Origin of the sequence: Pseudomonas bananamidigenes, assembly GCF_001679645.1 — a bacterium.
Taxonomy (GTDB): Bacteria; Pseudomonadota; Gammaproteobacteria; order Pseudomonadales; family Pseudomonadaceae; genus Aquipseudomonas; species Aquipseudomonas bananamidigenes.
In genome coordinates, this window is record NZ_LRUN01000001.1 from 228,640 (window position 1) to 284,727 (window position 56,088).

Below are 56,088 nucleotides of genomic sequence, written 5' to 3' on the forward strand. Positions count from 1 at the left end.
AGCCGATCATAGGCCTTGAGCGCTTTGGTGCGTCCCTGCTCGAACATCAGCTCGCCATAGATATCGTCTTCGACGATCTGGATATCGAAATCCGATGCGAGACGCAGCAACTGTTTCTGTCGGTCTTCAGGCATGGTGCCGCCCAGCGGATTGCTCAGCCGGGTCGTCAACACCAGGGCTTTGATCGACCACTGATTGGCCGCCAGCTGAAGGGCTTCCAGGCTCATGCCGGTGGCCGGGTCGCTGGGGATTTCGATGACTTTCAGGCCCAGCAGGTCGGCCAGTTGCAAGAGACCGTAATAGGTCGGCGATTCGGCGGCGATCAGGTCGCCCGGACGGGTCAGCACACGCAATGACATCTGCAGGGCGTCGACACAACCGTGGGTGATCACCACTTCCGAAGGATCGACCACCACCCCGGCGTCGCGCATGCGGATTGCCACTTGTCGGCGCAATGGCTCGAAGCCCGGGCTGAACATGTAGCTGAAAGCGCGCGGGCTATGGAATCGGGTGACCTTGGCCAATTGCTGATGCAGCGCACGTACCGGCAGGTAATCGACGCTCGGTACAGCTGCGCCCAGCGGAAACACGCCTTCGCGGCGCGACTCGACCAACACCTGCTGGATGATGCTGGCGCGGGTAACCAGGCCAGGCCGTTCGACCCGGGCGATGTCCGGGGTCGGTGCGGTCAGCGCCGGTGTCTGGTGCACGTAGTAACCGGACTGCGGCCGCGCACGGATCAGCCCCTGATCTTCAAGATTGGCGTAAGCCTGCAACACCGTCGCATGGCTGACATTGAGCTGCGAACTCATCTTGCGTACCGAGGGTACGCGCTCGCCGGGTTGATAGACACCACGACGGATGTCCTCGGCCAGCTGTTGAGCAATACGTTGGTAGAGCAAGAGATTGGTCATGACGCAGCACTCGATTTCACGGGCGTTTTATTCTTGTGTGAAACAATACCGGAACAGTTTTGAAGTGTACTGGGACAGTTGCCATATTAGTCAACCATACAGTGCAGTGTCGGTTAAATCTGTACTGCTTTGTGAGGCAATCGACAGACGTAAAAAAGCCCGGCGCTGCAGGACAGCCCGGGCTTTCCAGTAACGCCAGCCTCAGCGGGCGGCGCCTAGCTGGCCTTTTTCGTCGGAGAAGACGATTTCCACCCGACGGTTCTGGGCGCGCCCACGCTCGGAAGCGTTGGCGTCCACCGGGTACTCGTCGCCATAGCCTTCGACCTGAATGCGTTTTTCGTCGATGCCCAGATCTGTCAGCACGTCGGCCACCGATTGTGCGCGATCACGGGACAGCTTGAGGTTTTCCTGCTTGCCACCGGTGCTATCGGTGTAACCCTCGATACGCACCACGCGTTTCGGATTGAGTTGCAGGAACTGCACGATCTTCAGGACCACGCGATTGGCCGAGTTCTTCAGTTCGGCTTCACCGGTGTCGAACAGCACGTCACCCAACGTCATCACCAGACCGCGATCCGTCTGGGTAGTCGCCAATGCAACGATCTGCTCCTCGAGCCACTTGCCCTGCTGTTGCACACTCAACAGCTTGGATTCGCGCAATGCCAGTTGCAGGCGTTGGCGCTCGAGTTCCAGTTTCGCTGCGCGCTCCTCGTTGAGCACCAGATTGGTATGTTCCCGGGCGATCTGGCTGTAGCGCTGGCTCAGGTAGGAATAATGGACCACGTCCGCACCACTTCCCCAGTACGAGGAAAGCCGATCGGCACGAGCCAGGGACTCACCGGCCCGAATCACGTCTTTCGGTGCGATTCGCAGCACATTGGAGTCTTCCTTGACCTTCTGAAAGTCAGCACTGGCCTCCTGCAAGGCGCCTTCGCTGTGTTGACCTGCACAGCCAAAGAGGCTGGTGCAACCGACGAGCACCAGTGCGCCGAACATGTTGGACGTCAGACTCATTGGGCATCCCCCAGTTGCTTGCGCAGACGGATGATGCGGGAATTGAGCACGTTCAGTTGTTCCTCGCTTTTCTGTGTCAGCACCTTTGCTTCGGCCAGACGGGCATCCAGCTCGGCCTGTTCGGCGCGCACCCGCGCATTCTTGTAGGATTCGCCGGCCATGCTGCCCTTGGCCCGATTGAACTTGTCTTCGGCCAGTTTCATTTCCGGCACTTCGTCAGCAGTGGCGCCGACAGCCTTGGCTTGCTCGAGCGCTCGCTCGGTCAAACGCATTTGTTCGTGGGGTGCCGGATCACTGGCGCAACCGGCCAGAGCCAGGACGGCCAGGGCCGCGAAAGGAAGTTTGTTACTCACTGAGAATCCCTACTGTTTTGGGGCACTGACAGGTTGTTGCGGCGCCTGTTGCTGCTGCGCCTTCCAGCGCTCGATGTTGCGCTGCAGCGTGGTTTCCGTCAGGCCGGACGCGGGCAATTCTGTCATCTTTTTGGCCAGCTGTCCGCGCAACCAGGGATCGTTGCAGGCGGAGTTGTGAGAAATCGCCAGGAACAGACCTGGCCGGTCGATCGGCTGTTCAAAGGCCAGCAGATCATTGGCCATGCCCAATGCCTGCGCGGCTGCCATCCCCGAGTAACGTCCGGCGAGTACATATTCCACCTCGCCCAACAGAAGTTTCTGAAATGCCTGGGTAAGGTTTGCCGTACGTACAAGAGTCAATTGCTGCTCGGCGAAAGTGCTGAATGCCGACGTCATTCGAGACTTTTCCGACAGGCCTCCGGTATGTCCATGCAAGTCTTTGGCTTCGCTATAGACGAGTGTCGAACCTTTACGGGTCCACACCAGATAATCATTTTCCAGCAGCGGCGGATGGATGTAGTCGAAATTTTCCAGTTCGCTGACATTCAGGGGGGCGTCGGCCAGCATGTCCATGCGTCCACTGCGAGCCTCATCGAGGGCCTGTGAGCGTTTGCCGGCGTAAAGCAGTTCCACCTTGATGCCCAGATCCTTCGCCACTTGCTGCAGCAGGTCGGCGCTGGCGCCGATCAACTGTTTGGGATTCTGTGGATCCTGCCAGAGATACGGCGGTGCATCCGGGCTGCCGGTGACGACCAGCCGCTCGCACTTGCCGGCCGCCACCGACAAGCCGGGCAGCAATGCCAGCCCCAGCCATAAGGAGAAGCACAACCGGCGATGCAGATCCATGGCGACACGCTCCCAATCAAATCCGAAACAAAAAAAAGCCCGACCAAAAGGTCGGGCCCTTTATAAGTGAAGCTGCCGGATTAGACCAGCTTCTCCAGCTCAGGTACGGCTTCGAACAGATCCGCCACCAGGCCGTAGTCAGCCACCTGGAAGATCGGTGCTTCTTCGTCCTTGTTGATCGCAACGATCACTTTGGAGTCTTTCATGCCGGCCAGGTGCTGGATCGCGCCGGAGATACCGACAGCGATGTAGAGTTGTGGCGCAACGATCTTGCCGGTCTGACCGACCTGCATGTCGTTCGGTACGAAACCTGCGTCGACCGCGGCGCGGGAAGCACCGACGGCAGCGCCCAGCTTGTCGGCCAGCGCGTACAGGTGTTTGAAGTTGTCACCGTTCTGCATGCCGCGGCCGCCGGAAACGACGATCTTGGCAGCGGTCAGCTCAGGACGATCGGACTTGGCCAGTTCTTCGTTGACGAAGCTGGAAATGCCGGAGTCGTGAGCGGCGGCAACCGATTCAACGGCAGCCGAACCACCTTCTGCCGCAACCGGATCGAAACCGGTGGCACGTACGGTGATCACTTTGATCGCAGCGGTCGATTGCACGGTAGCGATGGCGTTACCGGCGTAGATCGGACGCTTGAAGGTGTCGGCGCTTTCTACCGAGATGATTTCGGAGATCTGGTCAACGTCCAGCTGAGCGGCAACGCGCGGCAGGATGTTTTTGCCGTTGGAAGTGGCGGCAGCCAGGATGTGGCTGTAGCCCTTGCCCAGTTCGGCCACCAGCGGAGCAACGTTTTCCGGCAGCTGATGCGCGTATGCAGCATTGTCAGCGTTCAGGACCTTGCTCACGCCAGCGATTTTCGCAGCGGCTTCCGCCACGGCGCCAGCGCCCTGGCCGGCAACCAGAACGTGGATGTCGCCACCGATTTTGGCGGCGGCAGCCACAGTGTTCAGGGTGGCCGGGGCCAGCACCTTGTTGTCGTGTTCGGCGATTACCAAGATAGTCATGTTCAGATTACCTTCGCTTCGTTTTTCAGTTTCTCGACCAGTTCAGCCACCGACTTGACCTTGATGCCCGCGCTGCGTGCCGCTGGCGCTTCGACTTTCAGGGTCTTGTTGGTGGAGGCGGTGGAAACGCCCAAAGCGTCCGGAGTCAGCGTCTCGAGAGGCTTCTTCTTGGCTTTCATGATGTTTGGCAGGGACGCATAGCGCGGCTCGTTCAAACGCAGGTCGGTGGTGACGATGGCCGGCAGCTTCAGGGAAACGGTCTGCGCGCCGCCGTCGATTTCGCGGGTCACGGCAACGCTGTCGCCGGAGACTTCGACTTTCGAGGCGAACGTGCCCTGACCGTAGCCGCTCAGTGCTGCGAGCATCTGGCCGGTCTGGTTGTTGTCGCTGTCAATGGCCTGTTTGCCCAGGATCACCAGCTGAGGCTGTTCCTTGTCGACCACGGCCTTGAGCAGCTTGGCCACGGCCAGGGAGGTCAGTTCTTCAGCGGATTCGACGAGGATGGCGCGGTCGGCACCCAGAGCCAGCGCGGTACGCAGTTGCTCCTGAGCGGTGGACGGGCCGATGGAGACGACGACGATCTCGCTCGCAACGCCTTTCTCTTTCAGGCGTACGGCCTCTTCCACTGCGATTTCGCAGAAAGGGTTCATCGACATCTTGACGTTGGCGAGGTCTACGCCGGAATTGTCCGCCTTGACGCGAACCTTGACGTTGTAATCCACAACGCGTTTGACAGCTACAAGAACCTTCATGGATTCCTCGTTACTCTCCGGTGAAAAGAAAGTCGCCTAGGCGAACCTGGCGGTTGATGCTCATCGGGCACAAGGGCACCTCCAAAAACGCCGGCCGAGCGGACTGACCGTTCGTCAGTCGTGACTGACAAGTCATGCCGCTTCGCGGTGTGTAAACTGCGCGCCGAACCTGCGCTGCGCATCACCGGATACCGCCTTCGCCCTGTCTTTAGAGGTGCTCTTGAAACCACCATTCAGCCTACGGCGAGCGCAAAACCGACCGTATCTTGACCGGAACGCCCATTCTGGTCAATACGCCAAAATGCCCTGTCATAAGCCGCGCTTCTTTGATTTCTCTGGCCTCGAGCCAATTCAAACAAACGTTTGTATTGGACGCTAAGAGTGGTGTAGATATAATGCGCCGCCTAGAGAGAAAGGTGGTTTGCCCATTATTACCCTTGACGTTAACGTAAAGGCAATAACGGATACGACACCGAACCTCCAAATTAGAAAAAAAACTGTTGAGCCTTGAGTAGGAGATAGCCTGTGGAACGCGAATACATGGAATTCGACGTGGTCATCGTCGGTGCCGGCCCCGCTGGCCTGTCCGCCGCCTGCCGTCTGAAGCAGAAGGCCGCCGAAGCCGGTAAGGAAATCAGCGTCTGCGTGGTCGAAAAAGGCTCCGAAGTCGGCGCACACATCCTGTCCGGCGCCGTATTCGAACCACGGGCCCTGAACGAACTGTTCCCGGACTGGAAAGAACTCGGCGCGCCGCTGAACACGCCCGTCACCCGCGATGACATTTTCGTGCTGAAAAACGCCGAAAGCGCGCAGAAGATTCCTGACTTCTTTGTGCCCAAGACCATGCACAACGAAGGCAACTACATCATCTCCCTCGGCAACCTGTGCCGCTGGCTGGCCCAGCAGGCCGAGAATCTGGGCGTGGAAATCTACCCGGGCTTCGCCGCTCAGGAAGCGCTGATCGATGAAAACGGCATCGTGCGCGGGATCATCACCGGCGACCTCGGTGTCGACCGCGAAGGCAACCCGAAGGAAGGCCTGTACACCCCGGGCATGGAACTGCGTGGCAAATACACGCTGTTCGCCGAGGGCTGCCGTGGCCATATCGGCAAGCAACTGATCAAGCGCTACAACCTCGACAGCGATGCCGACGCCCAGCACTATGGCATCGGCCTGAAAGAAATCTGGGAAATCGACCCGGCCAAACACCAGCCAGGCCTGGTGGTGCACACCGCCGGTTGGCCGCTGGACATCATGGGCACCGAAAACACCGGTGGTTCCTTCCTCTATCACCTGGAAAATAATCAGGTGGTGGTCGGTCTGATCGTCGATCTGTCCTACAGCAACACGTACCTGTCGCCGTTCGATGAGTTTCAGCGCCTCAAGCATCATCCGGTGCTCAAGCAATACCTGGAAGGCGGCAAGCGCGTCAGTTACGGCGCCCGCGCCATCTGCAAGGGCGGCTTGAACTCGCTACCGAAAATGGTGTTCAAGGGCGGCGCGCTGATCGGTTGCGACCTCGGTACCCTGAACTTTGCCAAGATCAAGGGCAGCCACACCGCGATGAAGTCCGGCATGCTCGCCGCCGAATCCGTGGCCGACGCGCTGTTCGCCGACAAGGACGGCACCGAAGAGCTGACCACCTACGTCGACGCCTTCAAGAAGAGCTGGCTCTACGAAGAACTGTTCGCCAGCCGCAACTTCGGCCCGGCGATCCACAAGTTCGGCGCCATCGTCGGCGGCGGCTTCAACTGGCTGGACCAGAACATCTTCGGCGGCAAACTGCCGTTCACCCTGCACGACACCAAGCCGGACTACGCCTGCCTCAAGCTCGCGGCCGACTGCAAGAAGATCGACTACCCGAAACCCGACGGCAAGATCAGCTTCGACAAGCTGAGCTCGGTGTTCATCTCCGGTACCAACCACGAAGAAGAACAGCCGTGCCACCTGAAACTGACCGACCCAAGCATCCCGCTGAGCCGCAACCTGCCGATGTACGACGAACCGGCGCAGCGCTACTGCCCGGCCGGCGTGTATGAAGTGATCACCCAGGAAGACGGCGAGAAACGCTTCCAGATCAACGCCCAGAACTGCGTGCACTGCAAGACCTGTGACATCAAGGATCCTTCGCAGAACATCACCTGGGTGACGCCGGAAGGCGCCGGCGGTCCGACCTATCCAAACATGTAAGTCGATCCGTTGAACATCAAGGCTCCCTGTATGGGGGCCTTTTTGTTGCCTGCGATCTGTAAGGGATCAGGCCGCGCGCTCTTCCCCCGGACTACGCTCGAAATAGCGTTTGTACTCACGGCTGAACTGCGACGTACTTTGATACCCCACCCGATGTGCCACCTGCGCCACCCCAAGCCCCTCGGCGACCAGCAGCGTCTGCGCCTTCAACAAACGCAGACGCTTCAGGTACTGCACCGGCGACAGCAACGTGCTGCGTTTGAAGTGCTCGTGAAAGGTTGAAACGCTCATGTTCGCGCACCCGGCCAGCGTCTCGACGTTCAACGGCTCGGTGTAGTGCGCATGCAGATGACTGATCGAAGCCGCCACCCGAGCGAACTGCCCCTGCTGTTCGACCAGCGCCCGCAGCACATCAGCCTGAGGTCCGCGCAACGCCACAAACAATAACTCTCGAACACGCGCCGGTCCGAGAATCTGGCACTCCAGCGGATCATGCAGACAACGCAGCAAGCGTTCGACGCAACCGCGCATGTCATCGTCGAGTACCACCGACGTCATCGACTCCGGGGTCTGGGCCGGAATATGGCGCCCCGGCGCCAGCCCCATGGCCAGCACCAGTTCCCCGAGCAGCACCCGGTCGATCGCTACCGACACCCCGAGCAACGGCGCGTCCGGCAACGCATAGGTTTCGCATTCGAATGGCACCGGCAGCGCCTGGATCAGGTAATGCCCCGCGCCGTATTCCATGGTGCGCGGCCCCAGGTACGCCAGTTTGCTGCCCTGGGCGATGATCATCAGGCTCGGTTCGTAAATGTGCGGGCCACGGGCGACGTCGCAACTGGCGCGCAGCACCTGCACACCCGGCAGCCCGGTCTGGCTGTAACCATCGCGCAGCGCCAGCGGTTCGATCAGCGAAACCAGGGTGGCGTTGGCATCAAGATGACGGGTCAATTGCATCAGCTGGCTCTACAGAAAAAAACGCGGAAAAAGGGACAAAAACATCATCGCAGATCCTTCTGCCAATGCGACCTATCAACCCCGCATGCCGGAGGATTAGGCATGACACCCGGAGGAATCGCCATGGCCGGACCACCGGACGGCGCCCAGAATGCGCCGCCTCATTTGTCACTGTTTTGCGAGGTTGCTCATGTACACCGCCATCGGTTATGCCGCTCAAACGGCCACCACTCCCCTCGCCCCGATGAAGTTCGAACGCCGCAGCCCTCGTGCCGACGACGTCGCCATCGACATTCTGTACTGCGGCGTCTGCCACTCCGACATCCATCAGGCGCGCAACGAATGGGGCATCGCCGTTTACCCGCTGATGCCCGGCCACGAGATCGTCGGAAAAGTCACCGCCGTCGGTGCGAATGTCACCAAACGCAAAGTAGGCGATCTGGTGGGTGTCGGCTGCATGGTCGACTCCTGCCGCACCTGCGAAGCCTGCCAGTCGAACCTGGAGCAATACTGCCTCGAAGGCCCAACCATGACCTATGCCACGCCGGACCGGGTCGACGGCAGCAACACCATGGGCGGTTATTCGGACAGCATCGTGGTCAGCGAACACTTCGTGGTGCGTATCCCCGAGAAACTGGATCCGGCGGCGGCCGCGCCGATTCTCTGTGCGGGCATCACCACTTATTCGCCGCTCAAGCATTACGGAGTGAAGGCCGGCGACAAGGTCGGGATTCTCGGCATGGGCGGCCTCGGCCACATGGGCATCAAGTTCGCCAAAGCCATGGGCGCCGAAGTGACGCTGTTCACCCGCTCGGCAAGCAAGGCCGAGGAAGGTCGTCGCCAGGGCGCCGATCATGTGATCGTCTCCACCGACGAAGAGCAGATGAAAGCTGCGGCCGGTCGCTTCGACTTCCTGCTGGACACCATTCCGGTGCAGCACGACCTCAACCCTTACCTCGACACCCTGCGCTTCGATGGCGTGCACATTCTGGTGGGCCTGATCGAACCGATCGATCCGCCGGTCCACGCCGCCAAACTGGTGCTGGGTCGCCGGGTGCTGGCCGGTTCGTTGATCGGCGGCGTCGCCGAAACCCAGGAAGTGCTGGATTTCTGCGCCGAGCACAACATCAGCTGCGACATCGAAATGCTCGACATCCGCCAGATCAACGAAGCCTACGCCCGCATGATCGCCGGTGACGTGAAGTACCGCTTTGTGATCGATATGGCGACACTGAAGCTCTAAACCTTCAAACCTGCACTTTTAAACCAAGTTCTGCCGAGAGCCGGGCCGTGACCCCTTTGATCAGGGGAATCAGCTCGGCCATCTTCTCCAGCGGCATGTACGGCACGGTGCTGGCGATGCTGATCGCTGCGACGATGCGCTTGCTCGCGTCGCGGATCGGCGCCGCCACGCAGCGGATCGACGGTTCGTTGTCTTCCAGATCGAATGCATAGCCACCGGCCACGTATTCCACCATGCGCTGTTCGAGCTGCTCCCACGACTGCTGGGGATGCTGCGGCCAGAACTGACTTTTCCCACCCGCCGGCAGGCTGATGTCGTACAGACGCTGCCAATCCTGCGGCGCGTCATCGAGCATCAGAGCCTTGCCGATTCCGGTCCGCGCCAGCGGCATGCGGTGGCCGACCCGCGAGCGCATTTCCGGGCCGTTGCGTCCCGGGTTCTTCAACAGGTAAAGCACCTCGTCGCCTTCACGGATCCCCAGGTGAACGGTATCGCCGGTCAGCGCCGACAACTCGTCCAGATACGGCCCGGCCAATGTCGCCAGCGGCAACTCTTCACGCGCCTGGAAACCCAGTTCGATCAGTTTCGGCCCCAGCAGATAACCGACTTGCGGCACCACACGCAGGTAGCGCTCATCCACCAGACAACTGGCCAGACGATGGGTGGTGCTGCGCGTCGTGCCGATCAGGCGGGCAATCTCTTTGAGATCGCGGGCGCCACTGGCGACGGCCTGCACCACCCCCAGCCCGCGAAGCAGGGTCTGGGTGCCGGTCGGCGCGGCGTCCTTGGCATTTTTCGGGGCGTCTTCCTGCATATCCAGCCTTTAGCGTTGAGCGAGGGAACGGGCGGCATTATGGTCGCCCGACAGGGACGACTACAACTCGATGCGCTCGACCTTGCCCACCAGCAACACGTAGGACAAGGCACCGATCAGGGCCAGAATCGCGATGTAGGTAATGGCCGGTGCGAACGAATCGCCGCTGGCCAGAAAGCCGATGACAATCGGCGTGGCAATCGCCGACAGGTTGCCGATGAAGTTGAACACTCCGCCGGTCAAGCCCAGCAACCGCGCCGGTGCCAGGGTCGAGACCAGTGACCAGGTAATCGACGCCAGACCGTTGCCGAAGAACGCCAGGGCCAGGAAAGCAATCACCAGCGGTGTCGACTCGACGAAGTTGGCGCCGATGATCGAGGTGGAAATCAGCAACCCGCCAATGATCGGCAACTTGCGCGCAAACCCGACGGTGCAGCCACGCCGGATGAGGAAGTCGGAAAAGAATCCGGAGCACAGCACGCCGATGAACGCGGCGAGAAACGGCAGCGATGCCAGCAGGCCGGACTTGATGAAGTCCATGCCGCGATATTTCACAAGGTAGGTCGGGAACCACGTCAGGAAAAACCACAGCGTCGAGTTCAGGCAGAACTGGCCGATATAGTTCCCCCATAACTTGCGCTTGCTGAGGACGATGCCGAGATCGGTCCAGCTGAATGTCGCCTTTACTTTGGCGGTTTCGACGGCGATGTCCACCAGCCCGCCGCCCTCACGGATCAGGTCGATTTCGCCTTCGTTGGCGCCTTTGAAATCCCGTGGCTCGCGATACACCGCGTACCAGATCGCCGCCCACACGATGCCCACCGCACCGGTCACGACAAACACCATGTGCCAGCCAAATTCATGTTGCAGCCACGCCAGCACCGGGGTCAGGAACGCCAGCCCGACAAACTGCCCGGAGGTGTAGAAACCGATGGCCGTGGCCCGCTCACGCTCGGGGAACCAGGTTGTCACCACGCGACTGTTGATCGGATACGCCGGTGCTTCCAGCGCACCGACCGCCATGCGCAGCACGAACAGCGCGATGAAACTGGCGGCGAAACCGAGCATCACCGTGGCCAGCGACCACAACAGCAGCGCGGCGCTGTAAAGGATGCGCGGCGGCACCCGGTCCACCAGCCAGCCGCCGGGGATCTGCATGGCGGCGTAGGTCCAGCCGAACGCGGAAAAGATCAACCCGACATGCACCGGGTCGATGCCCAGTTCAGTGGTAAGTGCCGGGGCGGCAATCGACAGGTTGCTGCGGTCGAGGTAGTTGATGACCACGGTGATGAACAGCAGCACCATGATGAAAAACCGCTTGCGGCTGGGCGTGACTAATGTCGCTTGCCCGGTGAGGGTTTGCGGTTGCATGGGGAGCGCCTCTTCTTATGTTTATTGAGGTCGGGGGGGGGATGCAGATCTCCGCTCCATGGAGATCAACCTGTGGGAGCGAGCTTGCTCGCGAAGCGATCTATCAGGCGACATCGGTTTCGAATGTGCCGCCCTCTTCGCGAGCAAGCTCGCTCCCACAGTGTTTGGTGTCGGGTCAGAAAAGACTCACCACTCGGCAAAACTGCCATCGGCATGACGCCAGACCGGGTTGCGCCAGCGGTGGCCGACCGCCGCACGTTCGATCACGTACTCCTCGTTGATCTCGATCCCCAGCCCCGGGCCGTTCGGGATCTTCACGAAGCCTTTGTCGTAGTCGAACACCCGTGGATCCTTCACATAATCGAGCAGGTCATTGCTCTCGTTGTAATGGATACCCAGGCTCTGCTCCTGGATAAACGCGTTGTAACAAGCGGCGTCCAGTTGCAGACACGCCGCCAGTGCAATCGGCCCCAGCGGGCAATGCAGCGCCAGCGCCACGTCGTAGGCTTCAGCCATGTTGGCGATCTTGCGGGTCTCGGTGATACCACCGGCATGAGAGGCATCCGGCTGGATGATGTCGACGTAACCTTCGCTCAACACCCGTTTGAAATCCCAGCGCGAAAACAGTCGCTCGCCGAGGGCAATTGGTGTGCTGGTCAGCGGCGCCAATTCTTTCAGCGCTTCGTAGTTTTCGCTAAGCACCGGCTCTTCGATGAACATCAATTTGTAGGGATCGAGTTCCTTTATCAGCACCTTGGCCATGGGTTTGTGCACCCGGCCATGGAAGTCGACGCCAATGCCGACGTTCGGCCCCACCGCATCACGCACGGCGGCGACGTTGGCCAGTGCCAGATCGACTTTCTCGAAGGTATCGAGAAATTGCAGCTCTTCGGTGCCGTTCATTTTCACTGCGGTAAAACCACGGCCCACCGCCTCTTTCGCGGCCCGCGCGGTGTCCGCCGGCCGGTCACCACCGATCCACGAGTACACGCGGATCTTGTCCCGCACCTGACCGCCGAGCAGATCACTGACCGACACGCCAAGGGCCTTGCCCTTGATGTCCCATAACGCCTGGTCGATGCCGGCCAAAGCGCTCATGTGGATGGCGCCGCCCCGGTAGAAGCCGCCGCGGTACAGCACGGTCCAGATGTCCTCGATATTGCGTGGGTCTTTGCCGATCAGGTAGTCGGACAATTCCTCGACCGCAGCGGCGACGGTGTGGGCCCGGCCCTCGACCACAGGCTCGCCCCAACCGGTCACGCCCTCGTCGGTTTCGATTTTCAGGAAGCACCAGCGCGGCGGGACGATGAAGGTGGTGAGTCGGGTGATTTTCATCTGCTTGTCTCTCTTGTTGGATGCAGCGCACGCAGCGCCGGAAAAGTCTTAGCAAAGGGCTTTCCAGGCCGCCACGTAGGCCCTGGCATTGGCCGCCACTTGCTCGGTCGTCATGCCCGGTTTGAACAGCCCGGAACCAAGACCGAAGCCTTTGACGCCGGCGTCGATGAACGCCTGCATGTTGTCCGGGGTGATGCCACCGACGGGCGCGAGAATCGTCCCGACGGGCAGCACCGCCAGCCAGGCTTTCACCACCGCCGGCCCCATCTGCTCGGCCGGGAACAGCTTGAGAATGTCTGCGCCCTCCTCCAGCGCTGCAAAGGCTTCGGTCGGCGTGGCAACGCCGGGCGACAGGTACAGCCCCGCCGCTTTCGCCGCGCGCAATACCTTCGCATCGCTGTGGGGCATGACGATCACCTGGCCGCCGGCCTCCTTCACCCGTTCGACCTGTTCCGGAGTCAGCACCGTGCCGGCACCGATCAGGCAATCGGCGGGCAGGGTCTTACGCAGAATGCGAATGCTTTCGTACGGTGCAGGGGAATTGAGCGGTACTTCGATGACGCGAAATCCGGCCGCGTACAGGACTTCTCCGACAGCTGCGGCTTCCTGCGGATGCAGGCCGCGCAGGATCGCGATCAGACCGTTTTGTGCCAGTGCTTGCTTGAGCATGTCAGGCCTCCAGTCAGGGTTAGCGGGATAAGGAATCGATCAGTCCGCCGGCGAGGGCCAGTTGCCACAACCCACGCTCGGTAGCCTGTTCCGCCAGAGTCACTCGGGCGAAACCGCAGGCATCAAGGGCGCGGCTGTATCGGGCGCACAACTGCGTGTTGCCGATGAGGATGATCGAAGGAAGAGGTGCGCTGTTGCGCCGGCGTCGTTGCACGGTGGCCAATGCTGTCAGTTCATGACCGATCAGCAACCCGGACAGATAGTCCGGTTGTGCGGTGGCGCTGAGTTCACCGGTCAGGCCCAGGCTGCGGGCGCTGAACAATGTCGATAGCACACCGATCTCGCCTTCCTCCGACAACGCTACCTGCACACCGCGTTCAAAGGCCTCGGCGTCGAACGTCGCGCTGTGCTGTTGGGTACGGCCAAGAATGCTGTGTTCGCTGAGCACAGCGAACACTTCGCCAGTCATGAAGGTGTCGAAGCGGGTGATGCAGCCGTCGGCCACCTCCACCCATTTCGAATGACTGCCCGGCAGGCCGATCAACAGATCATTGCCCGCCTCGACCGGCAGATTCTGCAGGACGCCGAGGACCTGGGTTTCTTCGCCGCGCATCACATTCGGCAATGTTGAACGCTGAATCACACCCGGCACGATATGCACATCGACACCGCGAAGGCTGTGTACGGTCAGCAGGGATTTTCCGAGATCGGCCACGTTGGCCGGCGTATCGCGGTAGGTTGCTTCGCGCCAGCCCTGGGCGCTGCCGACCATGCCGCAGGCGATCACCGGCAAGTCGGGCTGCGCATCGAGCCAGTCACCGCACGCCTCGTCGAATGCCAGTTCAAATCCATCGGCGCATTCACGACCGTGGAGGGGTCGCGGCGTCTTCGGCAACTGCATGATCCCGAACGACAGCGAACGCTGCGCCAGTACCTGTCCGCCCGTCCCGAGTTTGTAAGCACGCAGAGAGGTCGTCCCCCAATCGAGCGCGATCAATTGCGCCAGCATCGCTTCACCTGTTTTGTTATTGGCAGTGAGTGAGCCGGACTATAAACCTGGGCGCAGCAAAATCTCAATATATAAATATCATTCCCATATTATGGGATTCGAGCAAAAAAAATACTGCAGGCTGAAACAGCGCCTGCAGTATTGTCGGTGCGGCTCAATTGCCCTCGGCAAACTCCCGTAGCACCTTGCCATCCATGCGATACCTCACCCACTCTTCCTGCGGCTGGGCACCGAGGGATTTGTAGAATTCGATGGCCGGGGTGTTCCAGTCCAGAACGCTCCACTCGAAGCGGCCGCAGTCGTTGGCGCAGGCGATTTTCGCGAGGTGGCGCAACAAGGTTTTGCCGGCGCCGCCGCCCCGTTGCTCCGGGGTAATGTAGAGGTCTTCGAGGTACAGGCAATTGCTGCCCAGCCAGGTCGAATAGCTGAAGAAAAACACCGCGAAACCGATCGGCAGCCCATCACGCAGGCAGATCAGGCCGTGGGCGGTGGCGCCTTCGCTGAACAGGCTGCGCTCGATGTCGGCGACGCTGGCGATGACTTCGTGACGGGCCTTTTCGAAGTCTGCAAGTTCAGTGATGAACGCGAGGATTTGCGGCGCATCGCTGGGGGTCGCCGGGCGGATTTCGATCGTCATGGACGGGCCTTGTCGGAAATAGGAAAACGCCATACTAAGGCGGCACGCCGCGCTCGTCACATGGCAAAGCAAACACTACCCTACTCAATCACAGAAACACGGCGATCCGTGTGGGAGCGAGCTTGCTCGCGAAGGCGTCCCGCCAGTCGATGGAGGTATTGCCTGTGCCGAGGTCTTCGTCGGATCGCCGCCCGGAGCAAGCTCGCTCCCACAAGGATTGTTGTTTGCTTCATAGGACATGCATGAACACGATCGCTTTTGAACCACTGGCCTCACTCGCCGCCGAAATTCTGCCCCACGCACTGGAACCGTCAGAGGATGGCGCTCACGATCTGTCTCACCTGCAACGGGTCTGGCACAACGCACGCATCTTGCAGACTGAAGAAGGTGGCGACCTTGAGGTGCTGCTGGCGGCCGTGCTGCTGCACGATTGCGTGGCCGTGGAAAAGAACTCGCCATTGCGCTCACAGGCTTCGCGCCTGGCAGCGGAGAAAGCATCGACGGTGCTGGCAAACCTCAACTGGCCCGAAAACAAAATCAGCGTCGTCATCCACGCCATCGAAGCCCACAGCTTTTGCGCGAATATTTCCCCGCGCACCCTTGAAGCCAGAATCGTCCAGGACGCCGACCGTCTCGACTCCCTCGGCATGCTCGGCGTCGCCCGCACCTTCTACACCGCCGGGCGAATGGGCAGCGCGCTGTACGACCCACGCGATCCAGAAGCCCGTGCAAGGGACTACGACGACAAGCGATTCTGCCTCGATCATTTCCAGACCAAACTGCTTCATCTGGCCGACGGTTTCCAGACCGCTGCCGGCCAGCGTCTGGCGCAGATCCGCCATCAACGCCTGAAAGGTTTCATGGAGCAATTCAAGGAGGAGATCGGCGTCGTCTGAAGGCGTTACTCCGGTGATTCACGATCCTGAGATCGCCAGGCTCAGACCTGAGCCACGGGCCTGACATCGTCGCCAGTCTGGTCAGCCCGGCACAACGGGGCCGTATCGAACTGGCTGATCACGATCGGGCGCCTGCTGTGGAGACAGTCCGAAAACAAAACCGCGCCGGCCAACTGAACCGTTCGTCGCTTATCAGGCACCATTGCGGAGCGAGGGCAGACCAAGACCATGTAAGGATTCCAATCACTGGAGGCACCCCATGATCTCGTCAAGGTTGACTGCCCTCGTATTTGCCACACTGCTCAGTCCTGCGGTTTTTGCGGCCACCACCACCGCTGCCGGCACCGGTCCCACCGACCCGGTCGAACGCCCGAAAGCTCCTGCCATCCAGAGTGCCCCCGGCATGAACACCGACGGCTCGGGTGTGGAAAATGCCTTGCCGCCGGCCACCGGCACCGACCCGCGCACCCAGGGCAATGATCCTGGCCGTCAGGGTGGCACTTCCGGCAATCCCCTGCCGCCGGATAACTCAGGCGCCGGTACCGGCTCGAAAACCACGACCGGCGGCTCGGGCTCGGAAGGTGCAGGAAAGTAGTTCGCCAACGCCCGATTCACATTCAGGAAAAGGTAACCATGAACGACGATAAAAACCTGGAAAAAGAAGTTCTCACCCATTTATTGCATGCCCACCCGAACGGACTGGGCAAGGAAGTGCTGGACAATTATCGGGGCGAGAAAGTCGTGGCGAGCGCCCTCGCCGCGCTGCAAGACCGTGGACTCATCCACCATGGCCACGTGACCTGTAACGAAGCAGGCGAGCACTCTCTGAACCTGCCCATCAAGCTCAGTGCAGCAGGCGTGGAAGCGGCCCGCAGACTCGACAGCTGACCACAGCACTCAAAACCTGGTGCAAGGAGAAATCCAATGCCTCGTGGAAGCAAATCCAAATACACCGCCGAGCAAAAGCGCAAGGCCGAACACATTGAAGACAGTTATGAAAATAAAGGCGTATCGAAAGATGAAGCCGAGGCGCGGGCTTGGGCGACTGTCAACAAACAGTCCGGCGGTGGCGAAAAGGCGGGTGGTTCCGGACGCCGGAAACCGGCGAGTGCCAAGTCTGAAGACCGCAAGGAGTCGGCACGGCGCGCAGCGGTGAGCCGTGAGGGACACTCGCGCAGCAGCAAGGCTTCGCGGGAAGCGCAGACGGTCGAGAGCCTGAGGAAAGAAGCGCGGGAGCGGAAGATTCCCGGACGCTCGACCATGCGCAAGGATGAGTTGATAGCCGCGTTGCGCAAGGCGAGTTGAATCAGGCCTTGTGCCGAATCTTCTGGACTCTTCGCGATCGATCAGTGATCGCAAGTCTCAAGCATCAACGCATCGACTTCGGCGGAGCCCGGTGAGGTCGCCGGGCCCCAGCGGGTGACGGCCAACGCTGCGGCGGCGTTGGCGCGTCTGGCGGCTTCATCAGCCGCCAGACCTTGCGCCAGACCGGCAACGAATACTCCCGCATGCGCATCGCCTGCACCGTTGCTATCCACGGCCTGCACCTTGAAACCCGGCACATGCTGACGTTCGCCACGTTGATGAATCCAGCAACCCTGCGGCCCGTCGCGCACAACCATCAGCGCGCCCGCCGGCAGGTGCACGGCCAGGCGATCCAGCGCGGTCTCGATGTCGGCTGCGCCCGTGAAACGCAATGCCTCGACACTGTTGCTGGTCCACACGTCGATTCGCGGCAACAGCGCCCGCATCATCGGTGAGTCCGGTGACTCCACCAGCGGACCCGGATCGAACACCACGTTGATTGCCTTCGGCAGCGCCAGCGTCCAGTCCAGCAACGACTGAGCCTTGCCGCCATGCAGCAGGCTGTAGCCACTGACGTAGACATAATCCCCCGCCTCCGCGGCAACGCTGTTCAGTTCTGCTGTCGTCACTTCACCTTCCGCACCGATACAGGAAATGAAACTGCGCTCGGCGGATGCATCAGTCAGCGCCACGCAGATGCCGGTGTCGCGCTCGGCAGGTTGTTCGATGCCGATGCGGATGCCCTCGGCATTCATCGCTTGCCGCGCCAGATCACCGAAACGACCGCTGCCGTGGCGTCCGAGATAGACCACCGACAAACCATTGCGCACAGCGGCAGCCATCACATTGAAGCCACCGCCGGCTTCGAAACTGGCGGACTGCGCCAACACGTCGCCGCCGATTTGCGGCAGCGACTCCACGGCCATGACCAGGTCGATGATGACCTGGCCGGTGTGCAACATCTTAGGCATGAGCATTCTCGGTTTGCGCGGCGCGACGGTCTTTCGCACCGCCGAGCAGGAAGTAAATGCCGCCGGCCACCACGAAGGTCACGATCCAGCCGAGGCCGTTATGGCCCAGCCAGGAATCGGACAGGAAACCCTTGAACCAGATGTTTTCGGCGGTGGTGCCGATGGTGGTGAAACTGAAGCCCAGCACGATGGCAATCGCCCACGCGCCAAATGCACGCCACTCGATGCCGCCGCTGTACCAGTAGATGCTGTTCGGGCTGACGTCGAGCAAGTCTTTGGGGCTGTAGTAGTGACGGTGAATCAGATCGACCACGAAGATCCCGACCCACGCAGTGATCGGCACCGCCAGCAGCGAAATGAAGGTGATGAACGGGCCGTAGAAACTGTCGGCGATCAGCATGAAGTAGATCGAACCGGCGAAGATCGCGACGATGTCGACCACAACCGCGTACACGCGCTTGACCTTCAGACCAAGGGTCAACGTGGTCAGTCCGGCGGAGTACACCGACAGGTTGTTCGACAGCAGCAGACCGCCGAACGCGGTGATCAGATACGGCACGGCCATCCAGGTCGGCAGCATGTCGCGGATCGCCACGATCGGGTCAGTGGCCGAGGCCAGATCGTTGTTGCCCACCGACAGCAGACCGCCGAGGGTGATCAGCAGCACCAGCGGAATCCCCGCGCCGAATGCCGCCGAAGCCATCAGTCGCACAGCCTTGACGCTGCGATGCTGATAGCGCGACATGTCGGCGCCGGCATTGGCCCAGCCAATCCCCGTGCCGGCGGCCATGGTGCCGATGCCGATGATCATCGCGCTCATCGGCGCCGGCGTGGCGTTGAACACCGCGCTCCAGTCGATGGTCGCGCAAAGGAAGCCACCGACCAGAATGTTCAGCGCGCCGAACACGTAGGTCGCCCACTTCTGGATCACCAGCAATGTGGCGTGGCCGAGACCGGACACCGACAGGGTCAGCAGCACGAAAATCGCGATGAAAATCAGGGTCAGCACCGGCGCGCTTTTGGCTTCCACCGGCGAGCCGAACAGGATCGAGCACAACGACAAAAGCACGAACGCCGCCGTGGTGGTGTTGACGGTCTCCCAGCCCAGGCGCGACATCAGTGACACCAGCGTCGGGCCGATATTGCCGCGCACACCGAAGATCGACCGGGACAAGGTCAGGCTCGGCGCACGACCGCGACGACCGGCAATCGAGATGATCCCCACCACTGCGAACGAACCGGCAGCACCAAGGATCGCGACGATGATCGCCTGCCAGATCGCCAGCCCGCGAAACGCCACCAGCGTGGCGCCCAGCGGCAGGCCGAGAATGGAAATATTGGCCGCGAACCAGACCCAGAACAGTTGCAGCGGATGGCCGTTGCACTCGCCTTCCGGCACTGGCTCGATGCCCCGGGTTTCCAGTTGCCCGGCACTTTGGCCGGCGTTCGATGAACTCATGAGAGATGCTCCTGTTGCCCTTGTTGTGGTTGTCGGCAAGACGGATGGTTGAAGTGTGGCGGGCGGCGTTTCAGCGCAGCGCGAGGAGTCCTTTCACCAACGGTTCCAGCTCCAGATCGTTGACGGTTTTGACGGTTTCAATCATCACCGCCGGCCAGCTCTCAAGGCCCAGACAGGCCCCGAGCATGGCGCCGAGAATCGCGGCGATGGTGTCAGTGTCGCCACCCAGGCTGGCGGCCAGGCACAGCGCGTCGAACGGCGTCATTTCACCGACCGCGACTTGCTGCGCGAGGGCGAACGACACCACCACCGATTCCTGTGAGGCGACCGAAGTGCCGATCACGTCGTACAGCAGATCTGCGAGCAGCACCGGGTCGCTCTCGACACTGATGCTGCGCGCCCAACTGATCCTGGAGGCGATGCGCCCGCCGGCCACCCAGTGCCCGTGTGATTCAGCCTGCTGGGCGATCTGCTGGCCGAGGTTGAGCGCCTCGCCCAGATCCACGCCGTTGATGCCGGCCGAAACCACGGCCGCCACCGCTGCCGCGCTGGCAATCCCCAGCGTGGTGTTGTGAGTGACCTGACAGGCCTGCACCACCGCCGCGATAAACCGCTCGGGGTCGGCAACATTCGCCGCGATCCCCACAGGGGTGATGCGCATCGCCGCGCCGTTGGTGGTGCCATAGCGTCCGGCCTCTTCCGGCGAATGGCCGGCGAGGATCATTTCGATCGCACGCTTGGTCGACGGACCGAGCAAGTCCTGCGAACCCTTGGCCTGCATCTGCGCTTCCCACTCGATCAGCCGTTGCGCGAGCACCGCCGGCTCGATCCGCCCCGAGCCCTCGACCAGCAGCTCGCCGACCAGAATCGCCTGCTCGGTGTCGTCGGTGATCGAGCCCTTGGGCATGTTCGCGGCAATTGGCTGCAAGGGGCCGGCGTCTTGCAGGTCGGTGATCCGGCCGAAGCGTTGCCTGATGGTTTCGCGGTTCAGGGATTGCGTCGGCATGCCCAGCGCATCGCCGAGGGCCAGGCCGTAAAACGCGCCGAGGGCACGGTCGAGTGCGGTCATTTCGATTCTCCGAACTGCAGGTGCAGACGAAAATGCACCGGGTCGAGCAGGCTTTCGACCTGCTCCATGAAACGGTTCTGCCGGTCGTAGGTGGTACGCAGTGCCTTGAGGAACACCGTGCCTTCGGGACGCCCCAGCAGTTCGGCGTCCACGGCGTTGAGCGGCTCGGCGCCGATCCATTGGTCGCCGCGCTCTCCGATGTAGCCGTAAGCGGCCAGGGTGACGGTCAGCGAATTGTCGATCAGACCCACACGCGGCAGGCTTTCCAGGCCCCCGGTGGCGGGCATCAATGAGCGTTCGAGGGACACCAGCGTGCCGTCGCTGGAACGGCGGCGACGATCGAGGGTGATGAATTGGTCGGTGCCGAAGCGCGGCAGCAGATCAGGCCGGGTCACGGTCTCCAGGCGCAGCACTTCGGTGTTGATCAGCGCCCCGCTGTCGGCCAGGGCCTGGGCCCAGCCGCTGCGCTGATCGAGCACCACACCGTCGAAAGTGACGATGGAACCGACCCCGCTTTGCGTGGCGATGTAATTGCGCCGTTTCAGTTCGGCCAGCGCTTCGCGCAACGTGCCACGGCTGACGTTGAATTCCTGAGCCAACTGATGTTCGCCGGGCAACAGAAAGCCGTCCTCCATGAGACCGCTTTCGATGCGCCGGACGAGCTCGTCGACCACCCGTTGTTTCTTGTCAAATCGTACCTGTCTAATCATGTACAAAGTGATAACCGAAACAAGACAGGACGAGCAAGGAGTATTTATCTGGAAGTGACGGAAGGTTCGGTAGATAAGGGGAACTGTGGGAGCGAGCTTGCTCGCGATAAGGCCTGCATATCCGACATCAAAGTGCCGGATCTACCGCTATCGCGAGCAAGCTCGCTCCCACAGGGGATTGCGGATTACCGTTGCTTGAGTCGGTCAATGACGACAGCCAGCAGCAGAATCGAACCCCGGATCACATACTGATAAAACGTGTCGATGTTCTTCAGGTTCATCGCATTTTCGATAATCGCCAGAATCAGGACCCCGGCGATCACATGGCGGATCATCCCGATCCCGCCGCTCAGCGACACCCCGCCCAGCACACAGGCCGAAATCACCGTCAGCTCGAACCCCTGCCCGATCATCGGCTGCCCGGACGTCATCCGCGAAGCCAGAATCACCCCTGCCAAGGCGCCGATCACCCCATGTACGGCGAAGATGATGATCTTGGTGCGATCGACGTTCACCCCCGCCAGCAACGCCGCCTCCTGGTTACCACCGATGGCCATGGTGTTGCGCCCGTAGGTTGTGTAGTTCAGCAGCCAGCCGAAAAACAGGAAGCAGACAATGGTGATCAGGATCGGCACCGGCACGCCGAACAACTGGCCGTTACCGAAGACAAAAAACGATTCCTGGGACACGCCCACGGCTTTACCGTTGGCAAAAATGTAGGCCAGCCCACGGACGATCTGCATGGTCGCCAGCGTCGTGATCAGCGCATTGACCCGCAACTTGGCAATCACGATGCCGTTGATCAGCCCGACGATCAGCCCCATCACCAGCGCCGCGCCGACGCCGAGAAACACGCTGTTGGTGTCGCGCATCACCACGGCCGCGACCACGCCGGCGCAGGCGATCACCGAGCCCACCGACAAGTCGAAATGCCCCGATGCCAGGCAATACAGCATGGTGCACGCGGCAATCCCGGTGGTGGAAATCGCCAGGCCCAGGCCGCGCATGTTCAGCGGCGACAGGAAGTTGTCGATCAGCAAGGTACAGGCGAGGAAGATTCCGATCGCCGCCAGCAACATGACCCAGTCATCGAGGAAGCGCCGCATATCCAGAGGTTTGCGCTCGGTCGGCAGGGTTTCGTTTTGGGTTGTCATCATAGTCACCTCTCAGTTCGCCACGCCGCCGGCGCGATGGCGCGGCAAAGCCAGTTGCAGCAGGTTGGATTCATTGGCCTGGTCGCGGCTGACTTCGCCACGCAGGGCGCCCTCGCACAGCACCAGAATGCGGTCGGAAATGCCCATCACTTCCATCAGGTCGCTGGACACCACGATCACCGAAATGCCGTCGGCGGCCAGGTTATGAATGATTTGATAGATCTCGGCCTTGGCACCGATATCGATGCCCCGGGTCGGCTCGTCGAGCAGCAGGACTTTCATCGGCATCGACAGCCAGCGGCCGAGAATCGCCTTCTGCTGATTGCCGCCGGAGAGAAACTTTATCGGTTGCCCGGCGTGGGGTGTTTTCACTTTCAGGGACTTGATCTGTTTGTCGGCGTTGCCCTTTTCCCAGATCCCGCGCAGCAGGCAACCGAGGCCGGAGTTGGCGCCACGCGCACTGATATTGATGTTCTCGGCGACGCTGGCCAGCGGAATGATGCCTTCCTTCTTGCGATCCTCCGGGCACAGCAGAATCCCGGCGGCAATCGCATCCCGGGGCGAACGCAATTTCAGTTCGTGGCCGCGCAACTCCAGGCGTCCGGCGGTGCTGCGTTCCAGGCCGCTGAGCAGGCGAAACAGCTCGGTGCGCCCGGCCCCGACAAGTCCGAACAACCCGAGAATCTCGCCCTTGTGCGCATCGAAACTGATCGGCTCACGCAGCCCCGGGCCGAGCAATCCATCGACTCTCAGCGCCACTGCACCACGGGGGCGTCCGCGATAATCGTAGATGTCCTGAATGTCACGCCCGACCATGCAGGTCACCAGTTGATCGTGGGTCAACTGGCTCATGTCGTCGAAGGTGCGCACGTAGCGGCCGTCCTTGAACACCGTCACCGCGTCGCAGATGCGGAACACTTCTTCCATGCGATGGGAGACGTAGAGTACGACTTTGCCCTCGTCGCGCAGCCGACCGATGATCGCCATCAGACGGTCGATCTCCCGCGCCGACAGGCTGCTCGTCGGCTCATCGAACGCGATCACATGGGCACCTCGGGACAGCGCCTTGGCAATTTCCACCAGTTGCCGCTGACCAAGGGACAGGCGCCCGACTTTGGTCTGCGGGTCGATTTCATCGGCCAGGCCTTTGAGGCAAGCCAATGCCTGCTGGCGCAGCACGCCACGATTGATCAGGCCGAAACTGGCCGGCAGGTGACCGAGGAACAGGTTCTCGGCCACGGTCATTTCCGGCACCAGATGCAATTCCTGGTGAATCACCGCCACGCCGCTGCCGATGCTGTCGGCGGTGGACCTGAAGGCCATCGTCCGCTCACCGATCTGCAGTTCGCCGCTGCTGGGAATGTAGGCGCCGCCGAGGATTTTCAGCAGGGTCGATTTGCCGGCACCGTTCTCGCCCATCAGGGCGTGAACCTGCCCGGGATGAGCGACGAAGCTGATGCCGTCCAGCGCCTTCACGCCGGGAAAGGTCTTGCCGATCCTGTTGAATCTCAGGCTGCCGCCGCTGTGTTGTGTCTGTACTTGCGCGTGCATATCGCCACCTCTTCACACCGATCGAGCAGCCATCAATTCCACAGGCCGATTTTTTCCAGCTCTTGCTTGAAGTTGTCGCGGGTGATCAGGGTGACGTCGTCCATCGCGGTGTACTTCGGCGGTTCTTTGCCGGTGGTGACCCACTCGTACATCATCTCGGCGGTCTTGTAGCCTTCGATATGCGGGCTTGGCAGCATCGAACCGTAGAAGCCGCTGTTGGGTTTTTTCAGCTCGCCGATTGCATCGGTGCCGTTGATGCCGATACCGATCACGTTGGCGGCGGCAAACCCGGCGGCTTCGGTGGCGCGCACGCCGCCCAGCACGGTGTTGTCGTTCATGCCGCCGATGATCAGGTTTTTCGCCGCGCCCGGCAGTTTGACCAGCGCCGAGTTGGTGGCGTCCATGCTGCCCGGTACATCGAGGGTTTTCAGGGCGGCCGTCAGAATGTGCTCTTTCGGCAGCCCCGCATCTTCAAGGGCTTTCATCGAACCGTCGGTGCGCTTCTTGCCGGTGTCGAGTTCGTTGTAGGTGTTGACCACCGCGTAGGTGTCTTTCCAGTCCCAGTTACGCTTTTTCGCCTCGGCCACCATGGCGGCGCCCTGCTTCTGGCCGACTTCGAACGCGGCCATGCCGAGGTACGGCACGTCCTCCATGAACTTGCCGCTGGCGTCGACGAAACGGTCGTCCACCGCGATCACTTTCAGGTCATTGAGTTTGGCCTTGGCCATGATCGCCGGGCCGAGGGACACGTCCGGCGGGCAGATCACGAAACCCTTGGCGCCATTGGCCGCCAGGCTGTCGATGGCCGAGAGGGTTTTCTCGCCGTCCGGCACGGCAATCTTGATCAGCTCGAAGCCTTTGTCCTTGGCCGCTTTTTCGGCGAAAGCCCATTCGGTCTGGAACCACGGCTCTTCGGCCTGCTTGACCAGGAAACCGATCTTCACCGGATCGGCGGCCAGCAGCGAAGCGCTCAGGCTGAACGCAGTGACCGCCAGCGCGGCACTGCACAGGGTACGAATCCCGAAACGACGTTTCATAAGCAGACTCCTTGTTATTTTTCTTGAGCGTTATTTGAAAAGCGTTACAGCGGTCGAAGCGTTTGCCGCCAATCAGGACAACAATAGTCATATCGTATGATGATTGGATTTCAGGCGGACTATTCCAGCTGAAATCCGGTTTTTCAGTCGTGGTACATCACCGAGCGACCACCATCGATGGTGATACACGAGGCATTGATGAACGGCGCTTCGTCGCTGGCCAGGAACACGGCGGTCATCGCCACTTCAATCGGCTGACCGATGCGCTTGGGCGGATGCAGATCGAAGGCGCGCTGGCGTTCGGCGTGCGGGTCGGCAAACCCGTTCCAGTAATCGACGTTGAGCTGGGTTTCGATGTAGCCCGGGGCGATGGCGTTGACGCGAATGCCCTTGGGCGCGTACTCGATGCCCAGCGCCCGGGTCAGGCCGAGCAAGCCGTGCTTGGCCACCGGATACGGGAAGCAACCGGGAATGATGTTGGTGGAATGGGTCGAGGCAATGTTGATGATGCTGCCGATGCCTTGTTCGATCATTTGCGGTAACACGGCCTTGCAGCCATACCAGGCGCCGTCGAGATCGATGGCGAAGCAACGTTTCCAGTCTTCTTCAGTCATTTGCAGCGGATCGCGGAACACGTTGACCCCGGCGCAATTGACCAACACATCGATGCGTCCGTGCAGATCGATGGCCAGTCTGGCCATGGCGTGCAGGTCCTGCTGGCGCGACACATCGGCCTTGATCGCTTGCACATCGGCGCCCTGCTCGCGCCAGTGCGCAGCGACTTTCTCGACTTTTTCAGCCTGGATATCGCTGATCACCAGTTTGGCCTGCTGCGAGGCAAAGGCCGCGACGATGGCTTCGCCGATGCCTTGCGCGGCGCCGGTCAGCAGCACGACCTTGTTGTTCAGACGCTCGCCTTTGGGCGGCTCGGGCACCGGCGGCAGGGACAGAGGTTCAGCCATGAATCAGGACTCCTGTTCGAAAGCATAAAAAAACCGGGCATCTGACGATGTCCGGTCCGGAAGGCTTTTTGAACGAAACAGGCAAGCGCCGCTGACGGCATCGGGCCGTTGCGAAACGCTGACTCCGCTTGGGAGTGCGAGATAAATTCGCTGCATCACTTCACCTGTTTTGTTCTTTTTAAGTGTGAGTGCGTGTTACTGCTGGAGCCGACTATAAACCCGACCGCCAAATAATCTCAATATATAATTTTGCATCCCATATTTTGGGATTTAATCAGCAAAACGTGTACAGAGTTTTCCGGCGACGTCCACTCGCAACGACAGCACGGCGCCGTCCAGCGGGTGGTTCAGCGGACTTTTGGCGCTGGTGATGTACAGGGTTTTCAGGTCGGCGCCGCCGAATACACAACTGGTGGGGCGGCTGATCGGCAGGTCAATCTTGCGGTCGATCCGGCCATCCGGGGTCAGGCGCAGCAGGCAACTGCCATCCCAGCGGGCGTTCCACACAAAGCCTTCGGCATCCATCGCCGAACCGTCCGGGCCGCCGTGCTGATCGGCGCCGTACCAGGGCCGGGCCGTGTCGAGGTTGCCATCGGTGTGAATGAAGTAGCGGTACAACGTGCTGTCGAGGCTGTCACCGAACAACAGCGTGGTGCCGTCGCTGCTCCACAGCAACGTGTTGGGAATGCCCAGGCCGCGCAGCAACGGCGTGACTCTTTTATCCGGATCAATCCGGAACAATCCGCCGGTGCGACGGGTGACCGGCAGATCCTCGCCCTGCTCGCCGATATTGTTTTGCATGGTGCCGAGCCACAAGCAGCCCAGGTCATCGCAACGGGCTTCGTTGGCGCGATTGCCCGGCTGCGGATCGGCGACGCAGAACAGCGTCAGTCGTGGCTCAAGCCCGGGGGAATCCAGATCGAGTCGGTAGACGCCGCTGCTCAGGGTCACCAGCGCATCGCCACTGACGCAGGGGATGAACGCCGAGACGTGCTCCGGCATCTGCCAGATCTGCACGTTCTGCCCGATCAGCCGTAGCGCCTGTCTGCCGGCGATGTCCACCCAGTACAGCGCCTGGGTCGGTGCGTCCCAGAAGGGTCCTTCGCCCAGTTGCGCCCGATGCTCTGTCACCGCAGTCCACGTCATGCAACCTCCTGTCTTGTTGTTTTGGTCAGCTGGCTTTTTTCTCGGCCATCACCTGCGGGTAAAACCGCTTGATGACCAGGTCGGCGTTGTCGATCAGCGTCATGCAGGCCCACACCCCGCGCGCGGCATCCCGGGCGGCGATGGCGTCGGCCATGTCTTTGTGGATGGGCAAGGTGCGGCGCAACTCGTCGGGGTCGGCCGCGGACACTTCGAAGGACACGGCAAGCAGAGCACCGAGGGCCGGCACCATCTGCTCGATGAATTGATTGTGGCTGGCAGCGAGGATGCATTCGTGGAAGAACTGGTCGGCGCGGTTGTAATCGATGCCGCTGTGCACGGCCCTCTCCAGGGCGTTGCAGGCCTGCTGGATGGCTTGCACCTGTTCGACGGTCGCCCGCTCGCAGGCCCAGCGCACCGCCATCGGTTCGATGGTGCGGCGCAGGTCGAGCAGGTCATCGACGAAGTTTTCCGGCAGACCGCTGCGTGACAGCCAGCCCACGACTTGCGGATCGAACAGATTCCAGCGCTTGATCGGCAACACGCGGGTGCCGACTTTCGGCCCGACCTCGAGCATGCCTTTGGCGACGAGGGTCTTGATGGCTTCGCGAATGACGGTGCGGCTGACGCCGAGCTGCTCGCCCAGCTCAGCCTCGACCTTGATCGCCTGGCCTGGTTTTACCTGGCCGGCGGCAATCCAGGCACCCAGCCAGTCAACCGTTGATGCGTGAAAACTGCTCGACATGGACACCCCGACGCCGTTCGCTGTGGGTGTCTACGCTAATGATCATATGATTGGGAGTCAACGACAAAAAACCGCAGCCTGTTTTCACAGACTGCGGTTTTTCAGGGTTCGAGACCGATGCGGAAGAACTCGCCACCGCTCCAGACGCCGAGCCAGCGCCGGCCATCGATGTCACGACTGACGGCCAGTTCCACCAATTGGTAGAACACATTGCGGTGGATCAGCGCTTCGAGGTTGGTACGCACATGCACATAGGGCGCAGGCTCTTGCGTCGTCGGATCGATCTCGACGCGGATCGGATGTTCAGCGCCGGCCTCGGTGGTTTCATCGACATTGGTGGTAAAGCGCAGCACTTGTGCCTCACCCTCGCCTTCCACCTCGACGGCAATCGCCACGAATGGCGCGTCATCGACCTTGATCCCGACTTTCTCGACCGGAGTAATCAGGAAGTAGTCATCACCATCGCGGCGGATGATGGTGGAAAACAGCTTGACCATCGACTTGCGCCCGATCGGCGTCCCCAGATAAAACCAGGTGCCGTCCCGGGCGATGCGCATATCGATGTCGCCGCAGAAATCCGGGTTCCACAAGTGCACCGGCGGCAAGCCTTTGGTTTTGGGGATTTGCCCCAGCAGGTCATTGGCTTTTTGCGGGCTACTCATGGCGTACTCCTTGAATTACTGGTCCCCGACGCCCAACAGGCTGCGCGCGTATTGCGCAAGTGGTGGACCGATCAGGTCTTCGGGCTTGTTGTCGTGGAACGTCAGTAAACCGCCACGACTCTTGATCCGTGCAGTATCGATCAAATACTGGGTGCTGGTCTCGATCAACATGATCTGAATCACGCCGCCGTCGATACCGAGGCGATCCACGGCTTCCTGATCCAGCCACTCATCGGAGTTGCCGATGCGATCGTCAGCCTTGGCAAAACGGGTGTAAAGCAGGTAGTGGGCGCCGGCGTCGCGGGCTTCGCCCATCGCCTGGTCGAGGCCCTCCGGCGCACGGGCGCGGCGGACCATCGGGAAGTATTCGACGAAACCTTTGAAGGCCTCTTCGGCCACCACGTTGGGACGCGGGTAAGAACCACCCGGCGGGGCGAACGAGCCTTGCGCGATGTAGATGAACGAATCCGGCTGAATGCGGAAATTGTTCACGCGGCGGCTGTCGCTGTGATCCAGCAGACCCGCGTCGCTCATCTGGTAGCGAGTCCCTTCGGCCATGTCACTGACAGTCATACAGCCGCCCAGCGCCAAAACGGCCAGCAGCAAAACCAGGCTACGCATTCCTAATCCTCCAGAAGCCGGTGACGGAAAACCGGCGAATGGCCGTAGGATGCAGCTTTTGCGCCAGTCCTTGGAAATGAATGGGTATCCGTTTTGAAACAAGGCTTTTGCGGCGGGAGATTCAACCGCCGATGATCTTCATGACGGTGGCGCCGCCGGAGAACGCGACTTCCTGCTTGTCGCCCAGGGCCTTGACCAACAGCCGTTGCAAGGCCGGCAACGCCTCGTGGCGCGGCTTGTCGAGCAGATCGCCGACATAGTGACGGTTGCTCGACGACAGACAGCCATGCAGCCATCCGGTGGATGACAGGCGCAGTCGTGAGCAGGTTCGGCAGAACGGTACGCTTTCGTTGGCGATCACGCCGAAAGTACCCAGACCGGGAATCGCATAACGAACGGCCGTGGCGTCCACAGGCGCATCGGTTTGTGCGTACTCATAGCGCTCGCCGATCAGTTCGAGCAGTTGTTGCAGACTGACGAACTGCTGCAGGAACGCATTGGAGTCCCTGGCCAGGTGGCCCATGCGCATCAACTCGATGAAGCGCAGCTCGTAGCCACGCTCGAGGCAGTAATCGAGCAGCGGCATCACCTGATCGAGGTTCTGCCCGCGCAACGGCACCATGTTGACCTTGATCTTCATGCCCGCCGCTTTGGCTCGATCCATGCCGTCAAGCACCGTTGCCAGATCACCGCCACGGGCAATGCTGCGGAATGCGCCGGCGTCCAGGGTATCGAGGGAAACGTTGATCCGGCGCAGACCGGCATCGACCAGCAGTGGAAGTTTCTTCGCCAGGAGCTGACCGTTGGTCGTCAGGCTGATGTCTTCCAGACCCATCCTGCCGACGGCGCTCATGAAGGATTCGAGTTTGGGGCTGACCAGCGGCTCGCCGCCGGTAATGCGCAGGCGCTCGATGCCGGCGGCTTCGATCAGGTAGGCAACGCCGCGCGCCATGGCCTCGGCCGACAGTTCATCCTGCGCAGCCACCAGCCGCTTGCCGTTGGGCACGCAGTAGGTACAGGCGTAATTGCAGGCTGAGGTCAGACTGATCCGCAAATTGCGAAAACGCCTGCCTTGACGGTCAACGATCATGGAGCACTCCGGCAATGGAAAATCGAGCGGCTAAAACTTGACTCACAATTCAAGTTTTAGCAAGCCCCATACCTGAGTATATTCCTGCGGTACTGCGCCATGTAGCGAAAAACACGGCGCATAAGGCAACTGAATGATTCAGCTGCTGGGTGTTTCAGGGTCGCGCTTGCGCTTGTTGCCCATGCGCACGCCGATGTCCATCAGGAACTGGAAGAAACCTTCCTGATCTTCCAGCACATTGCTCCAGAACGGCGAGTGATACAGCGCCACCGCGCCATGCACCAGCGCCCAGGATGCGCAGTAATGGAAGTACGGCGGCACGTCTTCGAGCTTGCCTTCGCTGATGCGGCCCTTGATGAGCAGGGTCAGGCGTTCGAAGTTCGAGGCGCGGATCTTGTGCAGCTCCTCGACCATCTCGGGCACCTGATTGCCCTTGACCACCTTCTCTTCCAGGCGATCGAACAGGCGATAACGCTGCGGGTCGCGCATGCGGAATTCAAAGTAGGCACGGGACAGGGCTTCCTTGTCCTTGTCGACATCGGCCGAATGCAACAGCTCGTTCAAGTCACGCTCGTAATCGAGCATCAGGCGCAGGTAGATCTCGGCCTTGGACTTGAAGTGCTTGTAGATCGTGCCTTTGCCGATACCCACGGCATCAGCAATCATCTCGACGGTGACGCTGTCTTCACCTTGTTCGAGGAACAGCTTGAGCGCGGTATCGAGAATTTCTTGCTCGCGGCGACGAAACTCACGGACCTTACGAGGTTCTTTGTGCATAAGAAAAGGTCTGTAGGGGTCAAAATTCGAAGCCGCGTATTATGCCTAAATTGCGCAAAAATGCACGGAACATCCGACCATATCTGTGTTTCTCGTTCATTTCACGAACGCTTCAGGGACGATGAGAACATAACCGAAGCGCACGTATTCCAAATTTGTTTAAAAACCCCGACCGGCCAACTGGACTGAACGCCAGACTGATCAATACTTGAACTGTCGGGCGGCATATCCCCCAAGTGCCGTGCCGGTAAAGGTACCAAGGGACCGCGTGCCTTTGTTTTACTCCTAATGGTCTTAACCCGGATTCACCCCCCAGAACCCGGGTTTTTTTTGTCTGCGATTCAGGCTTTTACGTGCGCCAGCGGAAACAGACGCTTGAAGTTCTCGGTGGTCTGCTCAGCAAAACGCTCATAGTTCTCGCCCCGCAGCATCGCCAGAAACTCTGCCACTTCCCGCACGTATTGCGGCAGATTGGGCTTGCCGCGATAAGGGATGGGTGCCAGATACGGCGAATCGGTTTCTACCAGCAGGCGATCGGCCGGCACCCTGCTCGCCACATCTCGCAGGGCATCGGCATTGCGGAAGGTGACGATGCCCGACAGGGAAATGTAATAACCCATGTCCAGCGCCGCCTTGGCCATGTCCCAGTCTTCGGTGAAGCAATGCAGTACACCGGCCTGGGGCAACGCGGCTTCACGCAGCAATTCAAGGGTGTCGGCACGGGCGCCACGGGTATGGATGATCACCGGCTTGCCGGTCTGCTGTGCGGCTTGCAGGTGCAGACGGAACGACTCCTGCTGCAATTCCGCCGCTTCCGGCTCGTAGTGGTAATCCAGACCGGTTTCACCGATGGCCACCACTTTCGGGTGATCAAGCTCATGCAGCAGCCAGTCCAGTGCCGGCGCGGCGCCCGGCTGGACATCCAGCGGATGCACGCCGACCGAACAGTCGACGTCGTCGTAACGCTCGGCCAGCGCTTTGACGTCGGCCGCGTTATCGGCACTGACGCCGATGCACAGGAAATGCCCGACGCCGCGCTGGCGAGCCGCTTCCAGCGCGGCATCCAGGGAACCGTCATGAACGGCAAGGTCGAGGCGATCGAGGTGACAATGGGAATCTACGAGCATAAAAAGACTGCAACTTACATCGTATGAGTGGGACGGTCGGACTTCAGCGCTCCGGCCAGATGGGTTTCGATGCGACTGCGCGCGGTGTTGTCGCCATCGTTGAATTGCACGCCGACGCCGGCGGCGCGGTTGCCCTGGGCGCCTTTTGGAGTGATCCAGGCCACCCTGCCGGCCACCGGAATCTTTTCCGCTTCATCCATCAGGTGCAGCAGCATGAACACCTCGTCGCCCAACTTGTAGCTCTTGTTGGTCGGGATGAACAGGCCGCCGTTTCTGATGAACGGCATGTAGGCGGCGTAAAGGACTGACTTGTCCTTGATGGTCAGGGACAGGATGCCATTGCGCGGTCCCGGGCTGACGGGTTCATTCATGTTGACCTCCACTGCTGATGTTCAGAGTCTAGGTACACATTCTTATCTTTGACCAGGCAAGCCCGCCCATTGCACCAACAATGCTTCGAGCAGCAACGCTCCATTAAGGTTGGCCTTGCTCAGGACTTTCTGGCGCTGGGCGAGAATCCAGTCCTGGATATCGAGGACTTTACGCTGTGCGCTTTTCTGCGCCAGATATTGCACGACCTTGCGCATGTCGGTCAGGCCCAGTCCCGATTCATCCTGGGTCAGTTGATAGCGCAGGATCAGGCTCGACCAGTCGCAGAACCAGTCGAACAGACGCAACATCGGAATGTTTTTCCATTCTTCGGCCAGTTGTGTCGGCGATTGCTGCTGCTTGAGCAGCTTCTTCACGCCGTCCACCACCTGCGCCCGCTGTTCGCGCACGCCCTGCCCCTGCAACATGACGGCGGCCAACGGCGAGCCGGCGGCCAGGGTCAACAGTTCGACACGCTCGTCTTCGGAACATTCCGGCAATGCCTGAGCCAGCCATTGCAGGCTCATGGTTTCGCTCGGAAGCGGGCAGGCCTGTTGCACGCAGCGGCTCTTGATCGTCGGCAGCAAACGGCTCGGCTGGTGACTGACCAACAACAGAACCGTATCGCCGGACGGCTCCTCAAGGCTCTTGAGCAAGGCATTGGCGGCGTTGATGTTCATCGACTCCACCGGCTCGATCAGCACCACCTTGCGCCCGCCCAGTTGCGCAGTCTGCACCACGAAACTGACCAGTTCGCGCACCTGGTCGACCTTGATCGCCTTGTCCGCCTCTTCCGGCTCCAGGATGTAATTGTCCGGGTGACTGCCGGCCTTGAGCAACAGGCAGGATTTGCACTCGCCGCAAGCCTCGGGTGTCGGATGCTGGCACAGCAGACTGGCCATCAGCCGCTCGGCCAGTGCCCGCTTTCCGATCCCGGCGGGCCCGTGCAGCAAATAGGCGTGAGCGTGTTGGGTACGCCCGGCCAGTTGCTGCCAGAGACTGTCCTGCCACGGATAGGCCTCAGCCACGGGTCAGCTCCAGCAAACGCGGAAGCAAGCCGTCCAGCGTCTGCTGAACCTGCATCAGTGGCTGCCCGGCGTCGATCCGCACATAACGCTCCGGGTCAGCCTCGGCGCGCTTGAGAAACGCACTGCGCACGGCCTCGAAAAACACCCGGCCCTCCAGCTCGAAACGATCCAGACGCCCCCGGGCGCTGGCCCGGGCCAGACCGATTTCCACCGGCAGATCGAAAATCAGCGTCAGGTCAGGGCGCAGGTCACCCTGAACGAAAGTCTCCAGCGCAGCGATTCGATCCAGAGACAAACCGCGACCGCCGCCCTGATAGGCGTAAGTCGAATCAGTGAACCGGTCGCACAGCACGACAGCGCCGCGGGCCAGTGCCGGGCGAATGACTTCGGCCAGATGCTGGGCACGGGCGGCGAACACCAGCAACAGCTCGGTGTCCGGATTCATCACTTCATCGACCGGTGCCAGCAACACCTCACGAATTCGCTCGGCCAACGGTGTGCCGCCTGGCTCGCGGGTCAGCACCACTTCGATACCGGCGCCGCGCAGGCGCTCTGCGAGGTATTCGCGGTTGGTGCTCTTGCCGGCGCCTTCCGGGCCTTCCAGGGTAATAAACAAGCCAGTCACAGGCAGTCCTTAATCAAAGTCATTGCGCGTTTTGCGGTGCGGCCGCTTCGGGGGCCGGCGTTGGTGCGGGCTCTTGAACAGGCGGTTGCGGCAACGATTCCGGTGCGGTATCGGGCGAGGCCACCGGGATTGCTTCCTCGGCTGCCGGAGCAACCCCGGGCGCTGCCGTCGGGGCCGGGCTCGAGCGGTAATCCGCGCGCCGCTTGAGCTGGTACTCGCGCACAGCATTGTTGTGCGCCTCCAGATCATCGGAGAAAACATGACTGCCATCGCCACGGGCAACGAAGTAGAGACTGGTACCGTCCACCGGATTGAGCGCAGCATGAATGGCTTCGCGCCCGACCATGGCGATCGGCGTCGGCGGCAGACCTGGAATCATGTACGTGTTGTACGGCGTGGCCTCCTTGAGATGCGCACGGGTCAATTTGCCGTTGTACCGTTCACCCAGACCGTAGATCACGGTCGGGTCGGTCTGCAACTGCATGCCCAGCGCCATCCGACGCACGAACACGCCGGCAATCTGGCCTCGTTCCTGAGGCACTCCGGTTTCCTTCTCCACCAGAGAAGCCATGATCAAAGCCTGATAAGGCTCGGAATACGGCGCATCGGCGGAGCGATTTTCCCACTCTTTGGCCAACACCTCGTCGAGGCGATCAAACGCCTTTTTCAGCAGCTCGGTGTCGGACACCCCGCGCACGAACCGGTAGGTATCGGGAAAGAATCGACCCTCAGGAAAAAGGCCTTTGTGGCCGATTCGGGCCATCACCTCGCTATCGCTCAGACCGGTCAGGGTCTGCTCGATCTTTTCGTCTTTCGCCAGCGCGGCACGTACCTGATGGAAGTTCCAGCCCTCGACCAGCGTCAGGCTGTACTGAACCACATCGCCGCGCTTCCACAGTTCGATCAGGCCCTTGACGGTCATGCCCGGCTGCATGCGGTACTCGCCCGTGTGGATCGGAGTGCCCGCCAGGTTGAAGCGCCAATAAATGCGCAGCCAGAAAGCGTCCTTGATCACCCCGTCGGCTTCAAGTCCGAGAATAGTGCGGGTCGGCGTGGAACCCTTGGGCACATCCAGCAGTTCTTCCTGCGTGATGTTCAGGGGCTGTTCCAGTGCCGAATGAATCTTCCAGGCGCTGGCGCCCAGCAGCAGCCCTGCCAGAACCAGTCCGGTTTCCAGCAGCAGCAAAAGTTTACGTCTCACGAATCAGGCATCCAGTAGCGTGCGGGCAATGGTTTGCAGTTTACGGGTGAGCGGCCCAACCGGCCAGCTCAGTGCAGCGTACGCGCGTACCGGCCAGACGCCATACACGCTGTTGCAGACAAAGACTTCATCGGCCCATTGCAGCTGCTCAAGGTTGATATCGGTGATTTGCACGGGAATACCCGCTGAAGCTGCCTGATACAGCAGCTCGGCGCGCATCACACCCGCCACGCCGCAGCGTTTCAGATCCGCCGTGACCAGCACGCCGTCGCGTACCAGAAACAGATTGCTGAACACACCTTCGATCACACGACCTGCCTGATCGAGCATCAAGCCTTCGGCGTGCTCGCCGTCCTGCCACTCGGCACGGGCGAGAACCTGTTCCAGACGATTGAGGTGCTTGAGACCTGCCAGCAAGGGCTGGATGGACAAACGCGTCGTACACGGAAACAGGCGGACGCCTTGCTCGCCGTGGACGGCGGGATAAGCCGCAGGAGGATTGCCTTGCAGAATGCGTCGACCCGGCGCCGAAGGATCCGGCGCATAACCGCGCAAGCCGTCACCACGGGTGAGGATAAGCTTGAGCACACCCTCGCCCATGGTCGCTGCACAAGATTGCAGTTCGCTGCGGATCAACTCGATATCGGCAGCAATGGCCAGCCGCGTGCAACCTTCGGCCAGGCGCAGCATGTGACGATCCAGCAGCAGTGGCTGGCCGCCACGTACGGCGATGGTTTCGAACAGACCATCGCCGTAAGCCAGGCCGCGATCTTTCAGCGACAGAGCGTCAGCCGGTTGACCGTCGACCCAGCAGTCCATCAGCCGGCGAACCGACGGAACGCCAACGTACCGTTGGTGCCGCCAAACCCGAACGAGTTGGACAGCACGACGTCGATGTCCATGTTGCGCGCCGTGTGAGGCACGAAATCGAGATCGCAACCCTCATCCGGCTCATCGAGGTTGATGGTCGGCGGCGCCACCTGGCTATTGATGGCCAGCACACTGAAGATCGCCTCGACCGCGCCGGCCGCACCCAACAGGTGTCCGGTCATGGACTTGGTGGAGCTGACCGCCAGTTTGTAGGCGTGATCACCGAACACCGACTTGATCGCATTGGCTTCGGCGAGATCGCCGGCCGGAGTCGAGGTGCCGTGAGCGTTGATGTACTGCACCTGATCGATGTTGATCTTCGCATCGCGCAGCGCATTGGTGATGCAGCGTGCTGCACCGGCACCATCGGCGGGTGGCGAAGTCATGTGGAACGCATCGCCACTGGTGCCGAAGCCGATCAGCTCGGCGTAAATGGTCGCACCACGGGCCTTGGCATGCTCGAGTTCCTCGAGCACCAGGGCACCGGCACCGTCCGACAGGACGAAACCGTCACGGCCCTTGTCCCATGGGCGACTGGCACGGGTCGGCTCATCGTTGCGGGTCGACAGCGCACGGGAAGCACCGAAGCCGCCCATGCCCAGACCGCACGCAGCCATTTCGGCACCGCCGGCAATCATCACGTCGGCTTCGTCGTACATGATGTTGCGGGCCGCCATGCCGATGCAGTGGGTACCGGTGGTACACGCTGTGGCGATGGCATAGTTGGGCCCCTGTGCCCCCAGATGGATGGACAGGAAGCCAGAAATCATATTGATGATCGAGCCAGGCACGAAGAACGGAGAAATCCGGCGCGGGCCGGTCTCGTGCAGGGTGCGACTGGTTTCTTCGATGTTGGTCAGACCGCCGATACCCGAACCCATGGCCACGCCGATGCGCTCACGGTTGGCATCGGTGACTTCCAGACCGGCATTGCGTACGGCCTGGAAGCCGGCCGCCAGACCGTACTGAATGAACAGGTCGAGCTTGCGCGCTTCCTTGACCGACAGGTATTCCTCGACATTGAAGCCCTTTACCGAGCCGCCAAAGCGGGTGGAATAGGCAGAAAGGTCGGTGTGTTCGATCAGACCAATGCCACTGCGGCCAGCCAGAATGCCCTGCCAACTGCTCGGCACATCGGTGCCCAGTGGCGACAACATACCCATACCGGTGACTACGACGCGTCTACGCGACACAGCACTCTCCTTTTTCAAATGACGATTTTGTATCAGGCCTAAAGAAAAAACCGCACGCCATGATGGCAGTGCGGTTTTTCCATGACAGCGAGCAACGATTACAAACTATTACGCCTGATGAGCGTTAACGTAGTCGATTGCAGCTTGTACAGTAGTGATCTTCTCAGCTTCTTCGTCAGGGATTTCGGTCTCGAATTCCTCTTCCAGAGCCATCACCAGCTCAACGGTGTCAAGGGAGTCGGCGCCCAGGTCTTCAACGAAGGAAGCGGTGTTGACCACTTCTTCTTCTTTAACACCCAGTTGCTCGGCAACGATTTTCTTGACGCGCTCTTCGATGGTGCTCATACCTTGTTTTCACTCCTAATGGACAAATTCAGGCAGCTGGCCAGTGGGTAAGTGTATAGAAAGCCTTTTCAGCTTTTCAACTGAAAGCTTCACTCCTCGTACCCTGCAGCCCTCTGCCTATAAATAGATTGCAGCTTTATAACGGATTTTAGACAGCTCGTATGACATTTTTTTGAAGCAATCCGTCACATTTTACTTACATGTACATCCCGCCGTTCACCGGGATTGTAGCCCCGGTCACGTATGCCGCACCGTCGGATGCAAGAAAAGCGACCACGGACGCGATCTCTTGAGCTTGTCCCAGACGGCCCAGCGGAATCTGTGTCTGCAAGGCTTCACGCTGTGCCTCAGGCAGTTCGCGAGTCATATCGGTGTCGATGAACCCCGGGGTTACCGAGTTGACCGTAATCGAACGCGAACCTACTTCACGCGCCATGGCACGACTGAAACCTTCCAGACCAGCCTTGGCGGCTGCGTAGTTTACTTGGCCAGCGTTGCCCATGGCACCCACCACCGAGCCAATACTGATAATTCGACCCCAGCGCGCCTTGGTCATGCCGCGCAGAACGCCCTTGGACAGGCGATACAGGCTGTTCAGGTTGGTATCGATCACGTCGTACCACTCGTCGTCTTTCATGCGCATCATCAGGTTATCGCGAGTGATGCCGGCATTGTTGACCAGGATCGCGACCGGAGCACCGAATTGTTCCTGAATGCTCGCCAGCACTGCGCTGACCGATTCGTCACTGGTGACGTTGAGTTCGAAACCTGCACCCTGAATGCCATTTTCTTTCAGGGTCGCAGCAATACGCTCGGCGCCCGAAGCGGAAGTCGCGGTGCCGACAACGATGGCGCCCTGACGACCCAGTTCCAGTGCGATAGCCTGGCCGATACCACGGCTTGCGCCGGTGACCAGTGCAACTTTACCTTGCAGACTCATGCAAGCTTCTCCTGATTCAGACAGCCGCTGCGCGAGCAGCAGCGAAAGCGTCTGGGGTATTGAGGTTGGAAGTCGAAACGCCTTCGGCGCAACGTTTGTTCAGACCGGCCAGCACTTTGCCAGGGCCGCACTCGACCAGGCTGGTCGCGCCTTCCGCAGCCAGAGTCTGTACAGACTCGACCCAGCGAACCGGCTTGTAGAGTTGTTCGAGCAGATCGCGCTTGAGCGTTTCCAGATCCACCGGCACCTGAGCGCTGACGTTCTGCACCACAGGAATCTGCGGCGCCTGCCAGTCAATGGCCGCGATGGATTCAGCAAAGCGCTCGGCAGCCGGGCGCATCAGCTCGCAGTGGGATGGCACGCTGACCGGCAGCGGCATGGCACGCTTGGCGCCACGAGCCTTGCAACCTTCAATGGCGCGCTCGACGGCAGCCTTGGCACCGGCAATCACCACCTGGCCCGGAGAGTTGAAGTTCACCGCGCTGACCACTTCGCCTTGCGCCGCTTCGGCACAGGCCGCCAGCACATCGGCGTCCTCCAGACCAAGGATGGCAGCCATGCCGCCCTGCCCGGCCGGAACGGCTTCCTGCATCAGCTGGCCACGGCGCTCGACGAGCTTTACCGCGTCCGCCAGGCTCAGGCTGCCGGCAGCGACCAGAGCACTGTATTCACCCAGGCTGTGACCGGCAACGAAGGCCGGGCGCGCACCACCTTCCGCCAGCCACAGGCGCCACAGGGCGATCGAAGCGGTCAGAATGGCCGGTTGGGTTTTGTCGGTTTGATTGAGCAGCTCTTCCGGCCCCTGCTGGGTCAGCGCCCACAGGTCGTAGCCCAGAGCATCGGATGCTTCTTTGAAAGTTTCGAGGATCAGCGGATATTGTGCGCCCAGCTCGGCCAGCATGCCGAGGGACTGCGAACCCTGTCCTGGAAAGACGAATGCGAGGGAAGCAGACATGTAACAAGCCCCTAATGATCTTGTCGTCGGAAAAATGGCATCCCGATAGAGGACGCAAGAAACTGACAGTTGGATGGCCCTTTGAACCGGGCGGTCACATTTAAGCATTGTCCGACGAAAACGCCTAAGACAACAAATCCTCCAGACGGCCGTGCAGACGCTCGGGAAGATTCTCCTGAATCTCGATCAACGCCCGCTGAATGGCACTCTGAAACCCCTGAACTCCGGCTGAACCGTGACTCTTCACCACAATGCCCTGCAAGCCGAGGAAGCTTGCGCCGTTATGTCGCGCCGGTGCCAGATCAGCCTGCAATCGTTTCATCAATGGCAGCGCCAAGGCCCCCACCGCACGGGACGCGAGGTTTTTCTTGAACAAGGCCTCGATGCGCGCAGCGATCATCGTCGCGAGACCTTCGCTGGACTTGAGCAGGATATTGCCGACAAAACCATCGCACACCACCACGTCCGCCTCACCGCGATACAAACCATCGCCCTCGATAAAGCCGATGTAGTTGATCCCCCGGGCAGCCTGCAACAACGTTGCAGCCAGCTTGACCTGCTGATTGCCCTTAATGTCTTCGGTGCCAATGTTCAGCAACGCTACGCGAGGCCGGGCGATACCCAGCGTCTGCGCCGCCACCGACCCCATCACCGCAAACTGCAGCAGATGCTCGGCGCTGCAATCGACATTGGCACCCAGATCAAGCAACTGACAGTAGCCCTTCTGAGTAGGGATCGCAGCAACCATGGCCGGACGATCAATCCCCGGCAGGGTCTTGAGCACAAATCGCGAAAGCGCCATCAGTGCACCGGTATTGCCGGCACTGACACAAGCCTGAACCTTGCCGTCACGCAGCAATTCAAGGGCGACACGCATCGACGAGTCCGGCTTGCCGCGCAAGGCCTGGGCAGGTTTTTCGTCCATGGTGATGACTTCAGACGCCGGAACAATCGTCAGGCGCGCGCGATCGGCAGCCGACTGGCCAGTGATCAATTCTTCAAGGAGGGAGGGTTGACCGACAAGGGCCAGGTGCAGCGAGGGCGTAGCAGAAAGGCAAGCAAGGCTGGCCTGAACAATGCTGCGGGGACCGAAGTCCCCGCCCATTGCGTCAATCGCGATGACTTGAGCGGACAAGTGATTACTCGTCAGCGCCCTTGTCGATCACTTTACGGCCACGGTATACGCCTTCTGGCGATACGTGGTGACGCAGGTGAACTTCACCGGTGGTTTTTTCTACGGACAGGGTGCTAGCCTCGAGAGCGTCGTGCGAACGGCGCATGTCACGGGCAGAGCGGGATTTTTTGTTCTGCTGAACAGCCATAATTGATTAACTCCTAAACGTTTGGGTCACGCTTTAACTGCGCCAATACACTGAACGGGTTGGACCGCGTTACCTCGTCCTCGCTCGGTTCGGGTTCATCTGCTCCCGCCGGCTGCTGGCATTCTTCCGGATGATGAGCAGGCACAATGGGCAAGGCGAGCAAAAGCTCCTCCTCGATCAGTGACTGCAGATCCAAAGGATCTTCGCCCAGTTCCAGCACGTCATAACCTTTCGGTAACGACTGGGTATTCGCACCCTCCTTCACCACGGCGTAACTGCATTCGCTGTGGATCGGCAGGGTGACCAGCTCAAGACAACGCTGGCAAACCATTTTGACTTCGGTGTCGATAAAGCTGTGGATCACCACAGATTTACGTTCATCTCGTTCAAAAACGAATTTGGCCTGCACCGTACCGACATCGTCGGAAAGCGGGTCGCAGAGTCTCTTCAAATCGGCCAGCAGCAGTTCACCTTGAAGGGTGGTGCCACGATCAGCCAATTTGCGCGGGTCAACGTGAGGTGGAATCGGGTCATTCAACATAGGCGCAGCATTATAGGGATGCCCCCGCCCATGTCAAAGGAAATTCCGCCCTGTCCGTCACTTACGCGGCTCCGCTAGAATCTGCAGCCTGCCTCTGGAGATGCGAATGCTGCCTTTATTACTCGCTTCAAGCTCGACCTATCGTCGGGAATTGCTCAATCGCCTGCGCCTGCCGTTCGTCTGCAGCTCGCCGGACATCGATGAAAGTCATCGCCCGGGCGAATCAGCCATCGAACTGGTCAAACGCCTCGCCGAACAAAAAGCCCGGGCGCTGGCCGACAGCCACCCCGCTCACCTGATCATCGGCTCCGATCAGGTCGCCGTACTCGGCGAGCGCATCATCGGCAAGCCACATACTTTCGACAAAGCCCGCGAACAACTGCTGGCCGCCAGTGGCGCCAGCGTGACCTTTCTGACCAGCCTGGCATTGCTCAACAGCCAGACGGACCACTGCCAGGTCGACTACGTGCCTTTCACCGTCCATATGCGCACATTGGATCAGGCCCGCGTCGAGCGTTACCTGCATGCAGAACAACCTTACGACTGCGCCGGCAGTTTCAAGGCCGAAGGCCTGGGCGTAAGCCTGTTCCAGTCCACCGAAGGCCCTGATGCCACCAGCCTGATCGGATTGCCGCTGATTCGCCTGATCGACATGTTGCTGGCGGAAGGCGTTCAGATTCCCTGAGCCACAAAAAAACCGGCCACGAAGGCCGGTTCCCTTATGCTGCAATCAATCAGCGCAACGACGGACCGTTGAATCCCATCCACATTGCCAGCTGCTCGGCCACACTGGCGCCCAGCTTTTTCGAGAAGCGATCGAACGGCGATTCCTGAACGGTGAAATCCACCAGCTCCTTTTCGCCAATCACGTCACGCGCCACAGAACTGGCATTACCCAGGCCATCGATCAATCCCAGCGGCAGCGCCTGCTCGCCGGACCAGACCAACCCGGAGAACAGCTCCGGATGCTCTTTATCCTTCAGGCGATCACCACGACCCTGCTTGACGCTATTGATGAACTGATTGTGCGTGGTATCCAGCACACTCTGCCAGAAGGCCGTTTCATCCGGCTTCTGCGGCTGGAACGGATCGAGGAAGGACTTGTGCTCACCGGAGGTGTAAGTACGACGCTCGACACCCAGCTTCTCCATGGTGCCGACAAAACCGTAACCCGCCGCCGTCACACCGATAGAGCCCACCAGACTGGCCTTGTCGGCATAGATCTGATCCGCCGCACTGGCGATGTAGTAGGCTCCGGACGCACCAAGATCGGAGATCACCGCATACACCTTGGTATCCGGGTGCAGACCGCGCAGACGCTTGATCTCGTCATACACATAACCCGACTGCACCGGACTGCCGCCCGGACTGTTGATGCGCAGGATCACACCCTTGACCTTCTTGTCCTCGAACGCCGCTCGCAGACTGCCGACAATATTGTCGGCACTGGCCGGCTCCTTGTCGGCGATCATGCCGGTGACATCGATCAACGCGGTGTAGCTGGAGCCGCGCGTAGCGCTCTTTTCCATATCCATCAACGGCGTGAACAGGATCAGCGCAACAAAAAGATAAACAAACGTCAGCAACTTGAAGAAAATGCCCCAGCGCCTGGAGCGACGCTGCTCCTGCACACTGGCCAGCAGCGTCTTTTCCAGCAGCTTCCAGCTTTTCGCATCACCCTCGTCGGCAGTTGCCTTGGCCGGTGCTTTCCATTCGTCGGTCATGCCATCCACCCCAGCAGAAACGTATTAAGCCTGCTGACCCAGCCAGGCATGCAATTCAGAAAACCGGTCAATCGACAGTCGTGGTTCAAACTGCTGCAACGACTCGATCGACTGCGCCCCGTAACTGACCGCCACCGAGCCCATGCCGGCATTACGCGCCATTTGCAGATCGAAGGAAGAATCCCCGACCATCAGCGCCTGGTCTGCAGATACACCGCAATGCGTCAGGATCTGCTCCAGCATCAGAGGATGCGGCTTGCTCGCGGTTTCATCGGCAGCACGGGTGATATCGAAATAGTCCTCCCAGCCATGCGCCTTGAGCACCCGATCCAGCCCTCGACGATTCTTGCCGGTCGCGACCGCCAGGTGATAACCATCCTCGCGAAACGACGTCATCGACTCGAGTACGCCTTCGAACAATGGTGAGGGCACCGTCTCCGCCGCGATGTAGTGCTCGGCATAAAACTCACGAAACGCGATCATTTCGCCATCGCTGATTTCCGGGTACAACGTGCGGATCGCCTCGGGCAGGCCCAGACCGATGATGCCCTTGACGGCAAAATCATCACGCAACTCGAACCCCGAACGCCCCGATGCCGCATGCATCGCCTCGACGATCCGACCAATGGAATCGGCCAGGGTGCCGTCCCAATCGAAAATCAGAAGTTTGTAGTCAGGGTGCCGCACTCAGACGCTCCACAGTCTTGGCCCACATCTCATCGACAGGGGCCTGCAAATTCAGCTTGCCACCATCGGGCAGCGGCACGGTGAGCATGTAAGCATGCAGAAACAGACGCTTGCCGCCCAGATCGCGAATTTCCCTGGTGAAGTTGTCATCGCCGTACTTGCTGTCGCCGGCAATGCAATGCCCTGCGTGCAGGGTATGAACGCGAATCTGGTGGGTACGACCGGTCACCGGCTTGGCCTCGACCATGGTCGCGAACTCGCCGAAACGGCGCAGGACCTTGAACACGGTCAGCGCATCCTTGCCTTCGTCATTGACTTCGACCATACGCTCGCCGGAACGCAGGTTGCTCTTGAGCAGCGGCGCACGGACCTGCTTGATGGAAGTCGCCCAGTGGCCGCGCACCAGCGCCATATAGCGCTTGTCGACGCCATCACCGCGCAACTGCTCGTGCAAATGACGCAACATGCTGCGCTTCTTGGCGATCATCAGCAGACCGGAAGTATCACGGTCGAGGCGATGCACCAGTTCCAGCTCCTTGGCGTCGGGGCGCAACTGACGAAAGGCTTCGATCACGCCGAAATCCAGGCCGCTGCCACCGTGAACCGCAATGCCCGCGGGCTTGTTGATCACGATCAGCGCCTTGTCTTCGTACACAATCGACGCTTCCAGGCGCTGCAACAGCCCCTGAGCCACTGGAACGGGTTCGTCACGCTCCGGCACGCGAACCGGCGGCACGCGCACGATATCACCGGCCTGCAGCTTGTATTCGGGCTTGATCCGACCTTTGTTAACCCGCACTTCGCCTTTGCGCAAAATGCGATAAATCAAGGTCTTGGGCACGCCTTTGAGCCGGGCGAGGAGAAAATTGTCGATTCGTTGGCCGGCATATTCCGGCGAGACCTCAAGCAATTGAACGCCTGGAGTCGAAGGGGCAGTAGTCGTCATGCGGCGGATAATAACAATTTTTATGGATTTGAAGCACTTAATCATTGCTGCTATAGTCGCGAACGCCGCCAAAAGCGGCCTGGACAGCGGAACCACGGTCAACAACCGGCCCTGACCAACGCAATTCACCAGGACGCAAGGCCGTCCTACGGGGCTTTCGCTACGTAACGGTGGAGTTTGCAGCTGTAACAAGCGCAGGTGACATGAGGCCTGAATCACGCCGCAAAGCAGAGTTCTGACTCGCCACGCGAGCCATATTCACGGCCAGTTCACAAAGTGCGGTCAGCCGCGGATGACCCCGAGCGAAAACGCCGGAAACACCGCCTGAATTAGCCATGATGCGTGACCTCCCCTTCCGGAGCTCACGGTAAATGCCAACCCGCTGCGGATTCTGCGCGCGGCAGCACCCGAATTATCAGGGATACGTGTAGGGTGGAGATGCACAACCGCTGGACTGTGTAGCAACAGGCTTTATCAAGACGCTTCATCTCGTCCACAGCCGCGGTTGATTCCTCCTCCTGACTGAGTGCTTAAGTAGCCACAGCAAGCAGGACGCGTACGTCGCGATAACGGCCCAATTGGCCGGACATCGCTGGACACGGGAATGGCCAGCCACTCCCGACGCACCTGACACCGACCGTGAGAAGTCGTGTGTGCCGAACGCCGTTTCCGGCAGCCCGGAAACCGACGGTACTACATGAAAAGAATGCTGATTAACGCAACTCAACCCGAAGAGTTGCGTGTTGCACTGGTAGACGGCCAACGCCTCTACGACCTGGACATCGAATCCGGTGCACGCGAGCAGAAAAAGGCCAACATCTATAAAGGCCGTATCACTCGCATCGAACCAAGCCTTGAGGCTGCCTTTGTCGATTTCGGCTCCGAGCGCCACGGCTTCCTGCCCCTCAAGGAAATCTCCCGCGAATACTTCAAGAAAGCCCCTGAAGGCCGCGTCAACATCAAGGACGTCCTGAGCGAAGGCCAGGAAGTCATCGTTCAGGTCGAAAAAGAAGAACGTGGCAACAAGGGCGCAGCCCTGACCACCTTCATCAGCCTGGCCGGTCGTTATCTGGTCCTGATGCCGAACAACCCGCGTGCCGGCGGCATCTCCCGTCGCATCGAAGGCGAAGAGCGCAACGAACTGCGTGAAGCGCTGAACGGTCTGGTCGCTCCGGCCGACATGGGCCTGATCGTGCGCACTGCCGGCCTGGGCCGCAGCAGCGAAGAAATGCAGTGGGACCTCGACTACCTGCTGCAACTCTGGACCGCGATCAAGGAAGCTTCCCTGGATCGTTCCGCGCCGTTCCTGATCTACCAGGAAAGCAACGTCATCATCCGCGCCATCCGCGATTACCTGCGCCAGGACATCGGCGAAGTACTGATCGACAGCGTTGAAGCCCAGGACGAAGCCCTGACCTTCATCCGCCAGGTGATGCCGCAGTACGCCAGCAAGATCAAGCTGTACGAAGACAGCGTTCCGCTGTTCAACCGTTTCCAGATCGAAAGCCAGATCGAGACCGCTTTCCAGCGCGTGGTCGAACTGCCTTCCGGCGGCTCCATCGTCATCGATCCGACCGAGGCCCTGGTGTCCATCGACATCAACTCGGCGCGCGCCACCAAAGGCAGCGACATCGAAGAAACCGCCCTGCAGACCAACCTTGAAGCCGCCGAAGAAATCGCCCGTCAGTTGCGCCTGCGCGACATCGGCGGCCTGATTGTCATCGACTTCATCGACATGACCCCTGCCAAGAACCAGCGCGCCGTGGAAGAGAAAGTCCGCGAATGCCTGGAAGCCGACCGTGCCCGAGTGCAGATCGGCCGCATTTCGCGCTTCGGCCTGCTGGAAATGTCCCGTCAGCGCCTGCGCCCTTCGCTCGGCGAAAGCAGCGGCATCGTCTGCCCGCGCTGCAGCGGCACCGGCATCATCCGTGATGTCGAATCGCTGTCCCTGGCGATCCTGCGCCTGATCGAAGAAGAAGCCCTGAAAGATCGTACCGCCGAAGTCCGCGCCCAGGTGCCGATCCCGGTAGCGGCCTTCCTGCTCAACGAAAAACGCAACTCGATCACCAAGATCGAACTGCGCACCCGGGCCCGCATCGTCATTCTGCCGAACGATCATCTCGAAACCCCGCATTTCGAAGTTCAGCGTCTGCGTGACGACAACCCGGAAGCCGCCAACAATCAGTCCAGCTACGAAATCGCTGCTGCCGCTGCTGAAGTCGAAGAGGCTCAACCCGCTGCGGCAACGCGCACCCTGGTTCGCCAGGAAGCTGCGGTCAAGACCGCTCCTGCCCGCGCCAACGCTCCGGCGCCGACCGAAGTCGCCGCTCCGGCCCCAGCCCCGGTTGCCGCGCCAGAGCCAAGCCTGTTCAAAGGTCTGGTGAAGTCGCTGGTCAGCCTGTTCGCCACCAAGGAAGAGCCTGCTGCTCCGGTTGTGGTTGAAAAACCTGCCGCCGAGCGTCCGGCCCGCAACGAAGAGCGTCGCAACGGTCGTCAGCAGAGCCGCAACCGTAACGGTCGCCGCGACGAAGAACGCAAGCCGCGCGAAGAACGTGCTCCACGTGAAGAACGCGCACCGCGTGAGCCACGTGAAGAGCGTCAGCCTCGTGAAGCCCGCGAACTGCGTGAGCCACGCGAGTCCCGTGACGACGCGCCGGCAGCCCGCGAAGAACGCGCACCACGCGCCCCTCGCGAAGAACGTGCACCACGTGCTCCGCGTGAAGACCGCAAGCCGCGTGGCGAGCGTGAAGAACGCGTACGTGAACTGCGTGAACCTCTGGATGCTGCACCGGCCGCCGCTGCCGCTGTTGCTGCCACCGCTGACGAACGTCCGGCCCGTCAGCCGCGTGAAGAGCGTGCGCCACGTCCTCCGCGTGAAGAGCGCCAACCGCGTGCCGAACAGGCCGCTGCTGCCGTGGCTGAAGAAGACATCACCACCAACGAAGAGCAACTGCCGGAAGACGGTTCGGAAAACGCCGAAGGCGATCGTCCGCGCCGCCGCTCCCGTGGTCAGCGTCGTCGCAGCAACCGTCGCGAGCGTCAGCGTGATGCCAACGGCAACGTGATCGAAGGTTCGGAAGAGTCCGCCGAGAACGCTGAAACCACCGAGCCGAGCGCTGCCGACCTGGCGGCTGGCCTGGCGGTTACTGCCGCCGTTGCCAGCACCGTGATCAGCGCGCCGGCCGAAGCTCAGGCCTATCAGCAAGCCGAACGCGCCACCGCCGCAACGCTGGAAACCGCGTCGGTAGAAGCTCCGGTTGTTGAAGCCACCACCCCGGTCGAAGTGATTGCTGCTCCGGAAGTCGAAGTGGCGCCGGTTCGCGAAGCTCAGCCTCAGGTTGAAGTCGCCGCCGAACCTGCTTTCGTCGCGCCGCAGCCTGTTGCAGTCGAAGAGCCGGTGGTAGAAACCGTGACCGAAACCGTGCGCGAAGTTCGTGAAGAGCAGACCGCTTTCAACTGGGTGGCCGAGCCGGCTGTCGCCGAAACGCCAGCGCCAGCGGTTGAAGCGCCTGTCGTGGAAGAAGCCAAGGCCGCTGAACCCGTGGTTGTCGCCGAACCGGCGCCTGCCGTGGAAGCGCCGGTGGCAGAAGCGCCAGCGCCAGTCGCTGCGCCTGCTCCGGTCAGCGCTCTGACCCCAAGTGGCCGCGCTCCGAACGATCCGCGTGAAGTGCGTCGTCGCAAGCGTGAAGAAGAGCGTCTGCAGAAGGAAGCCGAACTGGCTGCCGCTGCCGCCGCTGCTCCAGCCGCTGCCGAAGTGGTCGAGGCAGCCCCTGCCCCGGTCGCTGAAGAAACTGCCGTAGAAGTGATTGCCGAAGCACCACGCTCCGTTCAGGACGCGGTCGAGCACCACGAACAGGCCCAGGAAAAAGAACACGAGACCAAACCTCTCGTCTGATTCCGAGCGCCAATGAAAAGCCCCGCCTGGTGATCCAGGCGGGGCTTTTTTTATGCTTCGCGGTTTGTATCAGACCTGCGGAAAAACCAGCGCCTGAGGCACATCGATATCCCACAGCACACCGGGATCATCCACCGCCACTTCCACCACCCGCCCCTGTTTGAACAAAGCCCTGGCTCCGCGATCACCGGACAATGCCATCAACCCCGGGCCGAATGAACGACCGAATCCGACCGGATGACCAAACTCGCCACCCTGCACCGGCACACTGACCGCATCGTCGACAATCGCCGCCACCACTCGCTCGATACTCGACGGCAGGATGAACGGCATGTCACCCAGCACAATCAGCCAGCCATCGACATCCGGGCAAGCCGAGACACCCGCCGCGATGCTGTCGCCCATGCCCGCAGACTCGATCGAAACAATGTCACACCCGTATGCCTGTGCCATACGCATTGCCTGCGGCCGCGCTTCGGTCGTTACCAATACGCGTTTGTCGAGACTCGTCGGCAGATTAACCAGCACCTGCTCGATCACCGAACGCACGGCACCGTCGCGCCCGGCGCAGTCGGCCAGCAACTTGTCCTTGTCGGCACCCGCCACTTCGCGAAAGCGGCTGCCCTCGCCTGCCGCCAGCACAATCACTCCAATGGATCGACTCATGCCCGTTCCGCCTTCTTGCGTTCCAATTCGACGCCATTCTTGATCGCCACGATTTCCGCCAGCAGCGACAGCGCGATCTCCGCCGGGGAGTGACTGCCGATGGGCAAACCGATCGGCCCATGCAATCGAGCGATGGCCGCTTGCGACAAGCCTAGCTCAGCCAGGTATTCCCGGCGCTTGAGGCTGTTGACCCGTGAACCCAGGGCGCCGACATAAAACGCCCTGGAATCCAGCGCCGTCAGCAGCGCCATGTCGTCCAGACGCGGATCGTGAGTCAGGGCAACAATGGCGGTGCGTTCGTCGGTTTGAATGCTCAGCACGGCCTCATCCGGCATGCCGGGGACAAAGCGACCATGCTGCTCTTCCCAGTCATGCACGAACTCGGTGCGGGGATCGCAGATCAGCACTTCGAAATCCAGCAACCGCGCCATCTCGGACACATAACGCGACAACTGCCCGGCACCGATCAGCAGCAAACGCCAGCGTGGGCCGTAAATGGCGCGAAGGGCCTTGCCATCGAAGACCAGTGAGTCCGTTTTGTTTGCTGGCGAAACAATCACTTCCCCGCTTTCCAGATTCAGCTCGCGAGCAACGATTTCGTGAGCCTCACAACGAGCCAGCAGTTCGGTGACCCACGCCGGATTACCGACCCGTTCCTCGGTCAGGCGCAAAGTGCCGCCGCAAGGCAGGCCGAACCGCGCCGCCTCCTCCCGCGTCACGCCGTAGGTGATCAATTGCACCGGCGGACCGTCGGCGGGAATCCGCCCATCGTGCAGCCGGGCGATCAGATCGTCCTCGACGCAACCGCCGGACACCGAACCGATCACTACGCCATCCTCGCGCAACGCCAGCATCGCGCCGGGCGCCCGGGGCGCGGTGCCCCAGGTTTGCACGACAGTGAACAGCACCACCCGCTGCCCGGCACGACGCCATTCGAGCACGCTGCGCAGGACATTGAGATCGGCGCTGTCCATCACGCTTGCGCCTTTTGCCAGCCCTGCAACTGGTAGCGCACCGGCAGGTTGCGAATGCGCTGGCCGGTCGCGGCGAAGATCGCATTGCACAGCGCCGGCGCAATCGGCGGCACACCCGGCTCACCCACACCACCCAGCGGCACCTCGCCCGGCGGCGTCACCAGATGCACCGCCACTTCCTTCGGCGCCAGCGACATGCGTGCCACTTCATACATATGGAAGTTGTCCTGTTGCACCTTGCCGTCCTTGAAGCTGATTTCGCCCCACACGGCATTGCCCAGCCCCATCACACAGGCGCCTTCGAACTGCGAACGGATCCGTTCGGGGTTGATCTGCGGCCCGCAATCCACGGCGATGTCAGCCTTGTGCACGATCAGCGTGCCGTCATCCTTGACCTCGACTTCGATCACCGCCGCCACATAAGTCACGAAGCTGTAATGCACTGCCAGGCCGAGTCCACGGCCCTTGGGCAATTTCCGTCCCCAACCGGCCGCCTTGGCCGCCGTTTCCAGCACCGTGCGCATGCGCCCGGTGTCGATCGGATAACGCTCGGGGGATTCGCCGTAGTTCCACTCTTCGCTGAGCGTGCGCGGGTCGATCTGCCGATCCGGGCCGAGCAATTTGATCTGATACTTGAGCGGGTCTTCCTTGGCCTTGTGTGCGAGCTCGTCGACAAAACTCTGGATCGCAAAACCATGGGGAATGTTCGACACCGAGCGATACCAGCCGACTCGCGTATGAACCGCGGCTTCAGGATTCTCCAGACGCACGTTGGGAATCGCATAGGCCATGTTGGTGAACCCCATGCCCAGCTCGAACGCGGCTTCGTGATTCATGCCCGGCGCGAACAGCGCGGTGATGCTCGGCGCCACCGTGCGATGCAGCCAGGCAGACGGCAAACCGTCCTTGCCCACGCCGGCCTTGAGGTACTCGGCCGACACAGTGTGGAAATACGAATTGTGGATGTCGTCTTCCCGCGTCCACTGGACCCGCACAGACTTGCCGGGAAACTCTTTGGCCAGAATGGCGGCTTCGACAACAAAATCCGGCTTGGACTTGCGACCGAAACCACCGCCGAGCAGGGTCACATTGAAGGTCACGCTATCGAACGGCAGACCGAGGCGCTCGGCAATTCGCTCACGGGTGACCTGCGGCGCCTGGCTTGGCGCCCACGCTTCGCACACCCCCTCTTGATAGCGGGCGATGGCCACCATCGGCTCCATCGGTGCCTGTGCCAGATGCGGCAAGTAATAGGACGCCTCCAGCGTGCTGGCAGCACTGCCGATGGCTTTGTCGATGTCACCGGTGTTGCGCACGACCTTGCCCGGTTTTAGCGATGCGGCCTCCAGCTCCTTGCGATAGGCAATCGAGTCGTAGCCGGCGTTCGGGCCGTCGTCCCACTCGATCTTCAGCGCCTCGCGGCCCTTGAGCGCCGCCCAGGTGTTACTGGCCACCACGGCCACGCCACCCAACGGCTGGAATTCCGAAGGCAATGGACGGGGTTCGATCTGGATGACTTTCAGTACGCCCGGCACTTTCAGCGCGGCGCTGTCGTCCACCGACTTGACCTTGCCGCCGTACACCGCAGGGCGGGCGATCACCGCGTACAGCATGCCGTCGAAATGCACGTCGGCCCCGTACACGGCGCGGCCATTGACGATGTCTTCGCCGTCGATGGCCTTCGTCCCTTCCTTGCCGATGTAGCGGAATTCCGACGGTTGCTTGAGTCGCACGCTGTCACGGGCCGGCACTGTCAGCGCACTGGCCGCGGCGGCGAGTTCACCGTAACCCAGCTCGCGCCCGGACGGTGCGTGAATGACTTTGTGCAGTTGCGCGCGGCACTCGCCGACCGGCACCTTCCACTGCGCAGCGGCGGCCTGCTCCAGCATGGACCGGGCGGCGGCGCCACAGCGACGCATCGGCTCGTACCAGTGACGCATGCTGCGCGATCCGTCAGTGTCCTGGTTGCCGAAACGCACTTCATCGCCCGGCGCCTGCTGCACTTTGACGTGGGCCCAATCGGCTTCCAGCTCATCGGCGACCACCATGGTCAGGCTGGTACGCACGCCCTGGCCCATTTCCGAACGGTTGCAGACCACGGTCACCGTGCCGTCGGCGGCAATGCTGACGTAAACCTTCGGATCGTCGATCCAGCCATTGGGCATACCATCGGCGCCGAATTTCTTCGGTTTGTCTTCAGCCAATGCATCCTGCCAGCCCCAGCTCGCGGCCAGCACCAGCGCACCGGTGGCACCGACACCCTTGAGGAAACCCCGGCGGCTCAGGTTGCTCAGAGCAAAATCGTTCGGCAAACGGCTCATGCCTTGGCCTCCTTCAGGTGAGTGGAGGCCTGGCGAATGGCGGTCTTGATCCGGTTGTAGGTGCCGCAGCGGCAAATGTTGCCGACCATCGCCTCTTCGATCTGCTCATCGCTCGGGTTCGGGTTGGTCTTGAGCAGCGCGGTGGCAGACATGATCTGCCCACCCTGACAGAAACCGCACTGGGCCACGGCAGTGTCGAGCCAGGCTTGCTGGACGATCTGGCCAATCGGATCGGCATGCAGATTGTCGATGGTGGTGACATTCTGGCCGGTCACCGAACCGACTGGCGTAATGCAGCTGCGTACCGGCAATCCGTCGATATGAATGGTGCAGGCACCGCAAAGGCCCATGCCGCAGCCGAACTTGGTGCCGTTGTAACCGGCGACGTCACGGATCGCCCACAACAGCGGCATGTCCTCGGTGACATCGAGTGGATGGTCTTGACCATTGAGTTTCAGGGTAATCATGGGCACGCCCGCATATTCATGGAGGTTATGGGGTCGAGTAATCTGCCGCCGGAACATCGGCGGTGGGTTCACGCAGATCGACTCAGGCTAATGAGGCTCTCTTGTGCCGACAAAAACGTCTGCACCGGGCCTTTGGTGGAACAAAGGGTTTATCGTTAGCTGACTAAGTTAACCCGGGATTAACAAAAAAGCCCTGCACTTTTTAAAGAGTGCAGGGCTTTGGTTTGCGCCTTGAAAGCGTAGTCTCAATAACGGTTGGGCTCCATTTCCAGCTCGACATTGAAACGTTCTGCAATGTCTTTCTGGATACGCTGCGCCAGATCGAGCAGTTGCAACCCGGTCGCCGCGCCGTAGTTGACCAGCACCAGGGCCTGCAACTTATGCACACCGGCATCGGCTTCACGGAAGCCTTTCCAGCCCGCCCGCTCGATCAGCCACCCCGCCGCCAGTTTCATCTGCCCGTCCGGTTGCGCATAAGCCACCAGGTCCGGGTGCTGCGCCTTGATCTGCGCCACAACGGCTGCCGACACCAGCGGGTTCTTGAAGAAACTGCCGGCATTGCCCAACACCGCCGGGTCCGGCAGCTTCTCGCTGCGGATGCTGCAAATGGCGCGGCTGACATCCGTCGGCGTTGGCTGCTCGATACCCAGCTCGCTCAAGCGCTGACGCACCGGCCCGTAATCCAGATGCAGATGGGCGACTCGATCCAGTGCAAAGCGCACCCGCAGGATCAACCAACGACCTGGTTGCTGCTTGAACACGCTGTCGCGGTAGGCGAAGTGGCACTCTTCCAGACTGAAGTCGCGCAGCTCGCCGGTCTGGCGATCCAGCGCCGTCAGGCCGGCGAACACGTCCTTGATCTCGACCCCGTAGGCACCGATGTTCTGCATCGGCGCAGCGCCGACGGTGCCGGGGATCAGGCTGAGGTTTTCCAGCCCGGAAAAACCCAGCGCCAGGGTGTGCAGGACGAACGGATGCCACGGTTCTCCAGCTTCGGCCTCGATTACCACGCGATTGCCATCATCGCTGATGACGCGGATGCCACGACTGGCCATGCGCAGCACCAGTGCCGGGATGTCCGCTGTCAGCAGCAGGTTGCTGCCACCGCCGATCACCAGCAACGGCACATCGTGGGCAGTCGCATAAGCCAGCGCTTCGCGCACATCCGCATCACTGCGAGCCTCGGCAAACAGTTGCGCGCGAACGTCGACACCGAAGGTGTTGAACGGTTTCAGGGAAACCTGAGGGTGTACCTGCAAACTCATAACCGGCCCTTCACTTCGATCAACAACCGGTCGCAGGCGCGCTCGATCAGATCCAGCACCTGCTCGAACCCCTGATCGCCGTCGTAATACGGATCCGGCACTTCATCGACTTCGCCCTCATAGCGACGCAGGAACAGGTCCAGCTCGGCTTTGCCGGTGGACGGTTGCAGCGCCTTGAGGTTGCGCAGGTTGCTGTTGTCCATGGCGAGGATCAGGTCGTAGCTGGCGAAATCGGCGCGGCTGACTTGTTGCGCCCGTTGCGCCGACAGGTCGTAACCACGCAGTCTGGCCGCGGCCTGGCTGCGCTTGTCCGGCGGATTGCCGACGTGCCAGTCGCCGGTGCCGGCGGAGGCCACTTCGACCTGAGCCGCCAGCCCGGCTTCGCGCAACTTGTGACGCAATACGCCTTCGGCGGTGGGCGAACGGCAGATGTTGCCCAGGCACACGAACAGAACGCGCATCATGCCTCCAGCAGGCGACGGACGCGCTCGAGATCTTCAGCGGTGTCGACCCCGGTCGGCGGCGCGATCAACGCGTCAGCCACGTGGATCCGCACGCCGTGCCACAGGGCACGCAACTGTTCGAGGGATTCGGTGTTTTCCAGCCAGCATGGGCCCCAGCTTACGAAGTCCTGAAGGAAGCCGGCGCGGTAGGCATAGATGCCGATGTGGCGGCGATACGGCACGCCTTCCGGCAGCACGTCGCGGCTCTTGGCGAATGCGTCACGGGCCCACGGCAGGGTCGCGCGACTGAAGGTCAGCGCCAGGCCGTTGAGGTCGCTGACGACCTTGACCACGTTCGGGTTGAACAGGGTGTCCACGTCTTCGATCGGCTCGGCCAGGGTGGCCATGCGCGCTTCGGTGTGGGCCGCGAGGTTGGCGGCAACCTGATCGATCACGCTTGGCGGGATCAGCGGTTCGTCACCCTGGACGTTGACCACGATGGCATCGGGTTCCAGGCCCAGCTTCGCCGCTACTTCGGCCAGGCGATCGGTACCGGAGTTGTGATCCTCACGGGTCAGCACCACTTCGGCGCCGAAAGCCTTGCAGGCTTCGACGATGCGCGCATCGTCGGTGGCCACGACCACGCGGCTGGCGCCGCTTTTGCTCGCCTGTTCCCAGACGTGCCGGATCATCGGCTTGCCGGCGATGTCCAGCAGCGGTTTGCCCGGCAGGCGGGTCGAGGCGTAGCGCGACGGAATGACAACGGTGAAGGCTGTGGTCATTTATCCAGACGCTCGTCGGTGGTCAGGGTGCGGGCCTCGCTTTCCAGCATGACCGGGATGCCGTCACGGATCGGGTACGCCAGGCCGGCGCCCTTGCTGATCAGTTCGGTCTTGTCGGCGCTGAGCTTGAGCGGGC

The 56,088-nt window shown here is 60.9% G+C and carries 59 protein-coding genes (2 of these 59 cut by a window edge); 8 read left to right on the top strand and 51 right to left on the bottom strand.

Translation table 11 applies throughout. The features are described 5' to 3' along the window. From BBF94_RS01020 to BBF94_RS01045, 6 genes are all read right to left on the bottom strand, one after another. Positions 1-914, bottom strand: the 5' portion of a protein-coding gene (locus BBF94_RS01020) for an aminotransferase-like domain-containing protein (protein ID WP_065257194.1). 526 nt of this gene lie to the left of the window's left edge; only the first 914 of its 1,440 coding nucleotides appear in the window; the start codon lies at positions 912-914; its stop codon lies beyond the left edge, outside the window. Between the two features lie 201 nt (positions 915-1,115). Then, on the bottom strand, positions 1,116-1,928 hold the full coding sequence (locus BBF94_RS01025; RefSeq protein WP_065257195.1) for an OmpA family protein: 813 nt from the start codon (positions 1,926-1,928) through the stop codon (positions 1,116-1,118). Next, positions 1,925-2,254 (bottom strand): DUF4398 domain-containing protein, encoded by a 330-nt coding sequence (locus BBF94_RS01030; RefSeq protein WP_065257269.1) that lies wholly within the window; start codon positions 2,252-2,254, stop codon positions 1,925-1,927. The genes BBF94_RS01025 and BBF94_RS01030 overlap by 4 nt, the downstream gene beginning before the upstream one ends. Before the next feature lie 36 nt (positions 2,255-2,290). After that, the gene (locus BBF94_RS01035; protein ID WP_065257196.1) at positions 2,291-3,127 is read right to left on the bottom strand and encodes a substrate-binding periplasmic protein; all 837 of its coding nucleotides are present in this window, start codon (positions 3,125-3,127) and stop codon (positions 2,291-2,293) included. Between the two features lie 80 nt (positions 3,128-3,207). Further along, positions 3,208-4,137, bottom strand: coding sequence for an electron transfer flavoprotein subunit alpha/FixB family protein (locus BBF94_RS01040; protein ID WP_065257197.1), 930 nt, complete (start codon positions 4,135-4,137; stop codon positions 3,208-3,210). Between the two features lie 2 nt (positions 4,138-4,139). After that, entirely contained in the window at positions 4,140-4,889 is a 750-nt protein-coding gene (locus BBF94_RS01045) for an electron transfer flavoprotein subunit beta/FixA family protein (protein WP_065257198.1), read from the bottom strand. 525 nt (positions 4,890-5,414) lie between these two features. Between BBF94_RS01045 and BBF94_RS01050 the strand changes: the two genes are divergently transcribed. Next, positions 5,415-7,079: an electron transfer flavoprotein-ubiquinone oxidoreductase gene (locus BBF94_RS01050; RefSeq protein WP_065257199.1), complete on the top strand. Its 1,665-nt coding sequence runs from the start codon at positions 5,415-5,417 to the stop codon at positions 7,077-7,079. A 66-nt stretch (positions 7,080-7,145) separates the two neighbouring features. Here the strand turns inward: BBF94_RS01050 and BBF94_RS01055 are convergent, their stop codons facing one another. Continuing rightward, positions 7,146-8,036 carry an AraC family transcriptional regulator gene (locus BBF94_RS01055; protein ID WP_065257200.1) on the bottom strand — a complete coding sequence of 297 codons (891 nt, stop codon included), beginning with the start codon at positions 8,034-8,036 and terminating at the stop codon, positions 7,146-7,148. Between the two features lie 190 nt (positions 8,037-8,226). On the opposite strand from BBF94_RS01055, the gene BBF94_RS01060 reads away from it, so the two are divergent. Next, the gene (locus tag BBF94_RS01060) at positions 8,227-9,279 is read left to right on the top strand and encodes an NAD(P)-dependent alcohol dehydrogenase (protein WP_065257201.1); all 1,053 of its coding nucleotides are present in this window, start codon (positions 8,227-8,229) and stop codon (positions 9,277-9,279) included. A 4-nt stretch (positions 9,280-9,283) separates the two neighbouring features. Here BBF94_RS01060 and BBF94_RS01065 read toward each other — a convergent pair whose 3' ends face one another. From BBF94_RS01065 to BBF94_RS01090, 6 genes are all read right to left on the bottom strand, one after another. Continuing rightward, complete coding sequence (locus BBF94_RS01065; protein WP_065257202.1) at positions 9,284-10,093, bottom strand: IclR family transcriptional regulator; 810 nt, start codon at positions 10,091-10,093, stop codon at positions 9,284-9,286. A 60-nt stretch (positions 10,094-10,153) separates the two neighbouring features. After that, positions 10,154-11,464, bottom strand: coding sequence for an MFS transporter (locus BBF94_RS01070; RefSeq protein WP_065257203.1), 1,311 nt, complete (start codon positions 11,462-11,464; stop codon positions 10,154-10,156). A 186-nt stretch (positions 11,465-11,650) separates the two neighbouring features. Then, positions 11,651-12,799 (bottom strand): galactonate dehydratase, encoded by a 1,149-nt coding sequence (dgoD, locus tag BBF94_RS01075; RefSeq protein ID WP_065257204.1) that lies wholly within the window; start codon positions 12,797-12,799, stop codon positions 11,651-11,653. Between the two features lie 48 nt (positions 12,800-12,847). After that, positions 12,848-13,468, bottom strand: coding sequence for a 2-dehydro-3-deoxy-6-phosphogalactonate aldolase (locus BBF94_RS01080; protein WP_065257205.1), 621 nt, complete (start codon positions 13,466-13,468; stop codon positions 12,848-12,850). A 19-nt stretch (positions 13,469-13,487) separates the two neighbouring features. Then, a complete protein-coding gene (locus BBF94_RS01085) occupies positions 13,488-14,477 on the bottom strand; it encodes a 2-dehydro-3-deoxygalactonokinase (protein WP_065257206.1) in 990 nt (329 codons plus the stop codon). Positions 14,478-14,631: 154 nt separating this feature from the next. Beyond that, a complete protein-coding gene (locus BBF94_RS01090; RefSeq protein WP_039770630.1) occupies positions 14,632-15,114 on the bottom strand; it encodes a GNAT family N-acetyltransferase in 483 nt (160 codons plus the stop codon). Between the two features lie 242 nt (positions 15,115-15,356). Here BBF94_RS01090 and BBF94_RS01095 point away from each other — a divergent pair, with 242 nt between their 5' ends. The 4 genes from BBF94_RS01095 (at position 15,357) to BBF94_RS01115 (ending at position 17,315) form a co-directional block, all read left to right on the top strand. Then, positions 15,357-16,010, top strand: coding sequence for an HD domain-containing protein (locus BBF94_RS01095; RefSeq protein ID WP_065257207.1), 654 nt, complete (start codon positions 15,357-15,359; stop codon positions 16,008-16,010). A gap of 259 nt (positions 16,011-16,269) precedes the next feature. Continuing rightward, positions 16,270-16,605 (top strand): hypothetical protein, encoded by a 336-nt coding sequence (locus BBF94_RS01105; protein WP_065257209.1) that lies wholly within the window; start codon positions 16,270-16,272, stop codon positions 16,603-16,605. Between the two features lie 38 nt (positions 16,606-16,643). Beyond that, positions 16,644-16,898: a hypothetical protein gene (locus BBF94_RS01110; RefSeq protein ID WP_065257210.1), complete on the top strand. Its 255-nt coding sequence runs from the start codon at positions 16,644-16,646 to the stop codon at positions 16,896-16,898. 36 nt (positions 16,899-16,934) lie between these two features. After that, positions 16,935-17,315: a Rho termination factor N-terminal domain-containing protein gene (locus tag BBF94_RS01115; protein WP_065257211.1), complete on the top strand. Its 381-nt coding sequence runs from the start codon at positions 16,935-16,937 to the stop codon at positions 17,313-17,315. Positions 17,316-17,356: 41 nt separating this feature from the next. On the opposite strand, the gene BBF94_RS01120 is transcribed toward BBF94_RS01115, so the two are convergent. From BBF94_RS01120 to BBF94_RS01250, 27 genes are all read right to left on the bottom strand, one after another. Then, positions 17,357-18,286, bottom strand: coding sequence for a PfkB family carbohydrate kinase (locus tag BBF94_RS01120; RefSeq protein ID WP_065257212.1), 930 nt, complete (start codon positions 18,284-18,286; stop codon positions 17,357-17,359). Continuing rightward, on the bottom strand, positions 18,279-19,745 hold the full coding sequence (locus BBF94_RS01125) for a purine-cytosine permease family protein (protein ID WP_065257213.1): 1,467 nt from the start codon (positions 19,743-19,745) through the stop codon (positions 18,279-18,281). Before BBF94_RS01125 ends, BBF94_RS01120 begins: the two co-directional genes overlap by 8 nt. Positions 19,746-19,815: 70 nt before the next feature. Further along, positions 19,816-20,814, bottom strand: coding sequence for an ADP-ribosylglycohydrolase family protein (locus BBF94_RS01130; RefSeq protein ID WP_065257214.1), 999 nt, complete (start codon positions 20,812-20,814; stop codon positions 19,816-19,818). After that, a complete protein-coding gene (locus BBF94_RS01135; protein ID WP_065257215.1) occupies positions 20,811-21,524 on the bottom strand; it encodes a GntR family transcriptional regulator in 714 nt (237 codons plus the stop codon). The genes BBF94_RS01130 and BBF94_RS01135 overlap by 4 nt, the downstream gene beginning before the upstream one ends. A 185-nt stretch (positions 21,525-21,709) precedes the next feature. Continuing rightward, complete coding sequence (gene araH / locus BBF94_RS01140; RefSeq protein ID WP_065257270.1) at positions 21,710-22,678, bottom strand: L-arabinose ABC transporter permease AraH; 969 nt, start codon at positions 22,676-22,678, stop codon at positions 21,710-21,712. Positions 22,679-22,690: 12 nt separating this feature from the next. Beyond that, a complete protein-coding gene (gene araG, locus BBF94_RS01145) occupies positions 22,691-24,229 on the bottom strand; it encodes an L-arabinose ABC transporter ATP-binding protein AraG (RefSeq protein WP_065257216.1) in 1,539 nt (512 codons plus the stop codon). Between the two features lie 32 nt (positions 24,230-24,261). Then, the gene (locus tag BBF94_RS01150; protein ID WP_065257217.1) at positions 24,262-25,266 is read right to left on the bottom strand and encodes a substrate-binding domain-containing protein; all 1,005 of its coding nucleotides are present in this window, start codon (positions 25,264-25,266) and stop codon (positions 24,262-24,264) included. A 143-nt stretch (positions 25,267-25,409) separates the two neighbouring features. Further along, positions 25,410-26,228: an SDR family oxidoreductase gene (locus tag BBF94_RS01155; RefSeq protein WP_065257218.1), complete on the bottom strand. Its 819-nt coding sequence runs from the start codon at positions 26,226-26,228 to the stop codon at positions 25,410-25,412. A gap of 270 nt (positions 26,229-26,498) precedes the next feature. Next, positions 26,499-27,374 (bottom strand): SMP-30/gluconolactonase/LRE family protein, encoded by an 876-nt coding sequence (locus BBF94_RS01160; protein ID WP_065257219.1) that lies wholly within the window; start codon positions 27,372-27,374, stop codon positions 26,499-26,501. A 25-nt stretch (positions 27,375-27,399) separates the two neighbouring features. Next, positions 27,400-28,116: a FadR/GntR family transcriptional regulator gene (locus BBF94_RS01165; protein ID WP_065257220.1), complete on the bottom strand. Its 717-nt coding sequence runs from the start codon at positions 28,114-28,116 to the stop codon at positions 27,400-27,402. Positions 28,117-28,217: 101 nt separating this feature from the next. Then, complete coding sequence (locus BBF94_RS01170; protein WP_065257221.1) at positions 28,218-28,778, bottom strand: DUF1285 domain-containing protein; 561 nt, start codon at positions 28,776-28,778, stop codon at positions 28,218-28,220. Positions 28,779-28,793: 15 nt separating this feature from the next. After that, positions 28,794-29,399: a DUF4823 domain-containing protein gene (locus BBF94_RS01175; RefSeq protein ID WP_007950810.1), complete on the bottom strand. Its 606-nt coding sequence runs from the start codon at positions 29,397-29,399 to the stop codon at positions 28,794-28,796. Between the two features lie 121 nt (positions 29,400-29,520). Continuing rightward, positions 29,521-30,489 carry a GTP 3',8-cyclase MoaA gene (locus BBF94_RS01180; RefSeq protein ID WP_065257222.1) on the bottom strand — a complete coding sequence of 323 codons (969 nt, stop codon included), beginning with the start codon at positions 30,487-30,489 and terminating at the stop codon, positions 29,521-29,523. Between the two features lie 138 nt (positions 30,490-30,627). After that, a complete protein-coding gene (locus tag BBF94_RS01185; protein WP_007950805.1) occupies positions 30,628-31,266 on the bottom strand; it encodes a TetR/AcrR family transcriptional regulator in 639 nt (212 codons plus the stop codon). 341 nt (positions 31,267-31,607) lie between these two features. Next, positions 31,608-32,393, bottom strand: coding sequence for a TatD family hydrolase (locus tag BBF94_RS01190; RefSeq protein ID WP_065257223.1), 786 nt, complete (start codon positions 32,391-32,393; stop codon positions 31,608-31,610). A gap of 14 nt (positions 32,394-32,407) precedes the next feature. After that, on the bottom strand, positions 32,408-32,764 hold the full coding sequence (locus BBF94_RS01195; protein WP_065257224.1) for a PilZ domain-containing protein: 357 nt from the start codon (positions 32,762-32,764) through the stop codon (positions 32,408-32,410). A gap of 42 nt (positions 32,765-32,806) precedes the next feature. After that, positions 32,807-33,790 carry a DNA polymerase III subunit delta' gene (locus BBF94_RS01200; protein ID WP_065257225.1) on the bottom strand — a complete coding sequence of 328 codons (984 nt, stop codon included), beginning with the start codon at positions 33,788-33,790 and terminating at the stop codon, positions 32,807-32,809. Then, positions 33,783-34,415, bottom strand: a complete 633-nt coding sequence (tmk, locus tag BBF94_RS01205; protein ID WP_065257226.1) for a dTMP kinase — start codon at positions 34,413-34,415, stop codon at positions 33,783-33,785. Before tmk ends, BBF94_RS01200 begins: the two co-directional genes overlap by 8 nt. A 19-nt stretch (positions 34,416-34,434) precedes the next feature. Beyond that, positions 34,435-35,616 (bottom strand): endolytic transglycosylase MltG, encoded by a 1,182-nt coding sequence (gene mltG / locus BBF94_RS01210; RefSeq protein WP_065257227.1) that lies wholly within the window; start codon positions 35,614-35,616, stop codon positions 34,435-34,437. A gap of 3 nt (positions 35,617-35,619) precedes the next feature. After that, complete coding sequence (pabC, locus tag BBF94_RS01215; RefSeq protein ID WP_065257228.1) at positions 35,620-36,435, bottom strand: aminodeoxychorismate lyase; 816 nt, start codon at positions 36,433-36,435, stop codon at positions 35,620-35,622. Then, the gene (fabF, locus tag BBF94_RS01220; protein WP_065257229.1) at positions 36,435-37,679 is read right to left on the bottom strand and encodes a beta-ketoacyl-ACP synthase II; all 1,245 of its coding nucleotides are present in this window, start codon (positions 37,677-37,679) and stop codon (positions 36,435-36,437) included. Before fabF ends, pabC begins: the two co-directional genes overlap by 1 nt. A 108-nt stretch (positions 37,680-37,787) precedes the next feature. Continuing rightward, positions 37,788-38,024: an acyl carrier protein gene (acpP, locus tag BBF94_RS01225; protein ID WP_065257230.1), complete on the bottom strand. Its 237-nt coding sequence runs from the start codon at positions 38,022-38,024 to the stop codon at positions 37,788-37,790. 196 nt (positions 38,025-38,220) lie between these two features. Next, a complete protein-coding gene (fabG, locus tag BBF94_RS01230; protein WP_065257231.1) occupies positions 38,221-38,964 on the bottom strand; it encodes a 3-oxoacyl-ACP reductase FabG in 744 nt (247 codons plus the stop codon). Between the two features lie 16 nt (positions 38,965-38,980). Further along, positions 38,981-39,919 (bottom strand): ACP S-malonyltransferase, encoded by a 939-nt coding sequence (fabD, locus tag BBF94_RS01235; RefSeq protein WP_065257232.1) that lies wholly within the window; start codon positions 39,917-39,919, stop codon positions 38,981-38,983. A 124-nt stretch (positions 39,920-40,043) separates the two neighbouring features. Continuing rightward, complete coding sequence (gene plsX, locus BBF94_RS01240) at positions 40,044-41,054, bottom strand: phosphate acyltransferase PlsX (RefSeq protein ID WP_082302347.1); 1,011 nt, start codon at positions 41,052-41,054, stop codon at positions 40,044-40,046. Positions 41,055-41,058: 4 nt separating this feature from the next. Next, entirely contained in the window at positions 41,059-41,241 is a 183-nt protein-coding gene (gene rpmF / locus BBF94_RS01245) for a 50S ribosomal protein L32 (RefSeq protein ID WP_003179396.1), read from the bottom strand. A 13-nt stretch (positions 41,242-41,254) separates the two neighbouring features. Then, a complete protein-coding gene (locus BBF94_RS01250; RefSeq protein ID WP_003204262.1) occupies positions 41,255-41,782 on the bottom strand; it encodes a YceD family protein in 528 nt (175 codons plus the stop codon). A 106-nt stretch (positions 41,783-41,888) separates the two neighbouring features. Here BBF94_RS01250 and BBF94_RS01255 point away from each other — a divergent pair, with 106 nt between their 5' ends. After that, a complete protein-coding gene (locus BBF94_RS01255; protein ID WP_065257234.1) occupies positions 41,889-42,467 on the top strand; it encodes a Maf family protein in 579 nt (192 codons plus the stop codon). Positions 42,468-42,516: 49 nt separating this feature from the next. Here the strand turns inward: BBF94_RS01255 and sppA are convergent, their stop codons facing one another. The 3 genes from sppA to rluC are packed head-to-tail and all read right to left on the bottom strand — an operon-like array spanning position 42,517 to position 45,139. Further along, on the bottom strand, positions 42,517-43,506 hold the full coding sequence (gene sppA / locus BBF94_RS01260) for a signal peptide peptidase SppA (protein ID WP_065257235.1): 990 nt from the start codon (positions 43,504-43,506) through the stop codon (positions 42,517-42,519). A gap of 24 nt (positions 43,507-43,530) precedes the next feature. Beyond that, positions 43,531-44,193 carry an HAD-IA family hydrolase gene (locus BBF94_RS01265; protein ID WP_065257236.1) on the bottom strand — a complete coding sequence of 221 codons (663 nt, stop codon included), beginning with the start codon at positions 44,191-44,193 and terminating at the stop codon, positions 43,531-43,533. Continuing rightward, positions 44,180-45,139: a 23S rRNA pseudouridine(955/2504/2580) synthase RluC gene (gene rluC, locus BBF94_RS01270; RefSeq protein WP_065257237.1), complete on the bottom strand. Its 960-nt coding sequence runs from the start codon at positions 45,137-45,139 to the stop codon at positions 44,180-44,182. Before rluC ends, BBF94_RS01265 begins: the two co-directional genes overlap by 14 nt. Positions 45,140-45,836: 697 nt before the next feature. Here rluC and rne point away from each other — a divergent pair. Beyond that, on the top strand, positions 45,837-49,034 hold the full coding sequence (rne, locus tag BBF94_RS01275) for a ribonuclease E (RefSeq protein ID WP_065257238.1): 3,198 nt from the start codon (positions 45,837-45,839) through the stop codon (positions 49,032-49,034). A 69-nt stretch (positions 49,035-49,103) separates the two neighbouring features. Here the strand turns inward: rne and BBF94_RS01280 are convergent, their stop codons facing one another. The 8 genes from BBF94_RS01280 to BBF94_RS01315 form a co-directional block, all read right to left on the bottom strand. After that, positions 49,104-49,700 carry a nucleotidyltransferase family protein gene (locus BBF94_RS01280; RefSeq protein ID WP_065257239.1) on the bottom strand — a complete coding sequence of 199 codons (597 nt, stop codon included), beginning with the start codon at positions 49,698-49,700 and terminating at the stop codon, positions 49,104-49,106. After that, positions 49,697-50,674, bottom strand: coding sequence for an XdhC family protein (locus BBF94_RS01285; RefSeq protein WP_065257240.1), 978 nt, complete (start codon positions 50,672-50,674; stop codon positions 49,697-49,699). The genes BBF94_RS01280 and BBF94_RS01285 overlap by 4 nt, the downstream gene beginning before the upstream one ends. Next, positions 50,674-52,995, bottom strand: coding sequence for a xanthine dehydrogenase family protein molybdopterin-binding subunit (locus tag BBF94_RS01290; protein WP_065257241.1), 2,322 nt, complete (start codon positions 52,993-52,995; stop codon positions 50,674-50,676). The genes BBF94_RS01285 and BBF94_RS01290 overlap by 1 nt, the downstream gene beginning before the upstream one ends. Beyond that, positions 52,992-53,462 (bottom strand): (2Fe-2S)-binding protein, encoded by a 471-nt coding sequence (locus tag BBF94_RS01295; RefSeq protein WP_065257242.1) that lies wholly within the window; start codon positions 53,460-53,462, stop codon positions 52,992-52,994. Before BBF94_RS01295 ends, BBF94_RS01290 begins: the two co-directional genes overlap by 4 nt. A 245-nt stretch (positions 53,463-53,707) precedes the next feature. Beyond that, positions 53,708-54,727, bottom strand: a complete 1,020-nt coding sequence (murB, locus tag BBF94_RS01300) for a UDP-N-acetylmuramate dehydrogenase (RefSeq protein WP_065257243.1) — start codon at positions 54,725-54,727, stop codon at positions 53,708-53,710. After that, complete coding sequence (locus BBF94_RS01305) at positions 54,724-55,188, bottom strand: low molecular weight protein-tyrosine-phosphatase (RefSeq protein ID WP_065257244.1); 465 nt, start codon at positions 55,186-55,188, stop codon at positions 54,724-54,726. The genes murB and BBF94_RS01305 overlap by 4 nt, the downstream gene beginning before the upstream one ends. Further along, on the bottom strand, positions 55,188-55,952 hold the full coding sequence (gene kdsB, locus BBF94_RS01310) for a 3-deoxy-manno-octulosonate cytidylyltransferase (RefSeq protein WP_065257245.1): 765 nt from the start codon (positions 55,950-55,952) through the stop codon (positions 55,188-55,190). The genes BBF94_RS01305 and kdsB overlap by 1 nt, the downstream gene beginning before the upstream one ends. Further along, positions 55,949-56,088 carry the 3' portion of a Trm112 family protein gene (locus BBF94_RS01315; RefSeq protein WP_003179363.1) on the bottom strand. The gene runs 46 nt beyond the window's last position, so the window shows 140 of its 186 coding nt (coding positions 47-186); its start codon lies off the right edge, out of view — the gene reads right to left on this strand; it ends in the stop codon at positions 55,949-55,951. Before BBF94_RS01315 ends, kdsB begins: the two co-directional genes overlap by 4 nt.

Excerpts from the sequence above, each read along its gene's own strand:
- BBF94_RS01025 (WP_065257195.1), bottom strand. The coding sequence starts at position 1,928 with ATGAGTCTGACGTCCAACATGTTCGGCGCACTGGTGCTCGTCGGTTGC.
- BBF94_RS01035 (WP_065257196.1), bottom strand. The coding sequence starts at position 3,127 with ATGGATCTGCATCGCCGGTTGTGCTTCTCCTTATGGCTGGGGCTGGCA.
- BBF94_RS01040 (WP_065257197.1), bottom strand. The coding sequence starts at position 4,137 with ATGACTATCTTGGTAATCGCCGAACACGACAACAAGGTGCTGGCCCCG.
- BBF94_RS01045 (WP_065257198.1), bottom strand. The coding sequence starts at position 4,889 with ATGAAGGTTCTTGTAGCTGTCAAACGCGTTGTGGATTACAACGTCAAG.
- BBF94_RS01055 (WP_065257200.1), bottom strand. The coding sequence starts at position 8,036 with ATGCAATTGACCCGTCATCTTGATGCCAACGCCACCCTGGTTTCGCTG.
- BBF94_RS01060 (WP_065257201.1), top strand. The coding sequence starts at position 8,227 with ATGTACACCGCCATCGGTTATGCCGCTCAAACGGCCACCACTCCCCTC.
- BBF94_RS01065 (WP_065257202.1), bottom strand. The coding sequence starts at position 10,093 with ATGCAGGAAGACGCCCCGAAAAATGCCAAGGACGCCGCGCCGACCGGC.
- BBF94_RS01070 (WP_065257203.1), bottom strand. The coding sequence starts at position 11,464 with ATGCAACCGCAAACCCTCACCGGGCAAGCGACATTAGTCACGCCCAGC.
- dgoD (WP_065257204.1), bottom strand. The coding sequence starts at position 12,799 with ATGAAAATCACCCGACTCACCACCTTCATCGTCCCGCCGCGCTGGTGC.
- BBF94_RS01080 (WP_065257205.1), bottom strand. The coding sequence starts at position 13,468 with ATGCTCAAGCAAGCACTGGCACAAAACGGTCTGATCGCGATCCTGCGC.
- BBF94_RS01085 (WP_065257206.1), bottom strand. The coding sequence starts at position 14,477 with ATGCTGGCGCAATTGATCGCGCTCGATTGGGGGACGACCTCTCTGCGT.
- BBF94_RS01090 (WP_039770630.1), bottom strand. The coding sequence starts at position 15,114 with ATGACGATCGAAATCCGCCCGGCGACCCCCAGCGATGCGCCGCAAATC.
- BBF94_RS01095 (WP_065257207.1), top strand. The coding sequence starts at position 15,357 with ATGAACACGATCGCTTTTGAACCACTGGCCTCACTCGCCGCCGAAATT.
- BBF94_RS01105 (WP_065257209.1), top strand. The coding sequence starts at position 16,270 with ATGATCTCGTCAAGGTTGACTGCCCTCGTATTTGCCACACTGCTCAGT.
- BBF94_RS01110 (WP_065257210.1), top strand. The coding sequence starts at position 16,644 with ATGAACGACGATAAAAACCTGGAAAAAGAAGTTCTCACCCATTTATTG.
- BBF94_RS01115 (WP_065257211.1), top strand. The coding sequence starts at position 16,935 with ATGCCTCGTGGAAGCAAATCCAAATACACCGCCGAGCAAAAGCGCAAG.
- BBF94_RS01120 (WP_065257212.1), bottom strand. The coding sequence starts at position 18,286 with ATGCCTAAGATGTTGCACACCGGCCAGGTCATCATCGACCTGGTCATG.
- BBF94_RS01125 (WP_065257213.1), bottom strand. The coding sequence starts at position 19,745 with ATGAGTTCATCGAACGCCGGCCAAAGTGCCGGGCAACTGGAAACCCGG.
- BBF94_RS01130 (WP_065257214.1), bottom strand. The coding sequence starts at position 20,814 with ATGACCGCACTCGACCGTGCCCTCGGCGCGTTTTACGGCCTGGCCCTC.
- BBF94_RS01135 (WP_065257215.1), bottom strand. The coding sequence starts at position 21,524 with ATGATTAGACAGGTACGATTTGACAAGAAACAACGGGTGGTCGACGAG.
- araH (WP_065257270.1), bottom strand. The coding sequence starts at position 22,678 with ATGACAACCCAAAACGAAACCCTGCCGACCGAGCGCAAACCTCTGGAT.
- araG (WP_065257216.1), bottom strand. The coding sequence starts at position 24,229 with ATGCACGCGCAAGTACAGACACAACACAGCGGCGGCAGCCTGAGATTC.
- BBF94_RS01150 (WP_065257217.1), bottom strand. The coding sequence starts at position 25,266 with ATGAAACGTCGTTTCGGGATTCGTACCCTGTGCAGTGCCGCGCTGGCG.
- BBF94_RS01155 (WP_065257218.1), bottom strand. The coding sequence starts at position 26,228 with ATGGCTGAACCTCTGTCCCTGCCGCCGGTGCCCGAGCCGCCCAAAGGC.
- BBF94_RS01160 (WP_065257219.1), bottom strand. The coding sequence starts at position 27,374 with ATGACGTGGACTGCGGTGACAGAGCATCGGGCGCAACTGGGCGAAGGA.
- BBF94_RS01165 (WP_065257220.1), bottom strand. The coding sequence starts at position 28,116 with ATGTCGAGCAGTTTTCACGCATCAACGGTTGACTGGCTGGGTGCCTGG.
- BBF94_RS01170 (WP_065257221.1), bottom strand. The coding sequence starts at position 28,778 with ATGAGTAGCCCGCAAAAAGCCAATGACCTGCTGGGGCAAATCCCCAAA.
- BBF94_RS01175 (WP_007950810.1), bottom strand. The coding sequence starts at position 29,399 with ATGCGTAGCCTGGTTTTGCTGCTGGCCGTTTTGGCGCTGGGCGGCTGT.
- BBF94_RS01180 (WP_065257222.1), bottom strand. The coding sequence starts at position 30,489 with ATGATCGTTGACCGTCAAGGCAGGCGTTTTCGCAATTTGCGGATCAGT.
- BBF94_RS01185 (WP_007950805.1), bottom strand. The coding sequence starts at position 31,266 with ATGCACAAAGAACCTCGTAAGGTCCGTGAGTTTCGTCGCCGCGAGCAA.
- BBF94_RS01190 (WP_065257223.1), bottom strand. The coding sequence starts at position 32,393 with ATGCTCGTAGATTCCCATTGTCACCTCGATCGCCTCGACCTTGCCGTT.
- BBF94_RS01195 (WP_065257224.1), bottom strand. The coding sequence starts at position 32,764 with ATGAATGAACCCGTCAGCCCGGGACCGCGCAATGGCATCCTGTCCCTG.
- pabC (WP_065257228.1), bottom strand. The coding sequence starts at position 36,435 with ATGGACTGCTGGGTCGACGGTCAACCGGCTGACGCTCTGTCGCTGAAA.
- acpP (WP_065257230.1), bottom strand. The coding sequence starts at position 38,024 with ATGAGCACCATCGAAGAGCGCGTCAAGAAAATCGTTGCCGAGCAACTG.
- fabG (WP_065257231.1), bottom strand. The coding sequence starts at position 38,964 with ATGAGTCTGCAAGGTAAAGTTGCACTGGTCACCGGCGCAAGCCGTGGT.
- fabD (WP_065257232.1), bottom strand. The coding sequence starts at position 39,919 with ATGTCTGCTTCCCTCGCATTCGTCTTTCCAGGACAGGGTTCGCAGTCC.
- rpmF (WP_003179396.1), bottom strand. The coding sequence starts at position 41,241 with ATGGCTGTTCAGCAGAACAAAAAATCCCGCTCTGCCCGTGACATGCGC.
- BBF94_RS01250 (WP_003204262.1), bottom strand. The coding sequence starts at position 41,782 with ATGTTGAATGACCCGATTCCACCTCACGTTGACCCGCGCAAATTGGCT.
- BBF94_RS01255 (WP_065257234.1), top strand. The coding sequence starts at position 41,889 with ATGCTGCCTTTATTACTCGCTTCAAGCTCGACCTATCGTCGGGAATTG.
- sppA (WP_065257235.1), bottom strand. The coding sequence starts at position 43,506 with ATGACCGACGAATGGAAAGCACCGGCCAAGGCAACTGCCGACGAGGGT.
- rluC (WP_065257237.1), bottom strand. The coding sequence starts at position 45,139 with ATGACGACTACTGCCCCTTCGACTCCAGGCGTTCAATTGCTTGAGGTC.
- rne (WP_065257238.1), top strand. The coding sequence starts at position 45,837 with ATGAAAAGAATGCTGATTAACGCAACTCAACCCGAAGAGTTGCGTGTT.
- BBF94_RS01280 (WP_065257239.1), bottom strand. The coding sequence starts at position 49,700 with ATGAGTCGATCCATTGGAGTGATTGTGCTGGCGGCAGGCGAGGGCAGC.
- BBF94_RS01285 (WP_065257240.1), bottom strand. The coding sequence starts at position 50,674 with ATGGACAGCGCCGATCTCAATGTCCTGCGCAGCGTGCTCGAATGGCGT.
- BBF94_RS01290 (WP_065257241.1), bottom strand. The coding sequence starts at position 52,995 with ATGAGCCGTTTGCCGAACGATTTTGCTCTGAGCAACCTGAGCCGCCGG.
- BBF94_RS01295 (WP_065257242.1), bottom strand. The coding sequence starts at position 53,462 with ATGATTACCCTGAAACTCAATGGTCAAGACCATCCACTCGATGTCACC.
- murB (WP_065257243.1), bottom strand. The coding sequence starts at position 54,727 with ATGAGTTTGCAGGTACACCCTCAGGTTTCCCTGAAACCGTTCAACACC.
- BBF94_RS01305 (WP_065257244.1), bottom strand. The coding sequence starts at position 55,188 with ATGCGCGTTCTGTTCGTGTGCCTGGGCAACATCTGCCGTTCGCCCACC.
- kdsB (WP_065257245.1), bottom strand. The coding sequence starts at position 55,952 with ATGACCACAGCCTTCACCGTTGTCATTCCGTCGCGCTACGCCTCGACC.